The 57,671-nt window shown below is 43.2% G+C and carries 56 protein-coding genes, 2 tRNA genes, 3 pseudogenes and 1 riboswitch (2 of these 62 only partly in view); of the genes and pseudogenes, 45 read left to right on the top strand and 16 right to left on the bottom strand.

Annotation, left to right across the window (positions count from 1 at the left end):
• Nucleotides 1-746 carry the 3' portion of a helix-turn-helix transcriptional regulator gene (locus Xenpb_RS02800; RefSeq protein ID WP_187652995.1) on the top strand. The gene continues 37 nt to the left of window position 1, outside the view, so only the last 746 of its 783 coding nucleotides appear in the window; its start codon lies beyond the left edge, outside the window; the stop codon is at nucleotides 744-746.
• A gap of 125 nt (nucleotides 747-871) precedes the next feature.
• On the opposite strand, the gene Xenpb_RS02795 is transcribed toward Xenpb_RS02800, so the two are convergent.
• The 5 genes and pseudogenes from Xenpb_RS02795 to Xenpb_RS02775 form a co-directional block, all read right to left on the bottom strand.
• On the bottom strand, nucleotides 872-2,017 hold the full coding sequence (locus tag Xenpb_RS02795) for an acyl-CoA dehydrogenase family protein (RefSeq protein WP_187652994.1): 1,146 nt from the start codon (nucleotides 2,015-2,017) through the stop codon (nucleotides 872-874).
• Nucleotides 2,001-3,134 carry an AMP-binding protein gene (locus Xenpb_RS02790; protein WP_187652993.1) on the bottom strand — a complete coding sequence of 378 codons (1,134 nt, stop codon included), beginning with the start codon at nucleotides 3,132-3,134 and terminating at the stop codon, nucleotides 2,001-2,003. Before Xenpb_RS02790 ends, Xenpb_RS02795 begins: the two co-directional genes overlap by 17 nt.
• Before the next feature lie 213 nt (nucleotides 3,135-3,347).
• The gene (locus Xenpb_RS20395) at nucleotides 3,348-3,488 is read right to left on the bottom strand and encodes an LD-carboxypeptidase (protein ID WP_187652992.1); all 141 of its coding nucleotides are present in this window, start codon (nucleotides 3,486-3,488) and stop codon (nucleotides 3,348-3,350) included.
• Nucleotides 3,463-3,606: pseudogene (locus tag Xenpb_RS20390) on the bottom strand (LD-carboxypeptidase); the annotation flags it as partial. The gene Xenpb_RS20395 and the pseudogene Xenpb_RS20390, both read right to left, overlap by 26 nt.
• Before the next feature lie 305 nt (nucleotides 3,607-3,911).
• Nucleotides 3,912-5,195: a citrate synthase gene (locus Xenpb_RS02775; protein WP_187652990.1), complete on the bottom strand. Its 1,284-nt coding sequence runs from the start codon at nucleotides 5,193-5,195 to the stop codon at nucleotides 3,912-3,914.
• 624 nt (nucleotides 5,196-5,819) lie between these two features.
• Here Xenpb_RS02775 and sdhC point away from each other — a divergent pair.
• The 21 genes from sdhC (at nucleotide 5,820) to Xenpb_RS02670 (ending at nucleotide 25,420) form a co-directional block, all read left to right on the top strand.
• Complete coding sequence (gene sdhC, locus Xenpb_RS02770) at nucleotides 5,820-6,209, top strand: succinate dehydrogenase cytochrome b556 subunit (RefSeq protein WP_038237426.1); 390 nt, start codon at nucleotides 5,820-5,822, stop codon at nucleotides 6,207-6,209.
• A complete protein-coding gene (gene sdhD / locus Xenpb_RS02765; RefSeq protein ID WP_187652989.1) occupies nucleotides 6,203-6,550 on the top strand; it encodes a succinate dehydrogenase membrane anchor subunit in 348 nt (115 codons plus the stop codon). Before sdhC ends, sdhD begins: the two co-directional genes overlap by 7 nt.
• Nucleotides 6,551-8,317, top strand: a complete 1,767-nt coding sequence (gene sdhA, locus Xenpb_RS02760) for a succinate dehydrogenase flavoprotein subunit (protein WP_099114583.1) — start codon at nucleotides 6,551-6,553, stop codon at nucleotides 8,315-8,317. It abuts the gene before it with no gap.
• A gap of 38 nt (nucleotides 8,318-8,355) precedes the next feature.
• Complete coding sequence (locus tag Xenpb_RS02755) at nucleotides 8,356-9,072, top strand: succinate dehydrogenase iron-sulfur subunit (protein ID WP_099114582.1); 717 nt, start codon at nucleotides 8,356-8,358, stop codon at nucleotides 9,070-9,072.
• Nucleotides 9,073-9,403: 331 nt separating this feature from the next.
• On the top strand, nucleotides 9,404-12,211 hold the full coding sequence (gene sucA, locus Xenpb_RS02750) for a 2-oxoglutarate dehydrogenase E1 component (protein WP_187652988.1): 2,808 nt from the start codon (nucleotides 9,404-9,406) through the stop codon (nucleotides 12,209-12,211).
• A gap of 13 nt (nucleotides 12,212-12,224) precedes the next feature.
• Entirely contained in the window at nucleotides 12,225-13,442 is a 1,218-nt protein-coding gene (odhB, locus tag Xenpb_RS02745; RefSeq protein WP_187652987.1) for a 2-oxoglutarate dehydrogenase complex dihydrolipoyllysine-residue succinyltransferase, read from the top strand.
• Between the two features lie 189 nt (nucleotides 13,443-13,631).
• Entirely contained in the window at nucleotides 13,632-14,798 is a 1,167-nt protein-coding gene (gene sucC, locus Xenpb_RS02740; RefSeq protein ID WP_187652986.1) for an ADP-forming succinate--CoA ligase subunit beta, read from the top strand.
• Entirely contained in the window at nucleotides 14,798-15,667 is an 870-nt protein-coding gene (gene sucD, locus Xenpb_RS02735) for a succinate--CoA ligase subunit alpha (RefSeq protein WP_099114578.1), read from the top strand. Before sucC ends, sucD begins: the two co-directional genes overlap by 1 nt.
• A 646-nt stretch (nucleotides 15,668-16,313) precedes the next feature.
• Nucleotides 16,314-17,885, top strand: coding sequence for a cytochrome ubiquinol oxidase subunit I (cydA, locus tag Xenpb_RS02730; protein ID WP_187652985.1), 1,572 nt, complete (start codon nucleotides 16,314-16,316; stop codon nucleotides 17,883-17,885).
• A 14-nt stretch (nucleotides 17,886-17,899) separates the two neighbouring features.
• Nucleotides 17,900-19,039, top strand: coding sequence for a cytochrome d ubiquinol oxidase subunit II (gene cydB, locus Xenpb_RS02725; RefSeq protein WP_187652984.1), 1,140 nt, complete (start codon nucleotides 17,900-17,902; stop codon nucleotides 19,037-19,039).
• Nucleotides 19,040-19,050: 11 nt separating this feature from the next.
• Entirely contained in the window at nucleotides 19,051-19,167 is a 117-nt protein-coding gene (gene cydX / locus Xenpb_RS02720; RefSeq protein WP_072061423.1) for a cytochrome bd-I oxidase subunit CydX, read from the top strand.
• Nucleotides 19,167-19,454, top strand: a complete 288-nt coding sequence (gene ybgE / locus Xenpb_RS02715) for a cyd operon protein YbgE (protein WP_187652983.1) — start codon at nucleotides 19,167-19,169, stop codon at nucleotides 19,452-19,454. The genes cydX and ybgE overlap by 1 nt, the downstream gene beginning before the upstream one ends.
• A 114-nt stretch (nucleotides 19,455-19,568) precedes the next feature.
• Nucleotides 19,569-19,973 (top strand): tol-pal system-associated acyl-CoA thioesterase, encoded by a 405-nt coding sequence (gene ybgC / locus Xenpb_RS02710; RefSeq protein WP_099114574.1) that lies wholly within the window; start codon nucleotides 19,569-19,571, stop codon nucleotides 19,971-19,973.
• Complete coding sequence (gene tolQ / locus Xenpb_RS02705) at nucleotides 19,970-20,659, top strand: Tol-Pal system protein TolQ (protein ID WP_047963194.1); 690 nt, start codon at nucleotides 19,970-19,972, stop codon at nucleotides 20,657-20,659. Before ybgC ends, tolQ begins: the two co-directional genes overlap by 4 nt.
• Nucleotides 20,660-20,683: 24 nt before the next feature.
• Nucleotides 20,684-21,115 carry a colicin uptake protein TolR gene (gene tolR, locus Xenpb_RS02700; RefSeq protein WP_187652982.1) on the top strand — a complete coding sequence of 144 codons (432 nt, stop codon included), beginning with the start codon at nucleotides 20,684-20,686 and terminating at the stop codon, nucleotides 21,113-21,115.
• A 35-nt stretch (nucleotides 21,116-21,150) separates the two neighbouring features.
• Complete coding sequence (gene tolA, locus Xenpb_RS02695; protein ID WP_187652981.1) at nucleotides 21,151-22,269, top strand: cell envelope integrity protein TolA; 1,119 nt, start codon at nucleotides 21,151-21,153, stop codon at nucleotides 22,267-22,269.
• A gap of 169 nt (nucleotides 22,270-22,438) precedes the next feature.
• Nucleotides 22,439-23,746 (top strand): Tol-Pal system beta propeller repeat protein TolB, encoded by a 1,308-nt coding sequence (gene tolB / locus Xenpb_RS02690; protein WP_187652980.1) that lies wholly within the window; start codon nucleotides 22,439-22,441, stop codon nucleotides 23,744-23,746.
• A gap of 42 nt (nucleotides 23,747-23,788) precedes the next feature.
• A complete protein-coding gene (gene pal / locus Xenpb_RS02685; RefSeq protein WP_099114570.1) occupies nucleotides 23,789-24,295 on the top strand; it encodes a peptidoglycan-associated lipoprotein Pal in 507 nt (168 codons plus the stop codon).
• Between the two features lie 9 nt (nucleotides 24,296-24,304).
• The gene (cpoB, locus tag Xenpb_RS02680; protein ID WP_187652979.1) at nucleotides 24,305-25,081 is read left to right on the top strand and encodes a cell division protein CpoB; all 777 of its coding nucleotides are present in this window, start codon (nucleotides 24,305-24,307) and stop codon (nucleotides 25,079-25,081) included.
• Between the two features lie 156 nt (nucleotides 25,082-25,237).
• Nucleotides 25,238-25,313: transfer RNA gene (locus Xenpb_RS02675), tRNA-Lys, on the top strand.
• A gap of 31 nt (nucleotides 25,314-25,344) precedes the next feature.
• Nucleotides 25,345-25,420: transfer RNA gene (locus Xenpb_RS02670), tRNA-Lys, on the top strand.
• 50 nt (nucleotides 25,421-25,470) lie between these two features.
• Here Xenpb_RS02670 and Xenpb_RS02665 read toward each other — a convergent pair.
• Entirely contained in the window at nucleotides 25,471-25,950 is a 480-nt protein-coding gene (locus Xenpb_RS02665; RefSeq protein WP_187652978.1) for an enterotoxin A family protein, read from the bottom strand.
• Nucleotides 25,951-26,253: 303 nt separating this feature from the next.
• Between Xenpb_RS02665 and pnuC the strand changes: the two genes are divergently transcribed.
• Nucleotides 26,254-26,955 carry a nicotinamide riboside transporter PnuC gene (pnuC, locus tag Xenpb_RS02660; protein ID WP_187652977.1) on the top strand — a complete coding sequence of 234 codons (702 nt, stop codon included), beginning with the start codon at nucleotides 26,254-26,256 and terminating at the stop codon, nucleotides 26,953-26,955.
• A 269-nt stretch (nucleotides 26,956-27,224) separates the two neighbouring features.
• Nucleotides 27,225-28,277 carry a 3-deoxy-7-phosphoheptulonate synthase AroG gene (aroG, locus tag Xenpb_RS02655; protein ID WP_187652976.1) on the top strand — a complete coding sequence of 351 codons (1,053 nt, stop codon included), beginning with the start codon at nucleotides 27,225-27,227 and terminating at the stop codon, nucleotides 28,275-28,277.
• A gap of 95 nt (nucleotides 28,278-28,372) precedes the next feature.
• Here the strand turns inward: aroG and gpmA are convergent, their stop codons facing one another.
• The 4 genes from gpmA to modE all read right to left on the bottom strand — a co-directional run bounded on the left by gpmA (nucleotide 28,373) and on the right by modE (nucleotide 32,907).
• Complete coding sequence (gene gpmA / locus Xenpb_RS02650) at nucleotides 28,373-29,125, bottom strand: 2,3-diphosphoglycerate-dependent phosphoglycerate mutase (RefSeq protein ID WP_047963186.1); 753 nt, start codon at nucleotides 29,123-29,125, stop codon at nucleotides 28,373-28,375.
• Nucleotides 29,126-29,383: 258 nt separating this feature from the next.
• Nucleotides 29,384-30,211, bottom strand: coding sequence for a CPBP family intramembrane glutamic endopeptidase (locus Xenpb_RS02645; RefSeq protein ID WP_187652975.1), 828 nt, complete (start codon nucleotides 30,209-30,211; stop codon nucleotides 29,384-29,386).
• 197 nt (nucleotides 30,212-30,408) lie between these two features.
• Nucleotides 30,409-31,893, bottom strand: coding sequence for a molybdate ABC transporter ATP-binding protein ModF (gene modF, locus Xenpb_RS02640; protein WP_187652974.1), 1,485 nt, complete (start codon nucleotides 31,891-31,893; stop codon nucleotides 30,409-30,411).
• Nucleotides 31,894-32,115: 222 nt separating this feature from the next.
• On the bottom strand, nucleotides 32,116-32,907 hold the full coding sequence (modE, locus tag Xenpb_RS02635) for a molybdenum-dependent transcriptional regulator (protein ID WP_187652973.1): 792 nt from the start codon (nucleotides 32,905-32,907) through the stop codon (nucleotides 32,116-32,118).
• Nucleotides 32,908-33,039: 132 nt separating this feature from the next.
• Here modE and Xenpb_RS02630 point away from each other — a divergent pair, with 132 nt between their 5' ends.
• The 4 genes from Xenpb_RS02630 (at nucleotide 33,040) to modC (ending at nucleotide 36,157) form a co-directional block, all read left to right on the top strand.
• Nucleotides 33,040-33,180, top strand: coding sequence for an AcrZ family multidrug efflux pump-associated protein (locus Xenpb_RS02630; protein ID WP_187652972.1), 141 nt, complete (start codon nucleotides 33,040-33,042; stop codon nucleotides 33,178-33,180).
• Between the two features lie 438 nt (nucleotides 33,181-33,618).
• Entirely contained in the window at nucleotides 33,619-34,389 is a 771-nt protein-coding gene (modA, locus tag Xenpb_RS02625; RefSeq protein WP_187652971.1) for a molybdate ABC transporter substrate-binding protein, read from the top strand.
• 17 nt (nucleotides 34,390-34,406) lie between these two features.
• The gene (gene modB / locus Xenpb_RS02620; RefSeq protein WP_187652970.1) at nucleotides 34,407-35,099 is read left to right on the top strand and encodes a molybdate ABC transporter permease subunit; all 693 of its coding nucleotides are present in this window, start codon (nucleotides 34,407-34,409) and stop codon (nucleotides 35,097-35,099) included.
• Entirely contained in the window at nucleotides 35,093-36,157 is a 1,065-nt protein-coding gene (gene modC / locus Xenpb_RS02615) for a molybdenum ABC transporter ATP-binding protein ModC (RefSeq protein ID WP_187652969.1), read from the top strand. Before modB ends, modC begins: the two co-directional genes overlap by 7 nt.
• Nucleotides 36,158-36,237: 80 nt before the next feature.
• Here the strand turns inward: modC and Xenpb_RS02610 are convergent, their stop codons facing one another.
• Complete coding sequence (locus Xenpb_RS02610; protein WP_187652968.1) at nucleotides 36,238-37,053, bottom strand: pyridoxal phosphatase; 816 nt, start codon at nucleotides 37,051-37,053, stop codon at nucleotides 36,238-36,240.
• A gap of 148 nt (nucleotides 37,054-37,201) precedes the next feature.
• Here Xenpb_RS02610 and pgl point away from each other — a divergent pair, with 148 nt between their 5' ends.
• Nucleotides 37,202-38,188, top strand: coding sequence for a 6-phosphogluconolactonase (gene pgl / locus Xenpb_RS02605; RefSeq protein WP_187652967.1), 987 nt, complete (start codon nucleotides 37,202-37,204; stop codon nucleotides 38,186-38,188).
• Nucleotides 38,189-38,397: 209 nt separating this feature from the next.
• Here the strand turns inward: pgl and Xenpb_RS02600 are convergent, their stop codons facing one another.
• From Xenpb_RS02600 to bioA, 3 genes are all read right to left on the bottom strand, one after another.
• Nucleotides 38,398-38,970: a hypothetical protein gene (locus Xenpb_RS02600; RefSeq protein WP_187652966.1), complete on the bottom strand. Its 573-nt coding sequence runs from the start codon at nucleotides 38,968-38,970 to the stop codon at nucleotides 38,398-38,400.
• Nucleotides 38,971-39,247: 277 nt separating this feature from the next.
• A complete protein-coding gene (locus Xenpb_RS02595; RefSeq protein ID WP_187652965.1) occupies nucleotides 39,248-39,817 on the bottom strand; it encodes a hypothetical protein in 570 nt (189 codons plus the stop codon).
• Nucleotides 39,818-40,272: 455 nt separating this feature from the next.
• Nucleotides 40,273-41,541 (bottom strand): adenosylmethionine--8-amino-7-oxononanoate transaminase, encoded by a 1,269-nt coding sequence (gene bioA, locus Xenpb_RS02590; RefSeq protein WP_187652964.1) that lies wholly within the window; start codon nucleotides 41,539-41,541, stop codon nucleotides 40,273-40,275.
• Nucleotides 41,542-41,637: 96 nt separating this feature from the next.
• Here bioA and bioB point away from each other — a divergent pair, with 96 nt between their 5' ends.
• The 4 genes from bioB to bioD are packed head-to-tail and all read left to right on the top strand — an operon-like array spanning nucleotide 41,638 to nucleotide 45,259.
• A complete protein-coding gene (gene bioB, locus Xenpb_RS02585) occupies nucleotides 41,638-42,678 on the top strand; it encodes a biotin synthase BioB (protein ID WP_187652963.1) in 1,041 nt (346 codons plus the stop codon).
• Nucleotides 42,678-43,829, top strand: coding sequence for an 8-amino-7-oxononanoate synthase (bioF, locus tag Xenpb_RS02580; RefSeq protein WP_187653081.1), 1,152 nt, complete (start codon nucleotides 42,678-42,680; stop codon nucleotides 43,827-43,829). Before bioB ends, bioF begins: the two co-directional genes overlap by 1 nt.
• The gene (gene bioC / locus Xenpb_RS02575; protein WP_187652962.1) at nucleotides 43,813-44,586 is read left to right on the top strand and encodes a malonyl-ACP O-methyltransferase BioC; all 774 of its coding nucleotides are present in this window, start codon (nucleotides 43,813-43,815) and stop codon (nucleotides 44,584-44,586) included. The genes bioF and bioC overlap by 17 nt, the downstream gene beginning before the upstream one ends.
• Nucleotides 44,576-45,259, top strand: a complete 684-nt coding sequence (gene bioD, locus Xenpb_RS02570; protein ID WP_187652961.1) for a dethiobiotin synthase — start codon at nucleotides 44,576-44,578, stop codon at nucleotides 45,257-45,259. The genes bioC and bioD overlap by 11 nt, the downstream gene beginning before the upstream one ends.
• Nucleotides 45,260-45,760: 501 nt before the next feature.
• On the opposite strand, the gene Xenpb_RS02565 is transcribed toward bioD, so the two are convergent.
• Complete coding sequence (locus tag Xenpb_RS02565) at nucleotides 45,761-45,967, bottom strand: hypothetical protein (RefSeq protein ID WP_187653094.1); 207 nt, start codon at nucleotides 45,965-45,967, stop codon at nucleotides 45,761-45,763.
• A gap of 177 nt (nucleotides 45,968-46,144) precedes the next feature.
• On the opposite strand from Xenpb_RS02565, the pseudogene Xenpb_RS02560 reads away from it, so the two are divergent.
• Nucleotides 46,145-47,081 (top strand): annotated as a pseudogene (locus tag Xenpb_RS02560) (tyrosine-type recombinase/integrase).
• Nucleotides 47,082-47,115: 34 nt separating this feature from the next.
• Nucleotides 47,116-49,134 (top strand): excinuclease ABC subunit UvrB, encoded by a 2,019-nt coding sequence (uvrB, locus tag Xenpb_RS02555; RefSeq protein WP_187652960.1) that lies wholly within the window; start codon nucleotides 47,116-47,118, stop codon nucleotides 49,132-49,134.
• A 102-nt stretch (nucleotides 49,135-49,236) separates the two neighbouring features.
• Here uvrB and yvcK read toward each other — a convergent pair whose 3' ends face one another.
• Nucleotides 49,237-50,145, bottom strand: coding sequence for a uridine diphosphate-N-acetylglucosamine-binding protein YvcK (yvcK, locus tag Xenpb_RS02550; protein ID WP_187652959.1), 909 nt, complete (start codon nucleotides 50,143-50,145; stop codon nucleotides 49,237-49,239).
• Between the two features lie 282 nt (nucleotides 50,146-50,427).
• Nucleotides 50,428-50,584: riboswitch (molybdenum cofactor riboswitch) on the top strand.
• Between yvcK and moaA the strand changes: the two genes are divergently transcribed.
• The 10 genes and pseudogenes from moaA to Xenpb_RS02500 form a co-directional block, all read left to right on the top strand.
• A complete protein-coding gene (moaA, locus tag Xenpb_RS02545; RefSeq protein ID WP_187652958.1) occupies nucleotides 50,574-51,554 on the top strand; it encodes a GTP 3',8-cyclase MoaA in 981 nt (326 codons plus the stop codon). It overlaps the preceding riboswitch by 11 nt.
• Before the next feature lie 34 nt (nucleotides 51,555-51,588).
• On the top strand, nucleotides 51,589-52,068 hold the full coding sequence (gene moaC, locus Xenpb_RS02540) for a cyclic pyranopterin monophosphate synthase MoaC (protein WP_187652957.1): 480 nt from the start codon (nucleotides 51,589-51,591) through the stop codon (nucleotides 52,066-52,068).
• Nucleotides 52,065-52,310, top strand: a complete 246-nt coding sequence (gene moaD / locus Xenpb_RS02535; protein ID WP_187652956.1) for a molybdopterin synthase sulfur carrier subunit — start codon at nucleotides 52,065-52,067, stop codon at nucleotides 52,308-52,310. Before moaC ends, moaD begins: the two co-directional genes overlap by 4 nt.
• Nucleotides 52,311-52,312: 2 nt before the next feature.
• Entirely contained in the window at nucleotides 52,313-52,768 is a 456-nt protein-coding gene (gene moaE, locus Xenpb_RS02530) for a molybdopterin synthase catalytic subunit MoaE (protein WP_187652955.1), read from the top strand.
• 222 nt (nucleotides 52,769-52,990) lie between these two features.
• On the top strand, nucleotides 52,991-53,701 hold the full coding sequence (locus tag Xenpb_RS02525; RefSeq protein ID WP_187652954.1) for a Bax inhibitor-1/YccA family protein: 711 nt from the start codon (nucleotides 52,991-52,993) through the stop codon (nucleotides 53,699-53,701).
• 908 nt (nucleotides 53,702-54,609) lie between these two features.
• The gene (locus Xenpb_RS02520; RefSeq protein WP_187652953.1) at nucleotides 54,610-55,242 is read left to right on the top strand and encodes an alanyl-tRNA editing protein; all 633 of its coding nucleotides are present in this window, start codon (nucleotides 54,610-54,612) and stop codon (nucleotides 55,240-55,242) included.
• A 229-nt stretch (nucleotides 55,243-55,471) separates the two neighbouring features.
• Entirely contained in the window at nucleotides 55,472-56,110 is a 639-nt protein-coding gene (locus Xenpb_RS02515; protein WP_187652952.1) for a LysE family translocator, read from the top strand.
• A 16-nt stretch (nucleotides 56,111-56,126) separates the two neighbouring features.
• Nucleotides 56,127-56,243 (top strand): annotated as a pseudogene (locus Xenpb_RS02510) (IS200/IS605 family transposase); the annotation flags it as partial.
• A gap of 391 nt (nucleotides 56,244-56,634) precedes the next feature.
• Complete coding sequence (locus Xenpb_RS02505; protein ID WP_187652951.1) at nucleotides 56,635-56,967, top strand: hypothetical protein; 333 nt, start codon at nucleotides 56,635-56,637, stop codon at nucleotides 56,965-56,967.
• 12 nt (nucleotides 56,968-56,979) lie between these two features.
• Nucleotides 56,980-57,671, top strand: partial view of an MFS transporter gene (locus Xenpb_RS02500; RefSeq protein WP_187652950.1) — the 5' portion only. 517 nt of this gene lie beyond the right edge of the window; 692 of the gene's 1,209 nt are visible here — the first part of the coding sequence; it begins with the start codon at nucleotides 56,980-56,982; its stop codon lies beyond the right edge, outside the window.

Here is a 57,671-nt window from a genome sequence, read left to right as displayed (position 1 = left end):
ATGGTTTAAATGAAAATTTGAATGTGCCTGTGATAGGGATTGCGGCAGAGATGGGACAACATGATTCTGGCTTCCATCAGCATAATATGGGGCAGTTGTTGTTTACCCGACAAGGCTGTATCAAGATCACTCTGGCACAGCAGATCTCTATTTTACCGCCAACCAGAGTGGCATGGATCCCGCCTAAGACACAGCATCGGGCAGAAATGCGGGGTTCGGTAGGGTATCGTTCTATTTATCTCAAGGCTTCTGAGACAGAATTAATTTCAACACACAGTGAAGTATTGGAAGCTACACCGTTATTACAGGCGATTTTGGAACGAATTGCGATATCTTCTTTTGATTCAGTCTGGCATCAAGGTAAGGGGGCGAATTTGCTGGCGGTATTTTTTGATGAAATTCGTGAGGCACACAGGGAACCTACTTTGCTACCTCTGCCTTTTGATCGGCGTTTAGCGCGTTTATCACTTGAACAATTGCCGCCACCATTACACACTCTTACGACTTATATCGGTGCCAGTGAGAAAACGATTACTCGGATTTTTCAGCGTGAAACAGGAATGAATTACCAACAATGGCGGCAACAATGGCGGTTGGTAAAGGCAATAGAGTTACTGGCGCAGGACAAAACTTTGTCCTATGTTGCACAGGAACTCGGTTTTGCCAATGATAGTGCATTTGTGACGTTTTTCCGCAAAACAATGGGAAGACCGCCAAGGGAGTATATGGCGGGTTCAGGGAGATGAACAAATTTTGCTGTGTGCCCGGCTTTTTGCTGGAAGTTATATATGGACTAATTGCCTATATATTCCAACTGAAAAAGCCGAGCCTGAATTTATTTACTTACTATACTATCTCGTGTTGTACCGCTTCATAATCCGAGCTCACCGGCGATGATATTACGTTGAATATCGGATGTGCCCGAATAAATGACTGATGCGATGGAATTGCGCAGTTCTCTCTCCGTAGGACTCTCGGCTAGATAGCCTTGTGCTCCGTAGATCCGCAGTGCATCCAGCGAGAACTTCGTGTATGTCTCAGAAACAAACAGTTTCGCACAGGCAGCTTCCATCATGGCGTCTTTGCCTGTGTCCTTAAGTCGCCCTACTCGATAGACGAGTTCACGTGCGGCATCCAGATTGACTTTCATGTCAGCGATACGATGAGATATAGCCTGATTCTTCCCAATAGGTTGACCGAACTGGCGGCGTTTACGTGCGTGAGCGATACATGCTTCAAGGCTGCGGCTCATCGCTCCTAAAGTGGTGGCAAGAATACATCCACGTTCGTGTTCCATGGCGCTTTCGAAAACTTTAACGCCTCGTCCTTCTCTGCCCAGTATCGCATCGGCCGGGACACGGCAGTTTTTGAGCGTTATCCGTCCCATCTGTGCTGTGCGCATTCCCATCTTTTCCAGAGGCGAACTTAACTCTATACCCGGATTCGTTGTTTCAACAAGGAAAGCAGTTATACCTAGTGGGCCAAGAGTGGGATCGATCGTGGCGTAAATAACACAAAGATCGGCAATTGGGGCGTTCGTGATATAAGTTTTCGAGCCGTTGAGGATATAGCTGTCGCCGTCTCGTACAGCGTGGGTGCGCATAGAGAACACGTCCGACCCTGCTTCTTCTTCTGTCGAGCCATTAGCACCGATCAACGAGCCGTCCATCAGGCCGGGTAGAAAGCGTAAACGCTGTTCTGGTGTGCCGTGGATAGCCAGCGGCATAGCAACGGTCCACAGGTGGGCGTTGAGTGAAAACAGCAGACCCAGATCCTCGCAACCATACCCCAGTCCTTCCATAACCGTGAGGAGATCGGACAATGGTGCTCCGGCTCCACCTCGGTCTTTGGGGATGGCCATGCTGATCAGTCCGAATTCTGCGCATTTTTGCCAGCCGTCCCGATGGAAAGTACCGGCTCGGTCAGAGGCTACTATATCCGTGTTTAGCTGGTCGCGGGCAAAACGCGCGGCATTATCACGCAATGATATCCGTTGTTCATCAATTCGGTTTGGCATCGGAAAGGTGCTCCAGAAGTTGATAATTGATCTTGCCTGTTGAAGTACGGGGAAGATTAGGCAGGTATCTGAAATGATCAGGCACCATGTACTGTGCAAGTCGCTCGTAGCAGAACCTACTTAGATCCATTGGGGAAATCAGTGAATCGTGTTGTACGAGAAATGCTGTGATGGTGGTATTCTCGTCTGCCTTAGAGCTGACTACCGCACAGCCAGCAAGTTCAGGATGAGCCATCAGGCATGATTCGATCTCGTCCAGTTCTATCCGGTAACCATGACGTTTGATCATTCGATCAAGCCGCCCCATAAAAATGTAGCCTTCAGGCGAAGGGCGAACCATATCTCCGGTGTTGTACCAGCGTTTGTTGTTGAGGTGGAAGACCTTCTGGGCTGTTTTTTCGGGATCATTCCAATAATTGGAAATGACGGAAGGTCCTGAGACGCACAACAGACCAGGTTTACCCTCTGGTACTGGTTGCAGATGCTCATCGACAACGATAGTCTCGCAGTGATCACAGGGATGGCCTATCGACAATGGTTCGGTGCGGTCTGGCGGTATGAATGCAGGCACTTGATAGACGGTGCACACGTTGGTTTCTGTGGGGCCATACAGGTTGTAGTAAGCAGGTTCAGGCCACAATTGCAGCAATTTGCTCAATTTCGTGATAGGGAAAACTTCCCCGGCGAATAGCACGAGGCGTAGCCGATTATGAGCAGAATTTCCTTTCTTGTGTTGCTCAGCCAGCATACCTAAAATTGCAGGGGCTGAGTACCAGATGGTAATCTCTCGCTTGGATATGAATGTGGCGAGATGTCGTGGACTCGCAGCAAGATCGGTGTCAATTAGGTGGACACATGCACCGTTCTTCACAGAAACATAGATGTCAAAGATCGACAAGTCGAAGTGAAATGGCGCGTGGCTGGAGACTTGATCTTCTGCTGTCACATTAAAGAAGGCTGAGGCCCATTCGACGAAGCTAGCTGCGTTGCGGTGGCTGATCGCGACCCCTTTCGGGGTTCCGGACGAACCGGAAGTGTACAGGATATATGCGAGCCTATCCGCATCCGGCAAGCTGCGCGGGTAGTCGTGTTTCTCACCATGCAGTATATCCAGCATTTGCCACTCATTATGTGTGTCACTCGTTCTTTCAGACCTGCCTGCACCAGGGCGCACGCTGTCAACAATCCTGACATAGATCCGCCGCAGGTTGCTTCTACGTTGAATGCGCCACCACCCGTTCCCCGATCATTAAATTGTCCGTGTTTTCCAAGAATAATTGCTGAAGTTTTATTAAAGGCTCCACATAATAGAAGGTGGGCAAAAGCGCGTTCAACTTGCTCTTTCCAACGTTGGGCCATAAAAAGTGACAACATCTGTTTTACTATATATTCCAAGCAATAAAGCGGTAATATCAGAATAACCAATAATGATTTCTCGGTCTTTTTTAATTTTTAATAACGTTATAATCAATATAAGGCAATATTGAATTATAATTATAGCTATCTATTGTAGGGGTAATATATCTGACTTCTGTATCCAAAAGTAAAGCATTAAATTCTTTCATTCTTTGCATAATGCTATCTGAGCGATAGAAAACACTTTTCCTGTCAGTATTTCTGTTTTTGTTTTAAAACTTACTTTATAGATATTTAACACTTTTTTAGATACTTAATATTTTTTGTAAAACGAGTGGGAATAAAATCTGTGGTGGGAGTTAAAGAAGAAAAAAATCCAATAGTTTCACCGATAGACCGATAGAAAGTTTTTGCGGATGAATCATAGCGGCTTTATATCTTAGTCATAAAAATCCACACCCCTAATATCAAAAAAATGATATGAGAGGTGCAGAAATACACTATTCAGAATTTGAATAATGTTATTGGATTGGCTGAATCACTTTTTCAACTGACTCTTGAAATCACGTTTATCATGACCAGTATAAAGCTGACGTGGGCGAGCAATCCTCAAACCTTCATCGTGCATTTCGTTCCAGTGTGCAATCCAGCCGATAGTACGGGCGATGGCGAAAATCACAGTGAACATGGTTGATGGAATACCCATGGCTTTCAGAATGATGCCAGAGTAAAAATCAACGTTCGGATACAGTTTTTTCTCAATGAAGTATGGATCGTTCAGGGCAATGCGTTCCAGCTCCATTGCGACTTCCAGCAGGCTATCATTAAGGCCCAGTTCATTCAATACTTCATGGCAAGTTTCACGCATAACTGTCGCGCGGGGATCGTAGTTTTTGTAAACACGGTGCCCGAAGCCCATCAGGCGGAAAGAATCATTTTTATCTTTGGCGCGAGCAATAAATTCAGGAATGTGGTCGACGGTTTGGATCTCTTCCAACATACGTAGACAGGCTTCGTTTGCACCACCATGTGCCGGCCCCCACAAAGATGCAATACCTGCGGCAATACAAGCAAATGGGTTGGCACCAGAAGAACCTGCGGTGCGTACTGTTGAAGTCGACGCATTTTGTTCATGATCTGCATGCAGAATGAAAATGCGATCCATTGCGCGTTCCAGTACTGGGTTAACCTTATATTCTTCACAAGGTGTTGAGAACATCATGTACAGGAAGTTGGCCGCATAAGAAAGATCGTTACGTGGGTAAACGAAAGGCTGCCCAAGGGAATATTTGTAACACATCGCCGCAACAGTTGGCATTTTGGACAACAGGCGGTAAGCGGTGATTTCGCGGTGACGAGGATTATGAACATCCAATGCGTCATGATAGAAGGCAGCCAATGCGCCAGTAACACCACAAAGTACAGCCATTGGGTGAGAATCACGACGGAAACCGTGGAACAGGCGGGTAATCTGTTCGTGGATCATTGTATGGCGAGTCACCGTAGTTTTGAATTTTTCGTATTCTTCAGGTGTTGGCGGTTCGCCGTACAGCAGAATATAACAGACTTCCAGATAGGTTGATTCCGTTGCGAGCTGATCGATAGGAAAACCACGGTGCAGCAAAATGCCTTCATTGCCATCAATATAGGTGATTTTCGACTCACAGGAGGCAGTGGAAGTAAAGCCTGGATCGTAGGTATAGAAGCCCTTTGAGCCGAGGGTACGAACGTCAATTACTTCAGAACCTAGGGTCGGCGTTAGTACGTCTAGTTCGATAGCAGCTGAACCATTTATGTTCAACGTAGCCTTTTTATCAGCCATTTACATCTCCTTAGCGCTTATTTTTATAACCCCTAACAACCATATAGGCGCAATTTATACTGTGCCGAAGGCATTGTGCTACCGGAGAGAATTTAAGATCAGGCTGGTATCACATTTATAACGCTGAAATCTCATTACGGATGACAATGGTTTTCAGGTTGTTAAAAAGTTTCCGGGAATTATGTTTAAAGCATTATTAACATCAAATGTTATCATTTTGTGCTTATACAATGCTTTTACATAACCTCTGTTTTTCGATGAGTATGTTTTTTCATCGGAAAACGACGATAAATAATATATAACGACAGAGATGTAAGGTAAATGTTTAATCTTTGTCAAACAAGATAATGGTTTTTATGATAAATGTTTGAAGCGTGATCTTTCTCACTGTTCACGCTAAATGTTAATAATCATATTGTGTGGGAATTGTAATAACAATGTGAAGTACTTATACTTCTTCGAGGTCTCCGGATTACCCTGATGTAGGAGCACCCAGCGTAACCAAATCACAACTTTTGATAAACATGTAAGGATTGTTAATTTAATTATGTTGTGTCTTTGTATCCTCTTAGCGCTGTCTGATTCCCGCCCAGGACCGGAGGATGGAAAATAAAAAAAAGCTTTGTGGGCAAAATTGTGAAAAAACAAAGACCTGTCAACCTTGATCTGCGGACGATTAACCAACCCGTCTCCGCGATAGCATCGATCTTGCACCGTATCTCAGGCGTCATCACCTTTATCGCAGTTGGTATTCTGCTGTGGTTGTTGGGTATGTCACTGTCTTCGCAGGAGGGTTTCCTACAAGCATCTGAAATCATGACTGGCTTCTTCGCCAAATTTATCCTATGGGGGATATTGACGGCGCTGGCTTACCACATTTGTGGGGGCATCCGCCATGTGTTGATGGATTTTGGTTTCCTGGAAGAAAACCTCGCTACCGGTAGTGCATCTGCCAAAGTGGCAATAGTGATCGCGGTTATTCTGTCTATTCTGGCTGGGGTATTATTATGGTAAGCAACGCATCCGCATTGGGTCGTACGGGTATTCAGGATTGGCTGCTGCTACGTGCATCTGCAATTATTATTGTTTTATACGTTCTCTATGTCGTTGGTTTTGTTGCAACAACGTCGGATATTACTTATGAAGTCTGGCGTGGTTTCTTTTCTTCATCTCTCACTAAAGTGTTTACCGTGTTGACACTGCTTTCCATTCTGGTTCATGCCTGGATTGGCATGTGGCAGGTGCTGACAGATTATGTCAAGCCACTTGTACTGCGTCTGGTACTGCAACTGGCGATTATTGTGGCGCTGTTGTCTTATTTGATTTACGGAACATTTGTTGTGTGGGGTGCATAAATGAAACTGCCAGTAAGAGAGTTTGACGCTGTTGTTATTGGTGCTGGTGGCGCAGGTATGCGTGCTGCACTGCAAATTTCACAAATGGGTTTATCCTGCGCCTTGATTTCCAAGGTGTTTCCAACCCGTTCCCATACTGTTTCAGCACAGGGCGGAATTACCGTTGCTCTGGGTAATACCCATGACGATAACTGGGAATGGCACATGTATGATACGGTAAAAGGTTCCGACTATATCGGTGACCAGGATGCCATCGAATATATGTGTAAGACTGGCCCGGAAGCAATTCTGGAACTGGAACACATGGGCTTGCCATTCTCCCGTCTGGATGATGGACGTATTTATCAGCGTCCATTTGGCGGACAATCTAGAAATTTTGGTGGCGAACAGGCTGCCCGCACTGCCGCCGCGGCTGACCGTACTGGTCATGCTCTATTGCATACTCTGTATCAACAGAATCTGAAGAACCACACAACTATTTTCTCTGAGTGGTATTCACTGGATTTGGTTAAAAATCAGGATGGCGCCATTGTTGGTTGTACTGCTATCTGTATTGAAACCGGTGAAGTAGTTTATTTCAAAGCCAAGGCAACCATTCTGGCAACCGGTGGTGCTGGTCGTATCTTCCAATCCACAACGAATGCGCACATCAATACGGGTGATGGTGTTGGTATGGCACTGCGTGCTGGCGTTCCTGTACAGGATATGGAAATGTGGCAATTCCACCCAACAGGCATTGCCGGTGCAGGTGTTTTGGTCACAGAAGGCTGTCGTGGTGAAGGCGGTTATCTGCTGAATAAAGATGGTGAACGCTTCATGGAGCGTTATGCACCAAATGCCAAAGACCTTGCTGGCCGTGATGTGGTTGCACGTTCCATGATGATCGAAATCCGTGAAGGCCGTGGCTGTGAAGGTCCATGGGGTCCTCATGTGAAATTGAAACTGGATCATCTGGGCAAGGACGTTCTGGAATCTCGTTTGCCGGGTATTCTTGAATTATCCCGTACTTTTGCTCACGTAGACCCGGTTAAAGAACCGATTCCAGTTATCCCAACCTGCCACTATATGATGGGTGGTATTCCAACCAAGATCACAGGTCAGGCGCTGACAGTAAACGAAAAAGGCGAAGACGTGGTGATTCCAGGTCTGTTTGCCGTGGGTGAGATTGCTTGCGTGTCTGTTCACGGGGCTAACCGCCTTGGTGGTAACTCACTGCTTGATTTGGTGGTATTTGGTCGTTCCGCAGGTCTGCATCTGAAAGAGTGCCTGATGGAACAAGGCACCAGCCGTGATGCCAGCGAATCTGACGTCGATGCAGCGCTGCAACGTCTGAATCGTTGGAACAATACCCGTTCCGGTGAAGATCCGGTAGATATCCGCAAAGCATTGCAAGCATGTATGCAGCACAATTTCTCGGTATTCCGTGAAGGCGACGCAATGGCGAGAGGCTTGGATGAGCTGAAAGTTATTCGTGAACGTCTGAAAAATGCCCGTCTGGATGATACTTCATCAGAATTCAATACGCAGCGCATCGAATGTCTGGAATTGGATAACCTGATGGAAACTGCTTATTCAACAGCGGTTGCTGCGAATTTCCGTACAGAAAGCCGTGGCGCTCACAGCCGTTTTGACTATCCAGAACGTGACGACGCTAACTGGCTGTGCCATAGCCTGTATTTACCGCAAACTGAGAGCATGACTCGTCGTGAAGTGAATATGCAGCCGACTCTGCGTGAAGCTTTCCCGCCGAAAGTGCGTTCTTACTAATTTGCGTTGCTGATGTTCCGGTTGCGGAGAAATAGATTATGAAACTTGAATTCTCGATTTATCGTTACAATCCAGATGTAGACGATGCGCCTCATATGCAGGACTACACGCTGGAAGCACAGGAAGGGCGTGACATGATGTTGCTGGATGCACTTATCCAGCTAAAAGAACAAGACCCAACCTTAGCATTTCGTCGTTCTTGCCGTGAGGGAGTTTGTGGCTCTGACGGCGTGAACATGAACGGCAAAAACGGTTTGGCTTGTGTTACGCCAGTTTCAGCGCTGCGTCGTGGCAATAAGAAAATTGTGATTCGTCCATTGCCAGGTTTGCCAGTGGTCCGTGATCTGGTTGTTGATATGGGCCAATTCTACGCGCAATATGAAAAAATCCGTCCTTATCTGATTAATGATGGCAAAAATCCGCCTGCACGTGAGCACCTGCAATCACCAGAACAACGTGAAAAACTGGATGGCCTGTATGAATGTATTCTGTGTGCCTGCTGTTCGACGTCTTGTCCGTCGTTCTGGTGGAATCCAGATAAGTTCATTGGCCCGGCAGGTCTTTTGGCTGCGTATCGTTTTCTGATTGACAGCCGTGATACTGAAACGACTTCACGATTAGACAATCTGAATGACGCATTTAGTGTTTTCCGCTGTCACGGGATCATGAACTGTGTCAACGTATGTCCTAAAGGTCTGAATCCGACAAAAGCGATTGGCCATATTAAATCTATGCTGCTGAAACACAGCGCATAAATGGAATTTTGTGCATAAATAACACATAAATTGCGTGTAAATAGTGCATATAATGTTGCCCTCCACAATTTTGAAATAAATATCAAATCGGTGGGGGGCATAAAGAATGAAAAATGATAAATTGCCTGCTGCTCAAGACGTCGCATATTCTTAAATAAAGGAACTTTTAGAAACTGGTATTCAGTTTTTAAAGGTTCCTTGAAGGGTGGGAAAACCCAAATAGAGAACATGCATTAAGCACGTCCAAATGAACCTTTTATCAGCACCGCTAATTAAGCGGAATTTGTTAACCACGGCGAAAACTAAAGCTTTTAAAGCTTAAGGGATCACAATGCAGAACGGCGCAATGAAGGACTGGCTGGACTCAAGCTTTCTGGCTGGTGCAAACCAGTCTTACATAGAGCAAATCTATGAAGACTATATAACCGATCCTAATTCTGTTGATGCGAGTTGGAGAGAAATTTTCCAACAATTACCGGATGCAGGACTTAGCGGGGAACAACTTCACTCACAGACACGTGACTACTTCCGTCGTCTGGCAAAGGATGCCACTCGTTACCACACTTCAGTCAGCGATCCAGCAATGGATGCAAAACAAGTCAAAGTTTTGCAGCTCATCAATGCATTCCGCTTCCGCGGACACCAACATGCAAACCTTGATCCATTGGGATTATGGAAACAGGAACCTGTATCTGATCTCGATCCTGCTTTCCATAATTTAACAAAAGCGGATTTTGAAGAAACGTTTAATGTGGGCTCTTTTGCCATTGGCAAAGAGACAATGAAACTGGCTGATCTGTATGAGGCATTGAAGCGCATTTATTGCGGTTCAATCGGCGCAGAATACATGCATATCACCAATACAGAAGAAAAACGTTGGATTCAGCAACGCCTGGAGTCTGTAACAGTAGGTTCACAGTTCAATGACGAAGAAAAGCATCGTTTCCTGAAAGAATTAACGTCAGCCGAAGGGTTGGAGCGTTATTTAGGTGCTAAGTTCCCGGGGGCGAAACGTTTCTCCCTGGAAGGTGGTGATGCGCTTATTCCTATGTTGAAAGAGTTGATCCGCCATGCAGGTAAACAAGATACCCGCGAAGTTGTGCTGGGAATGGCTCACCGTGGCCGTCTGAACGTTCTGGTTAACCTCTTGGGTAAAAAGCCAGTTGATCTGTTTGACGAGTTTGCGGGTAAACACAAAGAACACCTTGGAACGGGTGATGTGAAATACCATCAAGGCTTCTCTTCCGATTTTGAAACTGAAGGTGGCCTAGTGCATCTGGCACTCGCTTTTAACCCATCTCACCTTGAAATTGTTAGCCCCGTTGTTATTGGTTCAGTACGTGCCCGTCGTGATCGCCTTGATGAAGGCCGCAGTAACATGGTTCTGCCTGTCACCATCCACGGTGATGCAGCAGTCATAGGGCAGGGGATTGTTCAGGAAACGCTGAACATGTCTCAGGCGCGTGGCTATGAAGTTGGCGGTACTGTCCGTATCGTGGTTAACAACCAAATTGGTTTCACCACTTCTAACCCGAAAGATGCGCGTTCAACACAATATTGTACTGATATTGTGAAAATGGTTCAGGCACCGATTTTCCACGTTAACGCGGATGATCCGGAAGCAGTTGCATTCGTTACTCGTCTGGCGCTTGACTTCCGCAATACCTTCAAACGTGACGTGATGATTGATCTGGTTTGTTATCGCCGCCACGGCCATAACGAAGCTGATGAGCCAAGTGCAACTCAGCCACTGATGTACCAGAAAATCAAAAAACAGCCAACCGCACGTAAAATCTATGCAGATAAGTTGATAGCAGAAGGTTTGCTGGCTGCTAATGATGTGACTGAGATGGTTAACCTGTACCGTGATGCTCTGGATCATGGTGAATGTGTTGTTGATGAGTGGCGTCCAATGGGGCTGCATTCATTCACATGGGAACCTTACCTGAATCACGAATGGGATGAAGAATATCCGCATAAAGTGGAGATGAAACGCTTGCAGGATCTCGGTAAGCGCATCAGCACGATTCCTACTGAAGTGGAAATGCATTCACGTGTATCAAAAATTTATGCTGACCGTGCAGAAATGGCTAACGGCAATAAATTGTTTGACTGGGGTGGTGCGGAAACACTGGCATATGCAACTCTGGTTGATGAAGGCGTTCCGGTGCGTCTCTCTGGTGAAGATGCCGGTCGTGGTACATTCTTCCACCGTCATGCTGTTATTCATAATCAGACCAATGCTTCTGTGTATGTACCTTTGGCAAATGTTCACAATGGTCAGGGGGCATTCAGAGTATGGGACTCTGTACTTTCAGAAGAAGCGGTATTGGCATTTGAATACGGTTATGCAACCACAGAACCTCGCTCCTTAACGATTTGGGAAGCGCAGTTTGGTGATTTTGCCAACGTTGCTCAGGTTGTGATTGACCAGTTCATCAGCTCCGGCGAACAGAAATGGGGCCGTATGTGTGGTCTGGTTATGTTGCTGCCGCATGGCTATGAAGGGCAGGGACCAGAGCACTCATCGGCACGTCTGGAGCGTTATTTGCAACTGTGTGCAGAACAAAACATGCAGGTTTGCGTACCATCAACTCCAGCTCAGGTTTATCACATGCTGCGCCGTCAGGCTTTGCGCGGTATGCGCCGTCCGCTCATCGTTATGTCACCTAAATCGCTGCTGCGTCATCCATTGGCTGTATCTAGCCTGGATGAACTGGCTAACGGTAAATTTGAGCCGGTCATTGGTGAAATTGATGCCTTAGATCCAAAAGGTGTTAAACGCGTTGTACTTTGTTCCGGTAAAGTTTATTACGATCTGTTGGAACAGCGTCGTAAGAATGAACAGACCAATGTCGCTATCGTGCGTATCGAACAGCTGTATCCATTCCCACGTCAGCACTTGCAAGCTCAGCTTGAGCAGTACGCCCATGTTCATGACTTCGTCTGGTGTCAGGAAGAGCCACTGAACCAAGGGGCTTGGTATTGCAGTCAACATAATTTCCGTGAAGCTATCCCATTTGGGGCATCTTTACGTTATGCAGGTCGTCCAGCATCTGCTTCCCCGGCTGTGGGATATACGTCTGTTCACCAGAAGCAACAGCAAGCACTGGTTGATGACGCACTGAACGTTGAATAAATAAGGATAGAAAATGAGTAGCGTAGAAATTCTGGTTCCAGACCTTCCTGAATCTGTTGCAGATGCCACTGTTGCGACATGGCATAAAAAACCAGGTGACACCATTGAGCGTGACGAAGTACTGGTTGAAATTGAAACTGACAAAGTTGTTTTGGAAGTACCAGCAAGTGAAGCCGGCGTTCTGGAAGCAATTTTGGAAGAAGAGGGGGCCACTGTACTGTCCAAACAACTACTCGGCCGCATCCGTTTGGGTGACAGCGCTGGCATGCCTGCTGAAGTAAAAGAAAAAACAGAAGCAACCCCAGCACAGCGCCAGACTGCTTCTTTGGAAGAAGAAAGCAATGATGCACTGAGTCCGGCTGTTCGCCGCCTGATTGCAGAACACGATTTAGATCCTGCTGTAATTAAAGGTAGTGGCGTTGGTGGACGCATTGTTCGTGAAGATGTAGAAAAATATATTACTGCGAATAAAAAAGAGAGTGATAAACCTGCTGCGTCTGCACCTGCTGCACAGCAATCCTCATTGCCACATCGCAGTGAAAAACGCGTACCAATGACTCGTCTGCGCAAACGTGTCGCCGAGCGTCTGCTGGAAGCGAAAAACAATACAGCGATGTTGACGACTTTCAATGAAGTTAACATGAAACCCATTCAGGAGCTGCGTAAGCAGTATGGCGATGCGTTTGAAAAACGTCATGGCATGCGTTTGGGCTTCATGTCTTTCTATGTGAAAGCGGTGGTTGAAGCGCTGAAACGCTATCCAGAAGTCAATGCTTCCATCGATGGCACTGACGTGGTTTACCACAACTATTTTGATATCAGCATTGCAGTATCTACGCCACGTGGTCTGGTTACGCCAGTATTGCGTGATGCAGATGCACTGAGCATGGCTGACATTGAGAAAAGCATCAAAGAGCTGGCGATTAAAGGCCGCGACGGTAAGCTGACCGTTGAAGAACTCACTGGCGGTAATTTCACCATTACTAATGGCGGTGTCTTCGGCTCCCTGATGTCCACCCCGATCATTAACCCACCACAAAGTGCGATTCTTGGCATGCATGCCATCAAAGATCGTCCAATGGCAGTAAATGGTCAGGTTGAGATCCTCCCAATGATGTATCTGGCGCTGTCCTATGACCACCGTCTGATTGACGGCCGTGAGTCAGTGGGCTTCCTGGTGACCATCAAAGAAATGCTGGAAGATCCAACACGTTTGTTGCTGGATGTGTAGCATCACTATCGGCGGAATCACTGTCGGTGAAATTACTGTCGGTGAAGAGTGTTGAATTCCGCCAAGTCTGAAGTAGTACGATGTTGATGTAAAAATGTATATGCAGGCCAGCCTTCGGGCTGGTCATATCCAGAGCAACAAAATAGAAGGTAATTTACCTTTCTTAGATTAAATTATGGATAGAACATCATGAATTTACACGAGTATCAGGCAAAACAACTTTTTGCACGGTATGGTTTACCAGCGCCTGCTGGCTATGCTTGTACCACTCCGCGCGAAGCAGAAGAAGCAGCATCCAAGATTGGTTCAGGCCCTTGGGTCGTTAAATGTCAGGTTCATGCAGGTGGCCGCGGTAAGGCTGGTGGCGTGAAAGTCGTCAACAGTAAGGAAGATATCCGTGCTTTTGCTGAACTTTGGCTGGGTAAACGACTGGTTACTTACCAGACAGATGCACAGGGGCAGCCTGTTCATCAGATCTTGGTAGAAGGGGCAACCGATATTGCCAAGGAGCTGTATCTTGGGGCTGTTGTTGACCGTGGTACGCGTCGTGTAGTGTTCATGGCCTCTACTGAAGGTGGCGTCGAAATAGAAAAAGTGGCGGAAGAAACGCCCGAGCTGATTCATAAAGCAATTATCGACCCACTGGCTGGCCCTATGCCGTATCAAGGCCGTGAATTGGCGTTCAAACTCGGTTTAACTGGTAAACAAGTTGGTCAATTTACCAAGATTTTCTTGGGATTGGCAAACCTGTTCCTGGAGCGTGATCTGGCGATGGTTGAAATCAACCCGCTGGTTATCACAACTCAGGGTAATCTTGTCTGTCTGGATGGAAAACTGGGTGCAGATGGTAACGCCATGTTCCGTCAGGCTGAATTGCGTGAGATGCACGATCCTTCACAGGAAGATCCACGTGAAGCTCAGGCTGCTCAATGGGAACTGAACTATGTTGCGCTGGATGGCAACATTGGTTGTATGGTGAATGGCGCAGGTCTGGCAATGGGAACGATGGACATTGTCAAACTGCACGGTGGTGCACCGGCAAACTTCCTTGATGTGGGTGGTGGCGCGACAAAAGAGCGTGTTACCGAAGCATTTAAAATCATCTTGTCAGATGAAAATGTTAAAGCTGTTTTGGTCAATATCTTTGGTGGTATCGTCCGCTGTGACTTGATTGCTGACGGCATTATTGGTGCGGTGGAAGAAGTCGGAGTTCACGTACCGGTCGTCGTTCGTCTGGAAGGAAACAATGCTGAACTGGGCGCTAAGAAACTGGCAGACAGTGGTTTGAACATCATTGCAGCTACCAGTTTGACAGACGCAGCTAAACAGGCAGTAGCAGCAGCGGGGAATAAATAATGTCTATTTTAATCGATAAAAACACCAAAGTGATTTGTCAGGGTTTCACTGGCAGCCAAGGTACATTCCACTCCGAACAGGCGATTGCTTACGGTACTCAAATGGTTGGCGGTGTAACACCAGGTAAAGGTGGTACTGAGCATTTGGGATTACCTGTGTTCAATACCGTGCGTGAAGCGGTTGAAGCGACTGGTGCGACTGCTTCCGTTATCTATGTTCCGGCTCCTTTCTGTAAAGATTCCATTCTGGAAGCGATTGATGCAGGTATTAAACTGATCATCACGATTACAGAAGGTATTCCAACACTCGATATGTTGACAGTGAAGGTAAAACTGGATCAAGCTGGTGTTCGCATGATTGGGCCTAACTGCCCGGGAGTCATTACACCTGACGAATGTAAAATCGGTATCATGCCTGGTCATATTCACAAAGCGGGTAAAGTGGGTATTGTATCTCGTTCTGGTACGTTGACTTATGAAGCTGTTAAGCAGACTACTGACGCAGGGTTAGGGCAATCTACCTGTGTTGGTATCGGCGGCGACCCAATCCCTGGCTCAAACTTTATCGATATTCTGAAATTGTTCCAAGAAGACCCACAGACAGAAGCCATTGTTATGATTGGTGAAATCGGTGGTACAGCAGAAGAAGAAGCGGCTGCTTATATCAAAGAGCATGTGACTAAACCTGTTGTCGCTTATATTGCAGGTGTAACTGCGCCTAAAGGTAAGCGTATGGGGCATGCGGGTGCGATTATCGCAGGTGGTAAGGGTACAGCAGATGAGAAATTTGCTGCACTGGAAGCAGCAGGCGTTAAAACGGTACGTAGCCTTGCTGACATTGGTGAAGCAGTAAAAGCATTACTGGCATAATTAGTTTCAAAATAAGCCATTTTTATAGAAAAAGGCCACCCTTGGGTGGCTTTTATTTTTTATTCATAATATTAACAGTGGGTTAGTTCATTTATAAAGTTAGTTATTTTCCAATTTAATTTAACTGGATTTAGAAGGTCCCATTTATTTGATTAATTTAACCCGAAATATCGAAAAAATATATTTTTTTAAGAATGAAAATGAAAAGTTAATTTTCTAATGTTTTTTACAGCAAAAAAGAAATTACAGTCCATTACAAATAACAACCTATTAACACCTGGTAAACCAGATTGAAATAATAGACGTAAAGCTTAACAAAACAAGTAAAAAATTGTCTAAAATCAAGTTATTACTATGGAATAAGTTGGCTAAACTTGATTAAATTGATCTAAGATATACAGATATTAAGCTGGGAATACACGGCATTGTTGACCTATATTCAGAATTCTAAGCTGAATCACGTAAAATTTATTTATTGTGTGTGAATATAGGCGTAATATTATTGTGGTATATACTGAATCTTTGATTTCGTTAATAATTCATTATTGTGTTTGAGGCATTTATTGCTGGTAGTTACGAGACTTTCGTTTTACGAAGTCGGGTTGCCGCAAGTCGGTGTCCTTCCTGCTAGGAGCAAGGAGTCAAGATGTTTGATATTGTCGAACTGTCACGATTACAGTTTGCCTTAACTGCCATGTACCATTTTCTGTTCGTACCATTAACGCTGGGCATGGCGTTTTTGCTTGCGATCATGGAAACGGTATATGTCCTTTCCGGCAAACAAATCTATAAAGATATGACAAAATTCTGGGGCAAGTTATTCGGTATTAACTTTGCCCTGGGTGTCGCAACGGGCTTGACCATGGAGTTCCAGTTCGGAACTAACTGGTCATATTTCTCACACTATGTTGGTGATATTTTCGGTGCGCCGCTGGCCATCGAAGGTCTGATGGCGTTCTTCCTCGAATCCACATTCGTTGGTCTGTTTTTCTTCGGATGGGATCGTCTGAGTAAGAAACAACATTTGGCGGTTACCTGGCTGGTTGCATTAGGCTCTAACTTCTCTGCATTGTGGATTTTGGTTGCGAATGGTTGGATGCAAAACCCGATTGCATCTGATTTCAACTTCGAAACCATGCGAATGGAAATGGTGAGCTTCAGTGAACTGGTACTTAACCCGGTTGCTCAGGTGAAATTCGTTCATACTGTTGCTGCTGGTTATGTTACAGGCGCCGTTTTTGTATTGGGCATCAGTTCTTATTATCTCCTGAAAGGGCGCGATTTTGCATTTGCTAAACGCTCTTTTGCAATTGCCGCAAGTTTTGGTATGGCTGCAATACTGTCTGTCATTGTTCTGGGTGATGAATCCGGATATGAAATGGGGGACGTGCAGAAAACCAAGCTGGCTGCGATTGAAGCAGAATGGGAAACTCAGCCACCTCCGGCTTCATTCACGTTGATTGGACTCCCTGATCAAGACAAAATGGAAAATAAATATTCCATCCAAATTCCTTATGTCTTGGGATTGATTGCTACCCGTTCTACAGATACCCCCGTTGTTGGTCTGCGTGATTTGATGAGTCAGCATGAACAGCGTATCCGTAACGGAATCAAGGCCTATGAACTGTTGGAAGAGTTGCGTTCTGGCAACATTGATCCAAATGTTCGTAGCGCATTCAACGAAAGCAAAAAAGATCTTGGTTACGGCATGCTTTTGAAACGTTATACCGAGAACGTAACTGATGCGACAGAAGAACAGATTCAAGCTGCGGCGAAAGATTCTATTCCTCGTGTAGCACCGCTCTATTTTGCATTCCGTATCATGGTTGCCGCTGGTTTTATCATGCTGCTGGTTATCGGTCTGTCATTCCTGAGTGTTATCCGCAACCGCATTGGTCAGTATAAATGGTTGCTGCGTGCTGCACTGTTCAGTATTCCATTACCGTGGATTGCCGTTGAGGCAGGCTGGTTTGTTGCAGAATATGGCCGTCAGCCTTGGGCAATTGGTGAAGTTCTGCCAACCGCTGTTGCTGCTTCAACACGCAGTGCTGGCGATCTCATTTTCTCAATGGTACTGATTTGTGGTCTGTACACCTTGTTCTTGATCGCGGAAATGTTCTTGATGTTCAAATTTGCCCGTCTTGGCCCAAGCAGCCTGAAAACCGGACGTTACCACTTTGAACAGAAAACAACTTCTTCAGCGAACAATATTGAGTAAGCAGGAGTCCACTTATGCTTGATTATGATGTATTACGATTTATATGGTGGCTGCTGATTGGTGTGTTACTGATCGGTTTCACAGTGACTGATGGTTTCGATATGGGGGTTGGTATCCTGCTGAGAATCATTGGTAAAAATGATACCGAACGCCGCATCATGATTAACTCAGTTGCCCCGCACTGGGATGGTAACCAAGTTTGGTTAATTACCGCTGGTGGCGCTTTGTTTGCTGCATGGCCAATGGTATATGCCGCTGCTTTCTCCGGTTTCTATGTGGCAATGATTCTGGTATTGGCCGCGCTGTTTTTCCGTCCGGTCGGTTTTGACTACCGTTCTAAACTGGAAAGTAGCAAATGGCGCAGTATGTGGGATTGGGGGCTGGTTATTGGTAGCTTCGTGCCTGCTTTGGTTATCGGTGTTGCATTTGGTAACTTGTTGCAAGGTGTTCCTCTGGCTGTGGACTCCTATCTGCGTGTTTCCTATGAAGGCTCGTTTTTTGGTTTGTTGAATCCTTATGGTCTGTTGGCGGGTGTGATCAGCCTGATGATGATCGTGACACAGGGGGCGACTTACCTGCAAATGCGTACAACGGGTGAACTGCATCTGCGCTCCCGCACTGCAACTCATGTTTGTGCAGCGATAACGGCAGTTGCATTCCTATTGGCTGGTGTATGGCTGATTTATGGCATTGATGGCTATGCGATAACAGGTAGTCTGGACGTGAATGCGCCATCTAACCCGCTGCATAAAGAAGTTGTTCAGCAGGCAGGTGCATGGCTGACTAACTTTAATAGTTATCCGATTTTGTGGGCAATACCGGCGTTGGGTGTGTTTCTTCCTCTGCTGACTATGTTGGCAACCCGGTTGGATAAAGGTGCTTGGGCATTCCTGTTCTCATCATTGACGGTCGCTTGCATTATTCTGACTTCAGGTATTGCCATGTTCCCATTTGTGATGCCATCAAGTCTTGATCCGAATGTCAGCTTGACTATGTGGGATGCGACATCCAGCCAGTGGACGTTGCAAATTATGTTCGTTGTTGCGCTTATCTTTGTTCCGATTGTGTTGTCTTACACCATTTGGTGTTACTACAAAACTTTTGGGCGTTTGGATAAGAACTACATTGAAAACAACAAACACTCACTGTACTAAGGAGCATAGGCATGTGGTATTTTGCTTGGATTCTCGGAACGCTCTTGGCTTGTAGTTTCGCTGTTATTGCAGCCTTGGCTCTTGAGCATAATGAATCACAGAAAGCGACTGAGAGTGACAAAAAATAATGTTGGCTGATAAATGCTACCAACTTATGGATAAGGGCTTATTGAGGGCCCTTATCCTCATCATGGCCTTGGCTCTTGCCTCATGTGTGTTCTGGGATCCGTCACGTTTTGCGGCCAATACCAGTTCATTGCAGATATGGCAAGGTATCTTATTGATCTGGGCGGTCTGTTCTGGTGTCACATTTGGTATCGGATTTCACCCTAAGCGAATCATCTGGCGTCTGTTTTTTCATCCATTACCTGCATTTTTCATTCTTCTTTTTGGCTTATATCATTTCTTTAAGTAAACTAATTATAATTTTATAGGTCGTCGGCCTATAAATTTTTTTTATTAGCAGGTCATTCCAAAGCGCTACTGTCTTGAGTATAGTGACAGCGTCAATTCGCCTAATTAGGATTATATGAGTAATATGTTATTCCGTTGGCCGATCCGTGTTTACTACGAAGACACAGATGCTAGTGGTGTGGTTTATCACGCTCGCTATTTGGCTTTTTACGAAAGAGCCCGTACCGAAATGCTGCGTGAAAAAGGTTTTCACCAACAGTATATGTTAGATGAGCAAGTTGGCTTTGTCGTCAGCCGCATGACTATTGACTATCGGAAAACAGCAAAACTGGATGATCAGTTGGTTGTTGAAAGCGAGATTACAAATATTCGTGGCGCTTCTCTGACATTTATTCAACGAATTATTGATTGCAATGACGTAGTTGTCAGTAGCGCAGAATGTTTAGTTGTCTGCGTGAATTCATCTCAAATGAAGCCTATTGCGCTTCCAAAGTCTATTGTCGCGGAGTTTAAGCAGTGACTGACATGAACATCCTTGATTTATTTCTTAAGGCAGGCTTTTTAGTGCAGCTGATCATGTTGATTCTGATCGGCTTTTCTATCGCCTCTTGGGCAATCATTATCCAACGAACAAAGATTCTTAATGCTGCAAGTCGTGAAGCAGAAGCATTTGAAGATAAATTTTGGTCGGGTATTGAATTATCTCGTCTTTATAAAGAAAGTCAGTCACGTCGTGATTCGTTAAGTGGTACTGAACAGATTTTTCACTCTGGTTTTAAAGAATTTGCCCGTTTACATCAGGCAAATAACCATGCACCAGAAGCTGTTATCACAGGGGCTTCTCGTGCCATGCGTATCTCGTTAAATCGTGAATTGGAAACACTGGAAAATCACATTCCGTTTCTGGGAACAGTGGGTTCCATCAGCCCTTATATTGGTTTGTTTGGTACGGTTTGGGGGATCATGCACGCCTTTATTGCCTTAGGCGCAGTAAAGCAGGCAACATTGCAAATGGTTGCCCCCGGTATTGCCGAAGCTCTGATTGCAACAGCCATTGGTTTGTTTGCTGCAATTCCTGCGGTGATGGCCTATAACCGTTTGAACCAGCGTGTCAACAAACTAGAACAAACTTACGATAACTTTATGGAAGAATTTTTGGCCATTCTACACCGTCAGGCCTTTGCTTCCAATACCAACAAATCGTAACAGAGAGTAAGGGGTAATCAGCGAATGGCGCGCACTCGTAGTCGTAGACGTGAGCTAAAATCCGAGATCAATATCGTCCCCTTGCTGGACGTGTTGCTGGTATTGTTGCTGATCTTTATGGCAACAGCGCCGATTATCACGCAAAGCGTAGAAGTCGATTTACCTGAAGCGGTGGATTCAAAAACAGTGTCCAGATCTGATAATCCACCGGTCATTGTAGAAGTTTCTGGGGTAGGGCAGTACAACATGGTCGTTAACCAGGAACGTTTAGAATTGTTACCTGAGCAGCAAATCGTTGCTGAAGCTCAAACCTTGATGAAAGCCAATCCGAAAACAGTTTTCCTGATTGGCGGTTCTAAGGATGTTCCTTATGATGAAATCATCAAGGCACTGAATATGCTTCATCAGGCGGGTGTAAAATCGGTGGGTTTAATGACCCAACCTATCGGGGCCTGATGGCTGCTATCACTTAAAGTTTCTGGATGTCGAGTGTGGGAAAGACAAGCGAACAAAACAATAAGCTGAATCGCGCCATTATTATTTCGGTAATATTGCACATTATCCTGATCGGGTTTCTGATTTGGGGTTCTTTGGTGCAAAAAACAGAAATGGGGGGCGGTGGAGCGGATGGTGCTGTTATTGATGCGGTTATGGTCGATCCGAATGCGGTTGTCCAGCAATATAACCAGCAACAACAGCAGCAGGCCAATGCAAAGTTAGCTGAGCAGCAACGGAAGAAGAAAGCTGAGCAACAGGCTGCTGAATTGCGGGCGAAACAAGCTGAGGAGCAGGAACGCTTGAAGTCGGCTGAAGAAGAGCGAATTAAAGCACAACAAGCGGCTGAAGCTCAGAAAAAACAGGCTGATGAAGCTGCCACAAAAGCGCGTGAAGATCAGAAACTGGCTGATGCCGCCGCTGCTAAAGCGCGTGAAGAGCAAAAACAGGCGGAAGAAGCAGCCGCAAAAGCACAGGCAGAAAAAGAAAGGATTCTGAAAGAACAAGCTGAAGCTCGTCAGAAAGCAGAAGCTCAGGCGAAGAAAGAAGCCGAAGAGGCCGCGAAACGTAAAGCGGCTGCTGAGGCAAAAGCTAAAGCGGAGGCAGAAGCTAAGGCAGCGGCGCAAGCAAAAGTGGATGCAGAAGCTAAAGCTAAGGCAGCAGAAGATGCAAAAGCTAAGGCCGAAGCGGAGGCTAAAGCAAAGGCAAAAGCTAAGGCTAAAGCAGAAGAAGCAAAACAGGCCCAAGCAGTTAATGATCTGTTGGGTGGTCTGACATCCAATTCACCTAAGCAGGGTGGGGCGGTTGCTGCCGGGAAAGGTGGCGGTAAGAAAAGTGGCCCTTCTGATGCGGATATCAATAATTACAAAGGGCAGATTCAGGCTGCGATCCAGAGTAATTTTCGCGATCCAGACTTATATATTGGTCGTACCTGTGAATTAAAGATAAAGCTGGCATCAGATGGATTGTTGATTGATATCACAACAGGGGCTGGTGATCCCGCGCTGTGCAGAGCGGCGCTTGCTGCTGCTAATCAGACGAAAATACCACGTCCACCAAGCAAAGAGATTTATGAGCATTTCAAGAGTTTCACACTAGACTTTAAACCAAAGTAAGGTAAATATTTGGTAGAAAAGCGTTATTTATTAGGTGAACCTTCGAATAATTTATATGTACAAACAAAATTATCAGATTTTATTTAGGTATCTAGTTTTGTTTGTTGGCGTTTGTTAGAATCCGGCGATTATTGCGGGCAGATAAAAAGATCGCGATAAGGGAGAGATAATGAAGCAAACTTTTAAACAAATGTTTAAAGTCGTATTGGGCTTTCTGATGATGTGGGCAGTAGCTGCTCATGCAGAAGTTCGCATTGAAATTACACAGGGTGTTGATTCTGCCCGTCCTATTGGGATTGTCCCATTTAAATGGACTGGTGCAGGGGAAGCGCCGGAAGCGATTGGTTCAATTATTGCTGCGGATTTGAGAAACAGTGGAAAATTCAATCCCATTGATCCTACTCGTATGCCGCAACAACCAGCAACCGCATCAGAGGTAACGCCTGCGGCATGGTCTGCACTAGGCATTGATTCAGTGGTTGTTGGTCATATTCAACCCAGTGCTGATGGTAAGTTTCTTGTTTCGTACCAGCTTGTCGATACCGCTGGTGCACCAGGAACGGTATTGGCACAAGAACAATTTCCAATTGAACAAAAATGGCTGCGCTATGCAGCACACACAGTCAGTGATCAGGTATTTGAAAAACTGACAGGCATTAAAGGTGCATTTCGTACCCGTATAGCTTATGTTGTCAAAAATACTAGTGCGGGCAAGTACCCGTATGAGCTGCGTGTTTCTGATTATGATGGTTACAATCAATTTACCGTACATCGCTCACCAGAACCCTTGATGTCACCAGCATGGTCGCCGGATGCTTCCAAGCTTGCTTATGTGACATTTGAAAGCGGCCGTTCTGCACTGGTGATCCAAACACTGGCAACGACTGCTGTACGTCAGGTAGCCTCGTTCCCACGCCATAACGGAGCGCCTGCATTTTCCCCGGACGGGACTAAACTTGCCTTTGCATTATCTAAAACAGGCAGTTTGAATCTTTATGTGATGGATTTAGCTTCTGGTCAAATCCGTCAGGTTACTGATGGCCGCAGTAATAATACTGAGCCAAGCTGGATGCCGGATAGCCAGACTCTGGTCTATACCTCCGATCAGGGTGGGCGTCCGCAAGTATACAAAATCGATATTAATGGCGGTGCTCCACAACGCCTCACTTGGGAAGGATCACAGAACCAAGATGCAGATGTTAGCTCTGACGGTAGTTTTATCGTGATGGTTAGCTCGGCAAGTGGCAGTCAGCATATCGCCAAGCAGGATCTGGCAACGGGATCTGTCCAAATATTGACAGATACGTTTCTAGATGAAACGCCGAGTATCGCACCTAATGGCACTATGGTGATTTATAGCTCCACTCAAGGGTGGGGAACTGTATTGCAGCTAGTTTCGACTGATGGGCGTTTCAAAGCGCGTCTTCCGGCTACCGATGGACAGGTCAAATTCCCTGCCTGGTCGCCGTATCTGTGATGCATAATAATATGTATGGCAAACTATAAAAGGATCAAAGAGATGCAACTGAACAAAGTGCTAAAAGGGCTGATGTTAGCTTTACCAATCATGGCCGTAGCAGCGTGTAGTAATACCAAAAATGACAGCAATGATCAGTCTGGTGTAGGCACTGTTGATAATTCTTCTAAAGCAGCAGGTCTGTCTGCTGAAGAATTAGCACGTCAGCAGATGCAAGAGCTGCAAAACAACAATATCGTATACTTCGGTTTCGATAAGTACGATATCAACAGCGAATTTGCTCAGATGCTGGATGCACACGCAGCATTCCTGCGCACTAACCCATCTGTTAAAGTCACTATCGAAGGTCATGCAGACGAACGTGGTACTCCAGAGTACAATATCGCTCTAGGTGAGCGTCGTGCGAATGCAGTGAAAATGTACCTGCAAGGCAAAGGCGTTTCCGCTGATCAACTCGCTATCGTTTCTTACGGTAAAGAAAAACCGGCTGTACTTGGCCATGACGAAGCAGCATACGCGAAAAACCGTCGCGCTGTAGTCGTATACTAAGAGTAATGCATGAACAGTAACTTCAGACGTTATGTGTTGGGTCTGTCGTTATTGGTTGGCGTAGCGGCTCCTTGGGCCGCTACTGCCCGAGCGCCAATCAGTAATGTAGGCTCAGGCTCCACCGATGAGCGCCTCTCCCAATTAGAGCGTATTTCTGACGCTCATAGTCAATTATTAACTCAGCTCCAGCAACAACTTTCTGATTCTCAACGTGATATCGATACACTCCGTGGTCAAATTCAGGAAAACCAATATCAGTTAAATCAGATTATTGAACGCCAGAAAGATCTTTATTTGCAGTTGGATAAGATTACTAATCCATCAGGAGCGGAAGGTTCAAATTCAGGAAGTAATAACGCTACCTCTTCGACACAAACCGGGAATAAACAGCCTGCTGCGTCAGCGAGTACGGGAAGTGAAAAAGGGGATTATGATGCGGCTGTCTCTTTGGCGATTAACACTAAAGAGTATGATAAGGCGATTGCTGCATTCCAAAATTTCGTTAAAACCTATCCTAAGTCCAAATATTCGTCGAATGCTAATTATTGGTTAGGGCAGGTGAATTACAACAAAGGTAAGAAAGACGACGCGGCATATTATTTTGCTACTGTCGTGAAAGATTATCCTAAGTCGCAAAAAAGCAGTGATTCCCTGTATAAAGTAGGTTTAATTATGCAGGAAAAGGGGCAAAAGGATAAAGCGAAAGCGGTTTATCAGCAAGTTGTTAAGCAATATTCTGGTACTAATGCGGCTAAAATGGCTGAAAAAAAGCTTTCTGGGATGTAATAATTATCCCTGAAAGGTCACTTATCGGTCTTTTGGGGAATATTTGTTTGATTAGTAGGCACTTAAACCAGTTTTTTAAAATAAACATTGCGCCGCGATGAGAAATCAGTAATATATGCCGCCGTTGGCAGGGATAACTGCCAAGCAGATTTAGATGGGTCGTTAGCTCAGTCGGTAGAGCAGTTGACTTTTAATCAATTGGTCGCAGGTTCGAATCCTGCACGACCCACCATCTAAATCCTCAAATCAAGCACTTCTTAGATGGGTCGTTAGCTCAGTCGGTAGAGCAGTTGACTTTTAATCAATTGGTCGCAGGTTCGAATCCTGCACGACCCACCATCTGAATGGTAGCCTGAAATAAATTTCTTATAGCCAAAAAGTTTTATTATCTACCAATTAGTAGCCCGGCTAACTATCTTAATTCTAATATATTTCCCATCTTCTTTTCGCTCATAAACCTCTGCTTCTATTATCTTACTAGGTGGGATCTTACGTAATGCTACCCATTCTTGTTGCCTGTTTATAAACCCTTCCATATGTAGTAACGCGGTATTTCCAAGCTTATTTGCAACATGAATGAAATCATTGCCTGTGATTATCTTATATACGTAGAATTTATCAGGAGGACTTTCAGCAATTTTGTTTTGTGCAATCGCGGAGATTCGCATAAGTCTTCTCATATACTCATGATCTGACGTAGTTGCTATATAAGCTGAAGTGCGATTTCTTGTGCTGATCCCATTGACATGTGCTGCCAAATCTTCATTCGCTCCCCAGCTAGTAAATCCATGAGAAAATATTTCTTGTTCGCTTCGTTGATCTAAACGATAAACAAATGTAGGAGGAAGAGTTAGTTCATTCTGCATCATTATTTACACCTGCATCATTATTTACACAACCAGTTATATGACGAATTTCATCGTGAAAGGACATGTGAAAGGCCAATAGTGCAAGGTAAATCGTATCAGATAATTCCATACCACTATCATCAACAACTCGTATTAAAAGTGTACTGCATGGGAGATGGTTAAGTGTTTGTTGAATCTTATTTATAAATCCGCTATCTTGTTTAGTATGCAAAACACCAAAAAGAAAAATAGCTAATTTATCTTGTAATTTGACGTTTGTTGTATAGATATACTAAACATAACTTATGGTAAGGATAAGAAAGCATGGATTTTTTCAACATTAATAACATATTAGTACACATCCCATTAGGAACAGGTGGTTATAACCTTTCATATATTGAAGCGATAGGTACGATAGCGGGCTTATTATGTATTTGGCTCGCCAGTCAGGAGAAAATCATCAATTATATATTTGGGTTAATTAATGTCTCACTATTTGCTGTAATCTTCTTCCAAATTCAACTCTACGCCAGTCTTATCCTACAAATCTTTTTCTTCGCTGCTAATATCTACGGCTGGTACGCTTGGAGCCGGGTTAACGATCAAAAGCAAGTAGAGCTTAAAATTCGTTGGCTTAAACCCAAACAGATGATCATGGTTGCTACAGCTTGCATACTGGCTATATCGATTATGACGTTCAATATCGATCAAATCTTTGGCTATATGGCAAAAATTGTAGTTCTTGCCTTACAGGGCATGGGTTTCAGTATTATTATGCCTGACTTGCAGCCTGATGCTTTCCCATTCTGGGATTCAGTAATGACAGTATTATCGATAGTGGCAATGATATTGATGACGCGTAAGCATGTGGAAAACTGGCTGATATGGGTTATTATCAATGTCATCAGCATTGTAATTTATTATCACCAAGGCGTTTTGGCGATGTCGTTGCAATATATTATTTTGACGGGTATTGCATTGAATGGTGCACATCTGTGGATTAAGGCAGCTAAGCATGACGGATAGTTGTTTAAATAAAATTTAAATCAGCGCTAATAACAGGTCATAGATAATCAATCTGCCTATGGCCTATTATTTAGTTTTTTACCATAAATTATTCCCTCCTAATTAGTTCAATTATCTGAGTTAACATTATTTTTACATTAAATGACTGTTTCTGTAGAAACAGTATCTTATTTTTACTCACAAAGATTATTTACAGCATCACGCCTAACAGTTAGATTGAGATCACAAAATTATTTCAAATAACTGTAAACACATTAGGTGAAAGGACAATGAACTACCAGAATGACGATATAAGAATAAGAAAAATAACAGAATTACTACCACCAGTTGCATTACTCGAAAAATTTCCTGCGACAGAAGATAGTGCTGTTACTGTTCGTAAAGCACGTGAATCTATTCATAACATTTTAATTGGTGAAGATGATCGTCTATTGGTAGTGATTGGCCCATGTTCAATTCATGATCCACAAGCGGCTTTAGAATATGCAAGTCGCTTAAATAAATTGCGTGAAGAGCTTAAAGCTGATTTGGAAATCGTTATGCGGGTTTACTTTGAAAAACCTCGTACAACCATCGGCTGGAAAGGGTTGATTAATGATCCGAACATGGATTGTAGCTTTGATATTAATGATGGATTACGTATGGCCCGTAAACTGCTGCTCAGCATTAATGATATGGGGTTGCCAGCGGCGGGTGAATTTCTTGATATGATTACACCTCAGTACTTGGCAGATCTCATGAGCTGGGGTGCGATAGGTGCACGTACAACAGAATCTCAGGTTCATCGTGAGCTGGCATCTGGGCTTTCTTGTCCGGTTGGTTTTAAAAATGGCACGGATGGTACAATTAAAGTTGCTATTGATGCCATTAATTCCGCTGGTTCATCGCATTGTTTCTTATCTGTCACGAAATGGGGCCACTCTGCGATTGTCAATACAACCGGTAACCACGATTGCCATATTATTCTCCGCGGCGGTAGAGAGCCGAATTACAGTGCCAAACATGTCAGTGCTGTTAAGGAAGGATTGGTGAAAGCAGGGCTACCTCCTCGTGTGATGATTGATTTCAGTCATGCAAATAGCGCCAAGCAGTTCAAGAGACAAATGGATGTGGGAGCCGATGTGTGTGGTCAAATCGCAGATGGCGAAAATGCGATTATTGGTGTGATGGTTGAAAGTCATCTGGTCGAAGGAAACCAAAATCCGGATAGCGGCGAGCCTTTGGTTTATGGTCAGAGTGTGACAGATGCCTGTATTGGTTGGGAAGATACGGAAACATTACTTCGCCAGCTATCTCAGGCTATTCAGAGTCGCAGAAGCTAATTCATCACGAAAAAAAGCCGGAGATTATTCCGGCTTTATACTAAACTTTTTTAACACTGTTTGCTTAGTGCTGTCTTTGCCTGAATCTTAGAAGATTACTTCGCTTTACCTTGGTTGGCTACAGCAGCAGCTTTTGCTGCGATTTCGTCAGCATTACCCAGATAATAGTGCTTGATAGGTTTCATGTTTTCATCAAATTCATAAACCAGTGGCACAGCAGTTGGAATATTCAGCTCAAGAATTTCTTCTTCGCCCATATTATCTAGGTATTTCACCAGAGCACGCAAAGAGTTACCGTGAGCAGCAATGATGACTTTTTCACCTTTCTCTACGCGAGGCTTGATCACTTCTTCCCAATAAGGAACAACACGCTCAATGGTGGTTGCCAGGCTTTCTGTAACTGGGAGTTCTTCTGGTTTCAAATTTGCATAGCGAGGATCATGACCAGGGTAACGTTCATCATCTTTGGTCAAATCAGGAGGAGTGATAGCAAAGCCACGACGCCACAATTTAACTTGATCATCGCCATACTTAGCAGCCGTTTCTGCTTTATCCAGACCTTGCAATGCGCCATAGTGACGTTCATTCAGTTTCCAGCTTTTTTCAACTGGCAGCCATTGCTGATCGACTTGGTCCAAAATATTCCACAGAGTGTGAATGGCACGTTTTAAAACAGAAGTGTAGGCGAAATCAAAAGCGAAACCTTCTTGTTTCAACAATTGACCTGCTTGTTGTGCTTCAGAGCGGCCTTTGTCAGACAATTCAACGTCAGTCCAGCCAGTAAAACGGTTCTCTTTGTTCCACTCGCTCTCTCCGTGCCTTACAAGAACCAGTTTAGTTACAGCCATAGCTTAAACTCCTATCAGTACTTTTTAATACGAAATGAAATGATCGCTGCGGGCATTATATGGCGCGAAAGGCCAAAACGGCAAACAATAGTCTCGTAACTCCTGTTTTAAATCATATTTGGTGACAGTAACGACAGAGACTTATTTGATTGGGGGAGGAAAAGAATGTTTGATCTGAGTTGTTTTAAGCGAAATTGTTTTGATCAGAATTGTCATCCACCATTACAGGGATGCAATTCTGATCAAGTAAAATTCAGCTTAGTGCATGACCACTGATTTTATCGGATAGGTGAAAAACAACAGATGTATCAGATTGAGTGAAAAATGGAAAGCAACAGCTACCCATAAACGACCACTCCACATCCATGTTACGCCATAAATCAAACCAGCCAATGTCGCGAAAGCCATCATCAAGCCACCACTCGCAAAGTGAGCTGCACCAAAAAGCAGGGAGGTGATAATCAGCGCTAAGTAAGGATTCATCCACTGGCTCAACTTTTGTTGAATATAGCCACGGAACAGCGCTTCTTCAGCAAGCGAAACAAAGAAAAGGTTAGCAAGAACAAAAGCAGGAAACCAGCTAGGTAGATGGAGTTCAACGGACAATCCACCTAACACGGTTGCAAGCCATAATAATGCCGGAATAGCTGCAATTAATAACGCCCATCCATGTGGGGGAGCATTCACCACAGGTTTCCGGGTAAACAAAGTGGGCAGGCAGAATAATAAGATGAATGGCAGCAGTGCCTTGTCAAAGTTGAAATACATTGAGAAAGGTGCACTTAGTGGGCCTGCCTGTACTTTGTCCAGATGTTTGAGATTATGGAAACCCGGAAGGTAATGTATAAACAGCAAAATACCAGAGATGACTAATACCACCTCTATAACAGTGCTAAGAACAAAATGTTTTTTGTAGTAAATGTGTGCTACACCCAAAATGGTAATCACTGTTAGTGTGATTATGGCGGGGTAGGTAAGCACGTTAGTGCTGATTCCAGCAATGATAGCCAAGAACGCGATGAAAAAAGCAATTTTCTGGCGACTATCCAAAAGCGCCAATGAAACGGCAAGTAATGCCCAAGCCATATAATTCCCTATTATCTTTGGAAAAAACAACGAAATAGTCTAAAAATAGGCGGTGATTTTATAGCAACCGTTAAAAAATTCAAAAATAATAATAAAAATATCAAAAAATAGTATTTGATTTTACAAAATCATTGGTTGGAGGGATAACGGCAGAACCTTCTCTCACAGAGAAGGTTCACGGTATAGAAAGGAAGGGACTACAGGGCTTCTTGGAAAATATTGTCGGTTTCATATCGGTAAACATCACCATCAGGAATAAATCTTAGGCGATGAGTAATACATTCTGGCGCATCTTCCTGATGATGAGAAACAAACAAAAGTTGCGTATCCCCATTGGCGATCATGATATCAATGAAGCGCAAAACCAGTTGACGGTTTAGGGGATCAAGCCCTTGTAATGGCTCATCCAGAATCAGTAAGGCAGGGTGTTTCACTAAAGCGCGGGCAATTAAAACGAGCCGCTGTTGCCCCCATGACAGGCTGTGGAATGGGCTGGTTGCTGTTTCCCCAGATAATCCCAGTAAATTCAGCCACTCATCAGCCAGTTGTTGTTGCCGATCTGAAACGGCTTGATACAGCCCTATCGAGTCAAAAAAACCAGAAAGGATGACATTTCTGACACTGATGCTGACGCGGTACTCTAAATGGATACTGTTACTGACATAACCAATGTAGCGTTTAATATCCCAAATAGTTTCACCACTTCCTCGTTGCCGGCCAAATAATATTAACTCATTACTATAACCTTGAGGGTGATCACCTGTAATCAAACTGAGTAAGGTCGATTTGCCGGCACCATTTTCACCAATGACCTGCCAGTGTTCATCAGGATTCACTTGCCAGTTCAGGCCGTGCAGAATGGGTTTGTCATTATACTGGACAATAACATTACGCATTGAAACTAATGGTTGATCGGTTGGAAGTTGTTCATCCGCACGGTATTCATCTGTTTCGGGAAGATGAATATTTTTCAGCCCTTCACTGTGTGCTAATTGGGCTATGAGAGATTCTGCCAAAATACTTTGTTTTTCTCCGGCTAAAGTCAGGTGACAGTCTGCCAATACACCGATTTGTTCGACAAAGTCAGGGAGTTCATGGAATCGGGTTAAGATCAAAACTAAAGTAATGCCTTTTGCTGCCAGCGATTCCAATAATTGGGAAAGTTGGCCACGTGCATAAGTATCCAACCCGTCAAAAGGCTCATCAAGGATCAATAAATCAGGATCAGCCATCAATGCCTGACAAAGCAAAACCTTGTGGACTTCCCCAGTTGAGAGGTATTTGAAACGCCGCGAGAGCAGATCTTTAATGCCGAAATAGTTAGTCAATTCAAGGCATAACTCATTGTCTTTATGATAAAGCTGAATGATGTCTGCGGCAGTGCGCCCGGTATCTTCCTCGTCTTCACTGAGTAAATCAGTATTGTTTCGTTGCCACTCCTCGTCGATGAGTTTTTGCAATTGTTCGAAAGAGAGGCGTATTGGTGTATGAAATGAGCAATAACGTTCACCTGCCAGTTGAATTAATTCATCTGACAGAGCTTGAGCCAACGAAGATTTTCCACTGCCATTTGCGCCAACAAAGGCCCAATTTTCTCCAGAAATAATTTTCAGTGACGGTAGCCGCAGAGTACGGGTGTCACTTAAACGGAAACTACCTTGCGTTATTTGCAATTCAGACATTCTTCTTCCTTATTTAAGCAACATCAACTAAAGAATCATCAGAAATAAGCGTAATGATGGTCAATGTCAATGTGTAGTTGTCTGTTAATAGTTAAGGGGTAATGATTTTTGAAATCTATTCTATTGTGAGGCTCTGTTGAATATTGTCTTGCTGAAAGAGGAAAGGAATTGAAATTCCCCTGACAGGCGGTTTATCAGGGGATAGAAGGGATTAACAAGTCGTCAGCACAAAGTTGCAATAATCACTTTATCAGCATTGAACAGTGCGGTGACGAGATCATTTGGTTGGAGTTTCAGGCGTTCCATTTCCTGATTAGGCAATGTAACACAAAGGGATTCGCCGCCATTGAGCGTCAGAATAACTTCACTGTGTTCTGTTCCTGTTTCAATGTGGCTGATTTGGCTGGGCAGGGCATTATCGTATGAAACGGAGGAGAGAGGCTCTTTAGTTAAGGTTATCCACGGAGCTTTAATCAACACCAGAACTTCTTTCCCTGTTACTAAATTTAATCGATTTGCGCTCTGTTCCGTTAAAGCCGCATAGATTGATGTTTTTCCATCTGCCAGCAGGACCCGAACGTGTTGTTGGATATTTTCATGGTTGCGCTCAAGAATGTTGCCAAAAAATTGGTTTCGGGCACTGGTTTGTAATGAAAATCGAGAAATGGCGGCAAGCAGACTATCTAGGGGCAGCGAATCCTCTTTAAGAGCATCAAAAGCTTTTTGTTGAATTTTTGCCAGCAGATCATAAAGTTGTAACAGACGTTCGCCATAGTGTGTAAGTATGGCTCCCCCACCACCTTTCCCGCCTGTGGCACGTTCTACCAATACTTCATCTGCGAGTTGATTCATTTCATTGATGGCATCCCAGGCGCTTTTATAACTTATCCCTGCTTGCTTTGCGCCCTGACTGATAGAACCGGTGATTTTAATCTGTTTAAGCAGCTCGATTCGTCGTGGATCAGCAAACAGGCGTTGCTGCAATTTCAGTGTTAACAATATTTCGGCTTGCATAGTGATTCATTTCGGGCAAATATTTGCGAGTTTTTATAGGATAACGATAAGAATCGCACGTTTCGTCGGTTACTGTTACTTTTTTATTGTCTAGAATGACTGGATAGTGGTCATTTATGATATGAGGTTTGTATGCTTGAATTGATTAAAAGTTTGGGACTCGCACTGGTTATGATCCCTGTTGTGATGGTAGTGATTATGGGATTGATCTATGGGCTAGGGGAATTGTTTAACATCATTTCCAAAAGCGAAACAAAAGGCATTGAACAGTAATTTTGAGTTAATTGCCGCATTTCTGCTATCTGGTTTTTTCCATGGGCTTGTATATTCCGGGCTCAGGCCGCTGACAAACCCCGTTTGAAATAACAGGGTTTGTTTTTTTAATTACGGCATAAGATCCCTTTGACGCGTTTTTCCCCCACCAAATCACCGCCGCCACGGCCACCAGAATTGTTGCGGCACGCATTAGCAATTTCGATACAACAGCACATGGCACTGTATACGATACCGTTTCACCTTGGTGCCACATTGATAAGTTATATCTATTTGCTGATATTTTTTCCTATTTTGATACTGCAATTTTTGCATTGAATTAATGCAAAAGCTAAAACTGGCTCACAACTTGCCGATTAATATCTGAATAGCATTTTCATTTAACGTTATATCTTGTTATATACGACGCACCATATTGATTCTCTGGGTGAATATAAAATGAAAAAGAAAGTTTATCAGCTGCTGACTGGTGCCGTAGTTTCTTTTGCACTGGTTGGAAACGTTTGGGCAACGGATAAAGTGACAGTTTTTGCTGCCGCTTCATTGACTAATGCACTTGACGATATTGCAGCGCAATATAAGAAAGAAAAACAAAGAGATATTGTTGCTTCCTACGCTTCATCTTCAACATTGGCACGTCAGATAGAACAGGGAGCACCTGCCGATATCTTTATTTCTGCCGATCAACAATGGATGAATTACGTCTCTGATAAACAATTAATTGTTGAGAATACCCGCCATACCTTGTTGGGTAATCGGCTTGTCTTGATCGCCCCTAAAGAGAGTAAGCTGGAAAAAATCGATATCAATAAGGAAACAAAATGGAAATCCTTGCTGGCAGGTGGTCGCTTAGCAGTCGGTGATCCTGATCATGTGCCTGTTGGTATATATGCCAAGGAATCACTGCAATATTTGAAAGCATGGAATATGGTGAATCCACTGATGGCTCGTACCAACAATGTGCGCAGTGGTATGGCGCTGGTGGAGCGGGCAGAAGCGCCACTGGGCATAGTCTACGGATCTGATGCCGTTGCCAGCAAAAAAGTAAAAGTTGTGGGCGTATTTCCACCAGAAAGCCACAAACCGGTGGAATACCCGATTGTGATAATCAAAGGTCATGAAAAACAGGCTGTGCGTGATTTTTATGACTACCTTAAAACCCCTGAAGCCGCTGAAATTTTTAAACGTTATGGCTTTAGTTCACTGTAGGAACTGATCTTTTGGAGATGTTAAGTGAATATGAATGGCGGACAATTTTACTGAGCTTAAAAATCTCAGGTATTGCCGTGTTATTCAGTTTGCCATTCGGGATCTTAATGGCATGGATGTTGGCTCGTTGTCGGTTTTTTGGTAAGTCCCTGCTTGACAGCATTATCCATCTGCCACTGGTATTACCGCCAGTGGTGGTGGGATACCTGCTGCTCATCAGCATGGGGCGTCGGGGAGTGATTGGTGAATTCCTTTATGATTGGTTTGGTGTCAGTTTTGCATTTAACTGGACGGGAGCGGCATTAGCTTCGGCTGTGGTGGCTTTTCCGCTGATGGTCAGAGCCATTCGGTTGTCACTGGAGAGTATAGACCGGCGTTTAGAGCAAGCTGCTCGGACATTGGGGGCAAGCCCGCTTAAAGTTTTTTTCACCATTACTTTGCCGTTATCATTACCAGGCATCATTGTTGGTGCGGTGCTGGCATTTGCCCGTTCTTTGGGCGAATTTGGTGCGACCATCACTTTTGTTTCGAATATACCGGGAGAAACCCGAACCATTCCTCTTGCCATGTATACATTGATAGAAACGCCCGGTGCTGAAACAGCAGCAGCACGTTTATGTGTAGTGGCTGTTGTATTGGCTCTGGTTTCATTGATGCTTTCCGAGTGGCTGACTCGTTGGGGTAGAAAACGTCTGGGGGCTGCATGTTAGAACTGGATTTTGAGCAACGTTTGGGTGAGTTGCACATGCAGGTTGATACCACTTTACCGACTGAAAGCATCACTGCCATATTCGGCCTTTCAGGAGCGGGGAAAACCTCATTGATTAATGTCATTGCGGGATTAACCCAACCACAAAAAGGCCGAATTGTCTTAAATGGTCGAACCTTAGTGGATACGGAGCAAAATATCTGTCTGCCAGCAGAAAAGCGCCGGGTTGGGTATGTTTTTCAGGATGCACGTCTTTTCCCTCACTATCGGGTGAAAGGCAACTTACAATACGGCATGGCACCGGAAATGAAACCGCAGTTTGGCAATATCATTGGTTTATTAGGCATTGAGCACTTGCTGTCACGTTTTCCTGCCACGTTATCTGGCGGAGAAAAACAGCGAGTAGCGATTGGTCGTGCATTGCTGACTGCGCCTGAAATCTTGCTCATGGATGAACCATTAGCTTCACTGGATTTACCACGTAAGCGTGAATTATTACCTTATCTCGAAAAACTGTCCGAAGATGTCAGAATTCCGATCCTCTATGTCAGCCATAGTTTGGATGAAATTTTGCGTTTGGCGGATAACGTAATTGTCATGGATAAAGGAAAAGTCAAGGCGACAGGCACATTAGAAGATGTTTGGTCGAGTAGTGCATTGCGTCCGTGGTTACAAAAAGAGAGCCTGAGCAGCATACTGAAAGTGTCTGTGATGGAACATCATCAGCGTTATCAAATGACTGCCGTGGCAGCGGCTGATAAAGCCCTTTGGCTACCACAAATTGATGCAGCTCCGGGAACTGATTTACGTATTCGCATTGATGCGTCAGATATTTCTTTAGTTTTGGAACCACCAAAAGTAAGTAGCATTCGTAACACCTTGCAGGTAAAAGTCATCGAGTTTTTTGAAGACGGCGGGCAGGTTGATGTCAAATTGGCGTTGAGTGAACATTTCTTGTGGGCGAGAATTACCTCTTGGGCGCAGGAAGAGCTTAACCTGCGTGTAGGGCAATGGTTGTATGCGCAGATAAAGAGTGTTTCGTTAAATCGTCACTTATAAAACATCTGGGGGAGCGTAGTCGGAAATCATACAATTCATGGCTGGTTCGCTCCCATTGCTCCCATTGATGCTAAGGGCAATTAAAGTACATATTTCCGAATAACTTCAGCGATACCGGGTTGGGTATTATCCTGTGTGACAAGATCTGCTCGCTCTTTGACTGCATCAACACCATTCCCCATGGCAACGCCAAGTCCGGCAGTTTCCAGCATACTAAGATCGTTATAATTATCACCGAAAGCAACCACATCTTTCATACTCATGCCTTGGGATTCTACCCATTGCTGTAAACGCATCCCTTTACTGTTACCTTTTTTGGCAATATCAACTTGGTCAAACCATGACCACTCGCACTCAAGGCCCACGTTTTCTGCAATTTGTTCGCTGATCTCACGGAGTTTCACTAGATTTGAAGAGTTGGTGGCAAATTTCCAGATAAAATTAACATCCTGAATTGCATCCTGAAAGCTACTGGCTTGCTGGATATTGGGACGTTGATGCTCAGGTAAAGAGTCTGACCATGCACGGGTTCGAGCTACAGTATGGGGAAATTGATATAAAATGGCATCATCAACATACATCAAATGCTCAATTTCCGTGTTTTGCAGATAAGAAAGCGCTTGATTGGCTTCTTGAATAGAAAGGGGATTCGAAGCTAATACTTTCTTTTCAGGATAGTCATATGAATAAGTTCCATTACAGCAAATTGCAGGGGTATCGAGTTGTAGCGCTTGATAGAAAGGATGGATGGCGACATGATGACGACCAGTAACAATTAAGACCTTGATACCAGATTGTCGGGCGTCATTCAGGGCACTCAGTGATTCTGGCAGAATACGTTTTTGTGGATCGAGCAATGTTCCATCTAGATCCAGCGCGATAACGCGATATGACATGAGTTGGCCTCTTGGTTGTCTATGGTGTAAGCAAATATTATACAGTAGTTAAAAATAGTTGAACTGTTATGTGAGCAGTCTAACAGACAAAAATTTTCAAGAGTCATTACAGATCAATGAAATGGTAATGAAGCATTAAGGAGAGAAAATGAAACAGGTGGTTTATACAGCCAGCCCGAATAGTCGGCAAATTCACGTATGGTCGCTTAATGTAGCAGGAGAACTTTCGCTTCTTCAGACAGTAAATGCACCCGGTGAAGTACAACCGATGGTAGTTCATCCTGATGGCAAACACTTATATGTGGGGATTCGCCCCCAATTCAGCATCGTCACTTATACCATCGGGGAAGATGGATGCCTTGAACAGCAGGCAATAGCCCCATTGCCGGGTAGTCCTACGCATATCTCAACCGACAGAGCCGGGCGTTTTTTATTTTCTGCTTCTTATAGTTTCAACAACTTAAGTGTTCATCCTATTGATGAAAACGGTATCGCTAAGGCTCCGATTCAAGTTGTGGAAGGTTTGCAAGCCCCACATTCTGCCAATATTGACCGGGAAAATCGTCAACTACTGGTTCCATGCCTGAAAGAAGATCATATCCGTATTTTTAATTTGGATGGGCAAGGTTACCTGACAGAAAGCAGGGCTGATGAAATCACTACGGCAACAGGTGCGGGCCCGCGGCATATGGCCTTCCATCCGAAAAAGCAGGCGATTTATTGTGTTAATGAGTTGGATTCAACCGTTGATGTTTTGCGTAAATGGGAAAAATATCGCATTGTGCAATCGGTTGATTCACTGCCAACGGATTTTTCCAGTGTTCGTTGGTCGGCTGATATTCACATTACACCGGATGGCCGCCATCTCTATACCAGTGAACGTTCAGAGAGCCTGATCAGCCATTTACTTGTATCAGAAGAGGGTGATCACCTGACATTGGCCGGACATTACCCGACAGAAACCCAACCGCGTGGTTTTGCCATTGATCACAGTGGTAACTTCCTAATTGCATCAGGACAAAAATCAGATCATATTTCAGTGTCACGCATTGACAAATATTCGGGAGAGCTCACTCAACTGGCGCGTTATCCGGTTGGCAAAGGTCCGATGTGGGTAACGGTATTAGCATTGTAAACCTGAGTCGCGCTATCTTGGGCGCGGCAAGTTTTATTTGCAATATTTATGGGCATGAATTGTGATCAATTACCCCAGCCACACCGTTAACGGTGTGGCTGGGGGATATTCCTTTGCCACAGTCCTACAAATTAAGAGCTGAAAATCAAAATCTATTTTTCATCAAATAGATGATTGATTCTAGGATGATGAATTAATACAGTTTTCACTCAAATCAAGTTAAAAGTTCCAACCCCTGATAAAACAATGGGGTACGTGATCAATATATGATTCAGATTCATTGAGTGCAAATCGCCTAAATAGATATTTCCTCTAAGTAGACGCAGAATAATACTTCTTGGGTAAATATAAAGTTGGAAGTTGAGTGGCATATTTACAATAGATTGAGCATCTTTTACAATCCCACCAAGATAAATATTATTAAGATTTATCAGTGGGGTGCTATACCCGCCATAAATATAACCGTTAAAATTCGTTCTTTTCCCTGTATTGAGTTCGTGTCCAATTATAGCAGGATAAGATGATACTTGGATAAAGGGGTAACTTCCATATTGATAATAGGTATTAATATTAAAAATTCCACTAACAAACTCTGGCTGTAACCGTACAGGAGATGTTAAAGACTCTTCCTTAAGATTCTCTGCAAACAGATGGGCTAACTCAGGCTTTTCTTTCATCAGAGCTTCATAATGTGAAATTTCTTTTTCATAGCTATTTTTAGATTTCTCAAATATAGCCTGCATTTCTTCGTTAGAAGGATTAATTAAATTTTCATTATTCATAATATTCTCCTGTTTTATTTCAATGAATGCAATTTCTAGATTGAATATATCAGAGAATTTATTTTTAAGGGGCTTAAGATGCCGGAAATTGGTAACTAATATTTATCAGTGAGTGTTTTTTGAGAATATAGTAACGTACTTTTATTTTTTATCAGAAAGGCGAGTTAAATTATCAAAGGGATTATTGTAAGAAAGTTGACAGATGTTTTGGAAAATGAAGATATAGATATTTCAGTCTTAAAACTGAGCCGCGCTGTTTTGGCGCGGCTAATCGATATTATGCAAAAGAAAAAGAACCCGTTCCTGAAAACTCAATAGGCATAGGAGCTTGGAAGTTATGTTGATATATAGTCACTAAATCACCTAAATAAAGATTCCACTCAAAAAGGCGTAAAATAACATTTTCGGGATTAATAAATAGTTGAAGATTTAGTGGGGCATTGATAATAGATTGAATATCTTGCACGACTCCACCAAGGAAGAGGTTTTCAAAATGAACTTCAGGCATATCATACCCGCCCTGAATATATCCGTTGAAATTGACTCTTTGTCCATAATTGGGAACATTTCCGATTGTAGCAAAAGAAGATAATTGAATAAACGGATAATTTCCGCACTGTCGATATGTATTAATATTAAAGTAACCACTAATATATTCTGACAGCCCACTGCCATAACCACATAGTGAAATCATTTTGGGATGCCTGGTAAATAGATGTTCTAATTCCGGTTTTTCTTTTGAAACACTTTCATAGTGAGATTGTTGTTCTTTATATATTTTCTTGGAAATTTCAAATGCTTTTTGCATATCTTCCATATCAGGAAGAACTAGTCCTTCTTTATTCATGATTAATGCCTCTTTCTTTTTAAAAGGTTTTTATTTTTTAAGTAAGTATTATGTGCAATAATTTCTTGGAAAAAATGATTGTCCTGAATATATCATGAAAATACTGAGAAAGTGATATAAAGTACTTATTGGCTTATTATTAATAGTTATCAACCAAGGTTATCTTAGTGACTTTTTTGTGTTCTAAGAGGACGCAATTATTTTTAATTTATTATTTTTATTTACGCAATATTACGGTTTTCTATGTGGTTAACATAAGATATTTATTTTATTGATTACTTTCTTCTGATTGGATAGTGACAATGGTTCCAGGCGGCATTCACTCACCACAGTCACATAAATTGTCTATGATCCTGAGGAGTTGTTTTCTACCGCCGTTATGTAACCAAAAATCTATTAGGTATATATTTCGTTGTTCAATAAGCTACTGTTACAACCAATATTGGTTATTATCTTTAACTCATCGAATAGGTAATCGCATTTGTCAGCCTTGACAGTTGTTCCGGCTGAATAATATAAGGTGGCATTAAATAAATTAACCGGCCAAATGGCCTGATCCATACGCCATGTTGAACAAAATGGCGTTGTAGTGAAGCTACGTCAACAGGAAGTTTCATTTCGACAACGCCGATAGCACCCAATATCCGTACATCTTCGACTGCACTGTGTGATTTTAACGGAAGTAATTCCGCTTTTAGTTGAGTTTCAATGGATTGAATACGTTGTTGCCACGGGCTATCGGAGAGTAATTTGAGGCTGGCACTGGCTACAGCACATGCGAGTGGATTCCCCATAAAAGTTGGGCCGTGCATAAAACAACCCGCTTCACCTTGACTAATAGTTTCAGCGACATGACGAGTTGTCAGTGTTGCTGATAATGTCATATATCCCCCCGTCAACGCTTTGCCTAAGCATAAAATATCCGGCTCGATCTGGGCATGTTCACAGGCAAATAATTTACCTGTCCGTCCAAACCCAGTCGCTATCTCATCTGCAATCAGCAGGATCTGATATTCATCACAGAGCTGGCGAACTTGACGTAGGTATTCCGGATGATAAATCCGCATTCCACCTGCACCCTGAACAATTGGCTCCAGAACCACGGCGGCGATTTCATCATGATATTGCAACAATAATCGTTTAAAAGAATCGAGATCTTCTGGTTGCCATTTATCACCGAACTGACATTGAGGCGCATCGGCGAATAGATGGTTTGGCAGATAACCTTTATACAGGTTATGCATGGAGTTATCGGGATCACAGACAGACATAGCGCCAAAGGTATCGCCATGATAACCATGACGCAGTGTCAAAAATCGTTGGCGTATTTCCCCTTTGGCTTGCCGGTATTGCAAGGCCATTTTTAGGGCAACTTCGACAGCAACAGAACCCGAATCTGCCAAAAAAACACATTCCAGAGAATCAGGTGTCATCGCCACTAATTGTTTACACAGCTCTATCGCAGGAGGATGGGTAATGCCGCCAAACATAACATGGGACATCTTATCGATTTGCGATTTTGCGGCTTCATTGAGTACAGGATGATTATAGCCGTGAATAGCTGCCCACCATGAAGACATACCATCAATGAGCTTGCGCCCATCTGATAAAACCAGTTCCACACCTGTCGCAGATACAACAGGATAGGTAGGAAGGGGATGAGTCATGGATGTATAGGGATGCCAAATATGGCGCAGGTCAAATTCAATATCTGAAGGGTTCATAACAAATTACTTGTAAACCTGTGATCGTTAGTTTTGGTTGACATGATAGCGGCGTTATTTAAACTGGCAACATTTTTTCATATTGGAGATGTGATTGTGAGCGAACGTCAACAATGGACTATCAAGCAGGCACAGGATTTGTTTGATAAACCTTTTTTTGAGTTGTTATTTCAGGCACAGCAAATACACCGCGAACATTTTGATCCACAGCAGGTACAAGTCAGTACATTGCTGTCGATAAAAACCGGCGCTTGTCCCGAAGATTGCAAATACTGTCCACAAAGTTCCCGCTATAAAACGGGTTTGGAAAAAGAGCGGTTGATGGAAGTGGAAAAAGTCATTGAATCCGCGCATAAAGCTAAAAATGCGGGTTCTACCCGCTTCTGTATGGGGGCTGCCTGGAAGAACCCGCATGAACGTGATATGCCATATCTGGAAAAAATGGTCAGAGAAGTCAAAGCATTGGGAATGGAAACCTGCATGACTTTAGGAATGCTGAATTACTCTCAGGCACAGCGTTTGGCAGAGGCAGGTCTGGATTACTACAACCATAACTTAGACACCTCACCAGAGTTTTACGGCAATATCATCACGACCCGCAGTTATCAGGACAGGCTGGATACATTGGATAATGTCCGGGATGCGGGCATTAAAGTTTGCTCAGGCGGTATTGTTGGTTTGGGGGAGCAGATACGTGACCGCGCAGCATTGTTGGTGCAATTGGCAAATTTACCGAAGCCACCAGAAAGTGTGCCTATCAATATGCTGGTAAAAGTGAAGGGAACACCAATGGAAAACAACGAAGATGTCGATCCTTTTGACTTTATCCGCACCATTGCTGTAGCGCGGATCATGATGCCGAAATCGCATGTCCGTCTATCCGCAGGACGTGAACAGATGAACGAGCAAACTCAGGCTATGTGCTTTATGGCGGGTGCCAATTCCATTTTCTACGGCTGTAAATTGCTGACCACGCCAAATCCAGATGAAGATAAAGATCTCCAGTTATTCCGTCGGTTGGGTATTAACCCTCAACAGACAAAGACGGCATTTGGTGACAATCAACAGCAACAGAACTTGACTGAAGCCATTTTTAATAATGCTGATAACGAACAATTCTACAACGCGGCAATATGATGAACTGGTCAGATTCACTTTCCCGACGTTTGGCCGAACGCCGGGCTACCTCTTTATGGCGTGGCAGACAAGTCCATCTGGGTTCTGATGGCCGCTTATTATCCACCTCTGATGGTCAATATCTCAATTTCTCCAGTAACGATTATCTTGGATTGAGCCGGCATCCCCAGATTATTGCTGCTTGGCAGAAAGGGGCAGAGCAATATGGTGTGGGCAGTGGAGGATCGGGGCATGTCACGGGTTACACAACAGCGCATTACACATTAGAACAGCAATTAGCTGAATGGTTGGGCTACTCTCGCGCCTTGCTGTTTATTTCTGGTTATGCTGCCAACCAGGGTGTGATTGCGGCTTTGATGGAAAAAGATGATCGCATTATTGCTGATCGCCTCAGCCATGCCTCTTTGATGGAAGCGGCTATGCACTCGCCCGCACAGCTACGACGTTTTTTACATAATGATGTGAATTCGTTGAAACAGCATCTGGAAAAAGAGTGTACGGGTAAAACGCTGGTGGTAACGGAAGGCATTTTTAGCATGGATGGAGATTGCGCTCCGCTTGAAATTATTGCTCAGCAAGCAAGTTCTGCAAAGAGTTGGCTGATGGTGGATGACGCCCACGGTATTGGTATTCAGGGAGAGGAAGGACGCGGCAGTTGCTGGGCGAAAAATGTCAAACCGGAAATTCTGGTCGTCACCTTTGGTAAAGCATTTGGATTGAGCGGCGCTGCAATCTTGTGTGATGAGCAAACCGCAGAGTACTTGCTCCAATACGCTCGACATCTGATTTACAGTACTTCAATGCCACCGGCGCAGGCGGTTGCTCTCTCTGAAACGGTACAACAAATCAGGGCCGGGGATGAACTGCGTCAAATGTTGCGCAACAACATTCAATACTTTCGCCATGAAGCTCAGCATTTACCTCTTGCTCTGATGGATTCAGAAACAGCGATTCAGCCGCTCATTGTAGGCGATAACCAACGTTGTATCGAATTATCTCATTCGCTCAGGCAGAAAAATGTGTGGGTTACGGCGATACTGCCTCCCACTGTTCCTCCGGAAAGTGCCCGCCTGCGTATTACACTGACGGCAAGTCATACCCAACAGGATATTGATGTATTACTAGAGGCATTGCATGGATCTGGCTGTTAAATCGGTTAATAAGCACGCCATTGCCAGTGCCTTTGGGCGCGCCGCTTCCAAGTATGACACGGTGGCTAAACTGCAACAGCAAACGGGTGAATACTTGATGGCGCTGGCGCAGGCAGAAGATATCGGTATGAGGATATTGGATGCAGGTTGCGGAACGGGTTTTTTCAGTGCCCGTTGGAAACAACAAGGCAAACAAGTCATCGCGTTGGATTTGGCTTCCGGTATGTTGAATCATGCTCGCGAGCAGCAAGCGGCCAATTATTATCTGCAAGGAGATATCGAACATTTGGGATTGGCCGGCAACAGCGTAAATGTCTGTTTCAGCAATCTGGCAGTGCAGTGGTGCAATGATTTGTCACGTGCCTTGCAGGAGCTTTATCGTGTTACCTATCCCGGTGGGCTTATCGTATTTTCCACGCTCGTACAAGGTTCTCTGCATGAACTGGAAACCGCGTGGAAGCGAGTAGACGATTATCGGCACACTAATCAATTTTTGCCATTGAAAACCATTACACAAGCATGTCAACCGTATCGACATAAAGTTATTCAACGGCAATATCGTCAGCATTATTCACAGCTCCTGCCTTTACTGAATTCTTTGAAAGGAATCGGTGCAACGCATCTTCATCATGGACGCAAGCAGGGATTAATGACCAGAAAACGCCTGAATGCTCTTGATGAGGCATATCCACGGAATAATGGTAGCTACCCATTAAGCTATCAAATTGCTTTTGGAGTCATTCATTGTGACAAGTAAATATTTTCTTACCGGAACTGATACTGAAGTAGGTAAAACAGTGGTTAGTTGCGCTTTACTGCAAGCGGCGAATAAAAAGGGATATCAAACAGCAGGTTATAAACCGGTCGCATCGGGCAGTGAAGTAACAACTGAAGGGATACGTAATGGTGATGCCTTGGCTTTACAGCGTAATAGTGTTGTGCCATTAACTTATCAGGAAGTGAACCCTTTGGTATTTGTGGAGCCTACATCGCCCCATATCGTGAGTGCCGAATTAAATCAACCCATTGATTTTTCGATATTATCAAAAGGGCTGGAAGTACTGACGGCAAAATCTGACTGGGTTTTAATTGAAGGGGCGGGGGGATGGTATACCCCATTATCGGAAAATACGACCTTTGCTGATTGGGTGATTCAGGAGAACTTACCCGTAATTTTGACCGTGGGTATCAAGTTAGGCTGTATTAACCATGCGGTATTGACAGCAAAAGCAATTCAACATTCAGGACTGAAATTGGCAGGTTGGGTTGCTAATGAAATCGAACCGGCAGGTAAACGCCAGTCGGCGTATTTGGAAACGCTGGAACGCATGATACCTGCCCCTTTGTTGGGGATTATTCCCCATCTGGGGGAATCAATTGATAATAATAATGTAGGGAAATATATAAACATTGATGTATTGGTTAACTAATTGTTTACTTTGCGTTAGTTAAAATCCTCGGCTGGAGAGAAGCGAAATTTAGTTTCTCTATATAAAAAATGCCTTATCTCAACAATGATTGCATTATTTTTGAACAAAAAATAGCGCAACTCAATTCTAAAATAGAATAAAAATTTCCCATTATTGGAGAATTTTATAAACAAGGGTAACTCCGCAACCTCCCATGCCCAATAGGGTTTGCTGAGTTATCCACTATTCCTGTGGATAACCCTGTGTATTAGTTTTAGACAAGTAAGCTGACGCAAGATAATACGCGGCTTGCGCAAGATTTGCTGTTATTCTCTCCTTGATTTTTTTTGTTAGAAAGATCAACTCATTAAATAAAAGCAATCCATTTTTACCTTCCTTTGCCATTCGGTGCTTTATCATTTCAGTAGCTAATACAAAAATATAAAAAAGCAAGATCATTATCTGGGGATAAAAATAGGCACTACTAATGTTAAACAAAGGTTAATATCACCCTACGGTAAGTTATGGTTTCTCGCTACTGCAACTCTTTAGCCGCTCAGTGATGTTCACCGAATCAATCTTTTGATTCAGGTCGATTTTTAACTGATTTTCAAGGGTTTTTAAATTTTGGTCGCTCAATGCGCCTTTACTGCGCAAATCAGTAATATTCCCATCACCATCAATCTGCGCCACCGCAAACACATAATGCGGATAACCTGCCGCATCCACGTAGTTTTTAGCACAAAAAGAAAAAATCCTGAATTCGTAATATAAACTAAAAAATAGCGTTGCTTTTTACCGATAAGGTAAAAAGGGCAACGCCAATAAAATGAATACGAACAAGTTTATCCTCCTGAGCTAAAGCACAATATCTTACTTTTCTAATATCTAATAAATGAAATAAACATGAGCATCAAGAAACAATCTAATGGCAAATGGCTAGTTGAGCTTTATCCTAATGGCAGGAACGGACGCAGAATCCGTAAACAGTTCGCTACCAAAGGTGAAGCAATTGCCTACGAACGCCATGTATTAGATGAAACGGTAGACAAGCCTTGGCTTGGAGAAAAGCAAGATAAACGTCTTCTTTCTGAACTAGTTAATATCTGGTATCGAGCACATAACATAACCCTAAGCGATGGCGAACACCGTAAAAAAAGAATGCTCTTTGCTTGTAAAGAAATGGATCATCCGTTTGTAACCGAATTTGATAATAAGCTGTTTTCTATTTATCGAGAAAAAAGGTTAAATGGGTATGCGGACAGGTTAAAACCTGTAGCACCTAGTACCGTCAATAATGAATTGGCATATTTCCGTGCTATGTTTAATGAATTGCATAGGCTTGGAGAATGGAAAGCAGAGAATCCATTAAAAAACATCAGAGCGTTCAACACGGGTGAAAAGGAAATGGCTTTTTTATCAAATCAACAAATTATTACCCTACTAAATTTTTGTGCTAAAAGCCGAGCAAAAGATTTGCTTACGCACAGTTCCGATAACTAAAGAGCTGTATGATGAGATACCGAAGAGAAAAGGGAAGTTATTTAGCTCTTGCTACAATGCTTTTCGTACAGCCGTTAAGCAAGCTGGTATAGAGTTACCATCTCACCAATCGTCCCATGTGATGCGCCACACATTCACATCACATTTTATGATGAGCGGAGGCAATATCATTGTCTTGCAGAGAATACTGGGACATACCGATATCAAGATGACAATGAGATATGCCCATTTTGCACCTGACCACCTGAATGATGCCTTGATATACAACCCGTTATCGCAGTTGCAAAATGGCGGCAAAGGACTTAATCCTCAATACTCATCAGCACTTATCGTTTCATAATGTATTGATAAACAATTAATTGGTTAATTTCTTTATGACAAATAAAGTATTCAAGTTACATTCTGTTTTCAGACCTGGAGGTGATCAGCCTTCGGCTATCAACCAATTACAGGAAGGGCTGGAAGATGGTTTAGCCCATCAGACACTGCTGGGGGTAACAGGCTCAGGTAAAACGTTCACGGTAGCCAATGTTATCGCAAACTTGAATCGGCCAACCATGATCCTCGCACCCAATAAGACACTGGCCGCGCAGCTTTATAGCGAAATGAAAGAGTTTTTCCCTGAGAATGCAGTGGAATATTTTGTTTCCTATTATGATTACTATCAGCCGGAAGCTTATGTGCCAAGCTCTGATACCTTTATCGAAAAAGATGCGTCGGTAAATGAACATATCGAGCAGATGCGTCTATCGGCAACAAAAGCCTTACTGGAACGTCGTGATGTCGTTGTAGTGGCTTCCGTCTCCGCAATTTATGGTCTGGGTGATCCTGATAGTTATCTGAAAATGATGCTTCACTTAACTAATGGCATGCTGATTGACCAGCGAGCGATTTTACGCCGTTTGGCAGAGTTGCAATATACCCGCAATGATCAGGCGTTCCAGCGTGGGACATTCCGTGTACGTGGTGAGGTGATTGATATTTTCCCCGCAGAATCGGACGAACATGCGTTGCGTGTTGAATTGTTCGATGATGAAGTCGAACGCCTTTCCCTGTTTGATCCGTTGACAGGTCAGGTTCAGTACAATGTGCCGCGTTATACCATCTACCCTAAAACACACTATGTGACACCGCGTGAACGTATCCTTCAGGCAATGGAAGAAATCAAGATTGAGTTGGATCAACGGCGTAAAATGTTGCTGGAATCAGGTAACCTATTGGAAGAGCAACGTATCACTCAGCGAACACAATTCGATCTCGAAATGATGAATGAGTTGGGATATTGCTCCGGCATTGAAAACTATTCTCGTTATCTGTCTGGTCGTTCCGCAGGCGAACCTCCTCCAACATTATTCGACTACCTTCCGGCTGATGGTTTGCTGGTGGTGGATGAATCTCACGTAACTATTCCACAGATTGGCGGCATGTACCGCGGGGATCGTTCCCGCAAGGAAACACTGGTGGAATATGGTTTTCGCTTGCCATCAGCGTTGGATAACCGTCCATTACGGTTTGAAGAATTTGAAGCGCTGGCACCACAGACCATTTATGTTTCCGCAACCCCCGGTCGTTATGAATTGGAAAAATCGGGCAACGAAGTGGTTGAACAGGTTGTACGTCCGACCGGGCTGATTGATCCTGAAGTTGAAGTTCGCCCTGTATCGACTCAAGTGGATGACTTATTGTCAGAAATACGTATCCGGGCAGTGAAGAATGAGCGGGTGCTGGTAACCACACTCACCAAGCGAATGGCGGAAGATTTAACTGAATATTTAGAAGAGCATGGTGAACGAGTCCGTTATCTCCATTCCGACATTGATACAGTCGAACGTGTGGAGATTATCCGTGATCTTCGTTTAGGCGAATTTGATGTCTTGGTTGGTATTAACTTGCTTCGGGAAGGTTTGGATATGCCAGAAGTTTCTCTCGTGGCGATTTTAGATGCTGATAAAGAAGGTTTCCTGCGTTCAGAGCGATCCCTGATCCAGACTATTGGCCGAGCAGCACGTAACCTGCATGGTAAGGCGATTTTATACGGTGACAAAATCACAGACTCTATGGCGAAAGCGATTGAGGAAACAGAACGCCGTCGTGCCAAACAACAGGCATTTAATGAAGAACACGGTATCGTGCCGAAAGGGCTGAACAAAAAAGTCGGTGACATTCTGCAAATTGGTCAGCCAGCCCACGGTAAAGGAAAAACCAAAGGAAAAGGTAAAATTGCTTTGGGCGCGGATGATTACCATAAACTGTCGGCGAAAGAGTTGGAAAGCAAAATCCGTGAACTGGAAGATAAAATGTATCAACATGCGCGGGATTTGGAATTTGAACAGGCGGCCAATATTCGTGATCAGGTACAGACATTGAGGGCGCAATTTATTGCTAATTCCTGAACGTAATGCCTGAGTAGCATATTTGTAGTACCTGAATTGGCGGTAACTACGACGAAATAAGTAGCTTATGGAGAGCGAATAATATCGCTCTCCAACTGCCTGTTAACCCAATCTTTGCAAGGTGTGCTCGATTGCTTGTCGTAATAACTCGCGATCATGACGGTAGGGAATATCCTGCGCTTCCAAAACTTGCTGCGTTACAATCCGGTCGCTGAAGGAGCTGATATCAGTACGAGGGCCGACAATAAGCGCATTAATCATTTTACGGCCAATTCTGTTTTCCATGATTTCAAGCTTATTTTTTAACGATAATTCGGCTGCTGCATGGCTGAGTTCTCTTCCCAAATTACCGATATAGATCATGTTTGCATTACTGCGGCGCAGGGATTGGGTTAAATCATCCAATAATAGCAACGGCATCAGGCTGGTTAAAAAACTACCGGGACCAATCAAAATCAAATCTGCTTGTTCAATGGCATCCAGCGCTTCTTTAGTCGCGCTAACCCGGGGATAGAGTAAAAGCTCTTGCGGCACACAATTGAGTTGATCGATATTCACTTCACCATATACGGTATTGCCTTGATCATCTATCGCCATTAAATCAACCGATTGTTCAGACATAGGGATCAGATGAGCATTGACTTTCAGTAGACCGCGGATCAGGTTAATCGCTTCAAGAGGGCGGACACTTAAATGATCCAGCGCCTTTAGCATCAAATTACCCAGATTATGACCAGCCAGTTCACCATTGCCGCTGAAGCGATACTCAAACATAGCGGAAGCAATCGTCGGCTCCGTGATTAACTGATTGAGGCAATTGCGCATATCTCCCCATGCTATTCCTCCTTCTGAGCGGCGTATTCTGCCGGTTGACCCTCCGTTATCGGTTGTGGTGACAATACCGGTCAGGCGGGTTCCGAGAGAAGAAAGAGAAGACATAACGCGTCCAAGTCCATGGCCGCCGCCAAGGGCGACAACGCGATCCAAATCAGCTAATGTGCGATTTCGCATAGAGTTCCTGTTACTGGCTAAACGTAGAGGGCTTTAATAAATCTCATATAATTTATCATAAAATATAATGCCTTCAGCAATTGCTGTGGTTTTGTGCGATTTTTTTGACTGATATTTTTTGGGAACGCGTAGAAATACAACAGAAACTTGATGTTATGGGTTTTATCTAACTCGTTGTATAGTAAGGTATATATCGAGGTATGGATTGGCTTTTTGTTATCTTAAGCGTTAGAATCCTCAACGAGCATATTGTTACTTACCTAATTTTTCACATAAATTTTTAACTGATATTAACTCCTAGCCTCTGTGTCTAAGTCGTTGTCCTATCAAATGGATATCACATTGATATGATGCTCTGGCCGTGGCTCCTGAGTCACCAAGATGCAAGGTAGAAATGCCCGCATCTCCCGTACTTGGAAGGTGTTATTGTGGAACAACTTATAGATGTATTCTCGCGCAAATTTTATTATTTGAGATTATCTATTACGGATGTGTGTAATTTCCGTTGCACATATTGCTTGCCTGATGGATATCGGCCGCATGGTCATAAATCATTTCTTTCCCTAGCGGAAATTCGTCGCGTCAGCCGCGCATTCGCTGAACTTGGTACAGAAAAAATCCGCCTGACCGGGGGAGAACCAACGATGAGGCGTGATTTTTGCGATATTATCGCGACCGTTCATGAAAACCCACAAATCAAAAAAATTGCTGTTACAACCAATGGTTACCGAATGGAGCGCGACGTATCCCAATGGAAAAAGGCAGGGTTGACAGCGATTAACGTTAGCGTTGATAGCCTCGATCCTCGTCAATTTCATGCCATTACTGGTCAGGATAAATTTTTTCAGGTGATGCGTGGCATTGATGCAGCTTTTGAAGCAGGGTTTAACACAGTGAAAGTCAACGCGGTGTTGATGAAGAATGTCAATGATACCAACCTGCCTGCTTTTTTAGACTGGATTAGACATCGTCCGATCCAATTACGATTTATTGAATTGATGGAGACAGGGGAAGGTAGCGACATTTTTCATCGCCATCACCTTTCTGGCAACGTTATTCGCAGCCAACTACTGCAACAAGGCTGGCAACAACAACAACGAGAGCGCAGTGACGGGCCGGCTCAAGTTTTTCACCATCCCGATTATCAGGGTGAAATTGGCCTTATCATGCCCTATGAAAAAGATTTTTGCCTAAGTTGCAATCGGTTAAGGGTATCTGCGATGGGTAATCTTCACTTATGTTTATTTGGGGAGCAAGGCATTCCGTTGCGTGATTTATTGTCTGATGATCTATCACTTGATGCTCTGAAACTACGAATTCAGGGTGGTTTGCGCCATAAACGCGAGACTCACTTTCTTCATCAGGGAGACAGCGGCATCACTCCCAACCTCTCTTTTATTGGTGGTTAACTTAACTGCAAAATTCATTTTTCAGGAGTAAAGAATGTCCCAACTAACCCATATCAATACTGCGGGTGAAGCTCATATGGTAGATATTTCCGCCAAATCGGAAACAGTTCGTGAGGCGCGCGCAGAAGCATTCGTTGAAATGCGGTCTGAAACATTGGCCATGATTGTTGCCGGTGATCATCATAAAGGAGATGTGTTTGCCACGGCCCGTATTGCAGGCATTCAGGCTGCCAAACGAACTTGGGAATTAATCCCGCTTTGCCATCCACTGTTGCTGAGTAAAGTGGAAGTCCAATTGGAAGCACAAACTGAGCACAATCGTGTCAGGATCGAATCTTGTTGCCGTTTGACCGGAAAAACAGGCGTGGAGATGGAAGCACTGACAGCGGCATCCGTGGCTGCCTTGACGATTTATGACATGTGCAAAGCGGTGCAAAAAGATATGGTTATCGGGCCGGTGCGTTTGCTGGAAAAACGCGGTGGTAAATCAGGCAGTTTTAAGGTGGAAGCATGATAAAAGTACTCTTTTTCGCTCAAGTTCGTGAGTTGATGGGAACAGATTCACTTGAATTACCGAATGACTATCCAACTGTAGCGCATCTTCGTCAGGCACTGATTGAAAAAGGCGAGAGATGGGCGTTGGCATTGGAGGAAGGTAAACTGCTGGCTGCCGTCAATCAATCATTTGTTCATGCTGAACACCCTTTGCATGATGGCGATGAGGTGGCTTTCTTCCCACCTGTCACGGGAGGTTGAGAATGGAAAACCTCCGCATCAGTGTCCAACGGGAGATATTTAATGTTGGTGATGAATACCGATGGCTCTCGCAGTGTGATGAAGATGGTGCTGTTGTGACCTTTACGGGGAAAGTTCGCAACCATAATCTGGGCGATAATGTGAAGACACTGACGCTGGAACATTATCCGGGTATGACAGAAAAGATGTTGCGGGTTATTGCGGATGAAGCTCGTCAACGTTGGTCACTGCAACGTATCAGTATTATTCATCGTGTTGGTGAGTTGTACCCGGGAGATGAAATTGTATTTGTTGGTGTTACCAGTTCTCACCGTAGTATGGCCTTTACTGCGGCTGAATTCATCATGGACTATCTGAAAACCAAGGCACCTTTCTGGAAAAAAGAGTCTCTTACCAAAGGTGAGCGTTGGGTAGAAACAAGAAAGAGTGATGGAGATGCAGCAAATCGTTGGGTGTAACTCTTTGACAAAAATCACTTTTAACAACGCATTGAAACAGTGGTTAGTCGCTTATCCTGTGAGTTATCTTGAAAACTGGGTAGATAAATAATATGTCACTGAAATTGCCATTAATTGGCGGATGGTTTTATCAATGTACTATGCTAATGTATAAGTTTTGAGTAGATTGTTTATTTTTAAACATTCTTAATCCCTAAACATTGTCATGAAAAGGTAATCGTCATGGACCGATATCAACGTTCTAATGGTTCGATTGTCCAGAAAACTGGTTCTGGTATACAAACTTACATGGCACAAGTCTACGGTTGGATGACTTGTGGCCTGTTGTTAACTGCATTTGTCGCATGGTATGTAGCAAATACACCTGAAATTTTATCTGCCATCTTCAGTAACTCCATTGTTTTCTATGGCTTAATCATTGCACAGCTTGGATTGGTGTTTGTGCTGTCTGGTTTGGTACATAAAATGAGTGGGGCGTTGGCGACAGGGCTGTTCATGCTGTATTCCATGCTGACGGGACTCACGCTCTCCAGTATATTTGTGGTTTATACCAGTAGCTCTATTGCCAGCACATTCGTGGTTTCAGCGGGTATGTTTGGTGCGTTGAGTGTGTATGGTTATACCACCAAGCGTAGCTTGAGCGGTTTGGGTAGCTTCCTGTTTATGGGGTTGATTGGCATCATTCTGGCTTCTCTGCTAAACATCTGGCTGAAAAGCTCGGCACTGATGTGGGCAATCACTTATATCGGTGTTGTTATTTTTGCGGGTCTGACCGCATATGACACCCAGAAACTGAAAGAAATGGGTGAACAAATCGATGTTAATGATAAAGAGAATATGCGCAAATATTCTATCACTGGCGCACTGACTCTGTATCTGGATTTCATTAACTTGTTCCTGATGTTGCTGCGTATTTTGGGTGATCGCCGGTAGTTACTGATATATAAATTATTTTTTAAGATAAAAACCCTGCTTTGGCAGGGTTTTTGTATTAAAAATATGGAAATGACATATGTTATCACTCTTTTTAAAACGGATAACTGTTTATTAGCCAAACTCCATTTTGACATTTTCTTTTTCCATTGGAAGGGATATTCATATGAGCGACAGGCTATATTTGCCCAAGGATCGCATATCCATACTTCTGAATCTTCCTTTTCGTCAAGTAATTGGTTTATTGGATAATTATAACTAAATATGAATGCGACAAAAATGTGACCAAAGGTAGTGGGAGAAGAATTAATGCTTACAAGATCAATACTAAATGGTTTTTTATATAACTGCCAGATAATCTTGGAGTTTTCTACTAAATATTCTAGAGCTATATATGAAAACTGATCACAGTTATCAGCCTTATTATTACCTTGTACTATAATTGAAGGAAATAACATTTTCCTATCTATACATTGAATTTAGGTATATTGATAGTTTGATTTTAATTAACTCTTTGTCTTAATTGAAAATTGTAATGGTTTTCTCAAGTTGGATTTAGTATTTTCAACTCTTATGTGTACTTCATTTTGTAGGGTTTTACATTAAAATAACTTGATTTATTTATAATGTTTATAATATATTCCTTTTCTATATTTATTAAATTTAATGAGTTACGCGAATATAATTTATTTATTCAATTAATACACTGATTATTTTTAGCTATATCTATTAGTGTACGTAAGTACTAATTCATCTTAGTTAAAGTTTTCATGTTCATGGCGGTTTTTTATTTCTAGTAAAAATATCTAATTACCTTTTGTTAGAAGTGAATGTCAATTTTTTAAATACTTAGTCTTATTAGTTTTATTAAATAAAACTAGGTTGCTGATAATAACGTAGGATGATATATGGCAGAGCGTATTTATTTATCCAGTCAGTCTTTAGTCGCTGATATTGAAGTCATTGATTGTATTCCCCGTGATGATGAACGTTATTCTATTCGATTGGGATCTACGATATTTCATCCTCAGGGAGGTGGACAGCCTAGTGATATTGGTTGGCTCAATGATGTAGAAGTAGTTCATGTCTTAGAAGAAAATGGTGAGATTATCCATCTGACTACAAAACCTGTGCCATTAGGAAACGTTTTTGCCCGCATTGATGGTGAGCGTCGTCAATTACATTCTCGCTTACATTCTGCTGGGCATCTTATTGGTCATGTTGGTGAGCTTGCTATGTGGCGTCCAATTAAAGCTCATCATTGGCCGGGTGAGAGTAAAGTGGTATTCAAACCAGAAGCAGGTGCTAAAAATGTGTCGGTAGAGGACATCCAAATAAGTTGTGAATACTACGTTATGCAGGATTTATCCTGCAATATCACACTACGGGATGATGGGTTTCGGGAAGTCAGTTTTGGTCATTTTACGCCTTACCCTTGTGGGGGAACTCACGTGGCATCTCTGGGGCAACTGAAGGGTATTAAAATACAAGAAGTGCAGATCAAGAAGAGTCATTTAACGGTTTATTACGATATTGCCTGATCGTTTCTGGAGCCAGGCGGATAACAATATTTTTCTGATAATTATGGTATTGAACCTTCTTTGCTTGGCAAGCCAACACTGGAAATTCAGCCAGAAATCGGTGAGTTGTTGCTCTTTAATTCCAGATGTATGCACTCTGTGAGTGCTGGTTCAGACGATTTGCGTTTAAGTTTGTCATGCTTTATTGGTTATCGCGGTTCAGCGAATCCGCTGTCATTTTGGAGTTAACATGTTACATCACTATTGGAGTGAATTTTTAGGATTAGCAATAATTCATTTTTTGGCGGTAGTGGCACCAGGCCCAGATTTTGCGGTTACTATACGGCAGAGTGTACGGTTTGGTCGTTGGGCTGGGATATGTACGGCAGTAGGTATAGGGGCTGGAATATCGGTTCATGTTATTTATACATTGGTAGGTATTAGTGCACTGATGCATACCACTCCGTGGTTGATGGAGCTGGCAAAATTAGTAGGAGGAATTTACATCATCTGGCTTGGCATCAATTTTATTAGGAGTAAACCTGCCGATCCTACTGCTTTAGAAGCTGAGGGAGGCGGGCAGGTTCTGCAAAGTAAATGGAAAGCATTTCTGATGGGATTCATGACAAACGCGACTAATCCCAAGGCCACTTTGTTCTTTTTGGCTGTCTTTACAACTGTGGTAAGTAGTAATACGCCGATATCGGTACAAATCATTTATGGAGTATGGATGTGTATGGTCAATGCTACATGGTTTGTATTGGTCAGTATAATTTTTTCCAATTTTATGATTAGACAAAAATTTATACAAAAGGGCTATTGGTTCGAACGAGTTATGGGATTAGTCTTGATCGGGTTTGCTATCAGACTATTGTTTATGTCTGTATAAGTTTTCATTGATAAGGTATTTTGTGGACTCATTAGGTGCGAATGAAGATATAATTAGGCGATATGTGAGATATCAGGACAAGGTAGCCAAAGAGGAAGAAAGAAGACAAATACAACTGAGGCTAGAAAAATAGTGTTAAGCCCCCTGCCCCCTGCATAGCAGGTGGCTTTTTACAATATATTGAACAAATTAATAAGTTGAAAATTGAATATGAGTAACGGCTATATTTGATAATTCACTATTACCTCATAAGAAGAAATATTTTTCTCTGCTTGTTTCGTTGATATTGCTAATTTATATATTAATTTAATTTTTATCCTGATGAGTTATATAGAGGTTAAAATAATCATTTATTAAAAAAATGAAATTCGTTTACTTGTTGTTTATTGAAATTTTGATTTTGTTTTTTATATTTAAATGGACCATTTTAGCTGGCCGTATTGCATTAGGTTTTATCTTGGAATGGGGAATTTACTCATATATCACCGCTCTGGACAATAACAAAAAAAGAGTTAACACTCTATTTGAAATTTGTTGCACCAGAAAGGCATTCAAAACAGGGATCTCCTACTGATTATGATCGTGGTGATCATAATAGAGATATTAATTATTTTATCGCAGATCTCCTTTCAGGCGTATGGCCCGGATTGGGTTTTAATTTTTTCGAGTCTCTTGAACGATTGAATAAAAATTATGCTATAGCCAGACCTAAATATGAGGTTTGTAATAATTGTGGAATCACATATACACATGCCTACGGTGATGATACAGATAATAGAAAATACAAACATGTTTGTAGTCACTGTTCTTACTTAATGGAAGTAGGAGAAATTTCATTGGTAAGAAAAGTTAACTAACAAGAGAAAAAAATGAAAAACAAAAACAAGTTACTAACTTCTGATGTTATATCAATGTTTGGTTCTGGGGTAAGTGAAGTGGCGTTATTAACATTGGCTTTCAATATAACTCACTCCGCTTCTTATACCTCCTTGCTTATATCAATAAGATTGCTTGGCAGCTTACTTGTTTTTTTTCTTACTGGTTATTTGATAAAATATTTTAATATGAAATGGATTTGTATTTTTTCAGATTCTATCAGAGCTTTTATAATATTGTTAGCTATCATTGTGAGTGATATTTACAGCATTTTTATTATCGCCCTTTTTATTTCATTCTTTTCTGGATTAAATATAGCAGTAAGGAGCGTAGCTTATCAAAAATTTGTTGGGTCTGATGAAAGAATAAAATTTATATCTAAGCAACAATCATTGTATAGTTTGTTGACTTTATTTTCTCCCCTTTTTGCAGCTCTATTGATTAAATTTGTTTCTTTAAATCAGGTTTTTGTTGTTGAATCAATATGTTTTCTTATTTCTACTCTGACTATTTTCAGCGTCTCAGAATGGAGAGAAGAAAAAAACTCAAAAAATAACGATCAAAGGTTTATTGGATTAAAATATCTTTTAAAAGAACCCGTGCAGAGGCATATTCTTTTTTTTAGGATAAGTATTTTAACATCAATGACTTCTTACCAAATTAACTCTACATATATTATAACAAT

The sequence above is a fragment of the Xenorhabdus sp. PB62.4 genome, from assembly GCF_014467285.1.
Taxonomy (GTDB): Bacteria; Pseudomonadota; Gammaproteobacteria; order Enterobacterales; family Enterobacteriaceae; genus Xenorhabdus.
The sequence above is the reverse complement of the archived record's forward strand: the minus strand, read 5'-3'. Positions and strand labels throughout refer to the sequence as shown.

Coding starts and splice junctions, on each gene's coding strand:
- Xenpb_RS02795 (WP_187652994.1), bottom strand. CDS start 2,017: ATGCCAAACCGAATTGATGAACAACGGATATCATTGCGTGATAATGCC.
- Xenpb_RS02790 (WP_187652993.1), bottom strand. CDS start 3,134: ATGCTGGATATACTGCATGGTGAGAAACACGACTACCCGCGCAGCTTG.
- Xenpb_RS02775 (WP_187652990.1), bottom strand. CDS start 5,195: ATGGCTGATAAAAAGGCTACGTTGAACATAAATGGTTCAGCTGCTATC.
- sdhD (WP_187652989.1), top strand. CDS start 6,203: ATGGTAAGCAACGCATCCGCATTGGGTCGTACGGGTATTCAGGATTGG.
- sdhA (WP_099114583.1), top strand. CDS start 6,551: ATGAAACTGCCAGTAAGAGAGTTTGACGCTGTTGTTATTGGTGCTGGT.
- Xenpb_RS02755 (WP_099114582.1), top strand. CDS start 8,356: ATGAAACTTGAATTCTCGATTTATCGTTACAATCCAGATGTAGACGAT.
- sucA (WP_187652988.1), top strand. CDS start 9,404: ATGCAGAACGGCGCAATGAAGGACTGGCTGGACTCAAGCTTTCTGGCT.
- odhB (WP_187652987.1), top strand. CDS start 12,225: ATGAGTAGCGTAGAAATTCTGGTTCCAGACCTTCCTGAATCTGTTGCA.
- sucC (WP_187652986.1), top strand. CDS start 13,632: ATGAATTTACACGAGTATCAGGCAAAACAACTTTTTGCACGGTATGGT.
- sucD (WP_099114578.1), top strand. CDS start 14,798: ATGTCTATTTTAATCGATAAAAACACCAAAGTGATTTGTCAGGGTTTC.
- cydA (WP_187652985.1), top strand. CDS start 16,314: ATGTTTGATATTGTCGAACTGTCACGATTACAGTTTGCCTTAACTGCC.
- cydB (WP_187652984.1), top strand. CDS start 17,900: ATGCTTGATTATGATGTATTACGATTTATATGGTGGCTGCTGATTGGT.
- cydX (WP_072061423.1), top strand. CDS start 19,051: ATGTGGTATTTTGCTTGGATTCTCGGAACGCTCTTGGCTTGTAGTTTC.
- ybgE (WP_187652983.1), top strand. CDS start 19,167: ATGTTGGCTGATAAATGCTACCAACTTATGGATAAGGGCTTATTGAGG.
- ybgC (WP_099114574.1), top strand. CDS start 19,569: ATGAGTAATATGTTATTCCGTTGGCCGATCCGTGTTTACTACGAAGAC.
- tolR (WP_187652982.1), top strand. CDS start 20,684: ATGGCGCGCACTCGTAGTCGTAGACGTGAGCTAAAATCCGAGATCAAT.
- tolB (WP_187652980.1), top strand. CDS start 22,439: ATGAAGCAAACTTTTAAACAAATGTTTAAAGTCGTATTGGGCTTTCTG.
- pal (WP_099114570.1), top strand. CDS start 23,789: ATGCAACTGAACAAAGTGCTAAAAGGGCTGATGTTAGCTTTACCAATC.
- cpoB (WP_187652979.1), top strand. CDS start 24,305: ATGAACAGTAACTTCAGACGTTATGTGTTGGGTCTGTCGTTATTGGTT.
- Xenpb_RS02665 (WP_187652978.1), bottom strand. CDS start 25,950: ATGATGCAGAATGAACTAACTCTTCCTCCTACATTTGTTTATCGTTTA.
- pnuC (WP_187652977.1), top strand. CDS start 26,254: ATGGATTTTTTCAACATTAATAACATATTAGTACACATCCCATTAGGA.
- aroG (WP_187652976.1), top strand. CDS start 27,225: ATGAACTACCAGAATGACGATATAAGAATAAGAAAAATAACAGAATTA.
- gpmA (WP_047963186.1), bottom strand. CDS start 29,125: ATGGCTGTAACTAAACTGGTTCTTGTAAGGCACGGAGAGAGCGAGTGG.
- Xenpb_RS02645 (WP_187652975.1), bottom strand. CDS start 30,211: ATGGCTTGGGCATTACTTGCCGTTTCATTGGCGCTTTTGGATAGTCGC.
- modF (WP_187652974.1), bottom strand. CDS start 31,893: ATGTCTGAATTGCAAATAACGCAAGGTAGTTTCCGTTTAAGTGACACC.
- modE (WP_187652973.1), bottom strand. CDS start 32,907: ATGCAAGCCGAAATATTGTTAACACTGAAATTGCAGCAACGCCTGTTT.
- Xenpb_RS02630 (WP_187652972.1), top strand. CDS start 33,040: ATGCTTGAATTGATTAAAAGTTTGGGACTCGCACTGGTTATGATCCCT.
- modA (WP_187652971.1), top strand. CDS start 33,619: ATGAAAAAGAAAGTTTATCAGCTGCTGACTGGTGCCGTAGTTTCTTTT.
- modB (WP_187652970.1), top strand. CDS start 34,407: ATGTTAAGTGAATATGAATGGCGGACAATTTTACTGAGCTTAAAAATC.
- modC (WP_187652969.1), top strand. CDS start 35,093: ATGTTAGAACTGGATTTTGAGCAACGTTTGGGTGAGTTGCACATGCAG.
- Xenpb_RS02610 (WP_187652968.1), bottom strand. CDS start 37,053: ATGTCATATCGCGTTATCGCGCTGGATCTAGATGGAACATTGCTCGAT.
- pgl (WP_187652967.1), top strand. CDS start 37,202: ATGAAACAGGTGGTTTATACAGCCAGCCCGAATAGTCGGCAAATTCAC.
- Xenpb_RS02600 (WP_187652966.1), bottom strand. CDS start 38,970: ATGAATAATGAAAATTTAATTAATCCTTCTAACGAAGAAATGCAGGCT.
- Xenpb_RS02595 (WP_187652965.1), bottom strand. CDS start 39,817: ATGAATAAAGAAGGACTAGTTCTTCCTGATATGGAAGATATGCAAAAA.
- bioA (WP_187652964.1), bottom strand. CDS start 41,541: ATGAACCCTTCAGATATTGAATTTGACCTGCGCCATATTTGGCATCCC.
- bioF (WP_187653081.1), top strand. CDS start 42,678: ATGAACTGGTCAGATTCACTTTCCCGACGTTTGGCCGAACGCCGGGCT.
- bioC (WP_187652962.1), top strand. CDS start 43,813: ATGGATCTGGCTGTTAAATCGGTTAATAAGCACGCCATTGCCAGTGCC.
- uvrB (WP_187652960.1), top strand. CDS start 47,116: ATGACAAATAAAGTATTCAAGTTACATTCTGTTTTCAGACCTGGAGGT.
- yvcK (WP_187652959.1), bottom strand. CDS start 50,145: ATGCGAAATCGCACATTAGCTGATTTGGATCGCGTTGTCGCCCTTGGC.
- moaC (WP_187652957.1), top strand. CDS start 51,589: ATGTCCCAACTAACCCATATCAATACTGCGGGTGAAGCTCATATGGTA.
- moaD (WP_187652956.1), top strand. CDS start 52,065: ATGATAAAAGTACTCTTTTTCGCTCAAGTTCGTGAGTTGATGGGAACA.
- moaE (WP_187652955.1), top strand. CDS start 52,313: ATGGAAAACCTCCGCATCAGTGTCCAACGGGAGATATTTAATGTTGGT.
- Xenpb_RS02525 (WP_187652954.1), top strand. CDS start 52,991: ATGGACCGATATCAACGTTCTAATGGTTCGATTGTCCAGAAAACTGGT.
- Xenpb_RS02520 (WP_187652953.1), top strand. CDS start 54,610: ATGGCAGAGCGTATTTATTTATCCAGTCAGTCTTTAGTCGCTGATATT.
- Xenpb_RS02515 (WP_187652952.1), top strand. CDS start 55,472: ATGTTACATCACTATTGGAGTGAATTTTTAGGATTAGCAATAATTCAT.